Origin of the sequence: Pseudoalteromonas sp. C2R02, from assembly GCF_018860845.1 — a bacterium.
Lineage (GTDB): Bacteria > Pseudomonadota > Gammaproteobacteria > Enterobacterales > Alteromonadaceae > Pseudoalteromonas.
This window is the reverse complement of sequence record NZ_JAHKQC010000026.1, coordinates 1-57,671: the sequence shown is the minus strand read 5'-3', so window position 1 is coordinate 57,671 and position 57,671 is coordinate 1. Positions and strand designations below refer to the sequence as shown.

Annotated in this window: 56 protein-coding genes and 1 riboswitch (1 of these 57 running past the window's edge); of the genes, 27 read left to right on the top strand and 29 right to left on the bottom strand. The window is 34.6% G+C overall.

The features are described 5' to 3' along the window. Positions 1-414 carry the 3' portion of an undecaprenyl-diphosphate phosphatase gene (locus tag KO527_RS08830; protein WP_216039951.1) on the top strand. It extends 405 nt beyond the left edge of the window, so only the last 414 of its 819 coding nucleotides appear in the window; its start codon lies off the left edge, out of view; its stop codon occupies positions 412-414. Positions 415-621: 207 nt separating this feature from the next. Continuing rightward, positions 622-1,197: a hypothetical protein gene (locus KO527_RS08825; protein ID WP_216039950.1), complete on the top strand. Its 576-nt coding sequence runs from the start codon at positions 622-624 to the stop codon at positions 1,195-1,197. On the opposite strand, the gene KO527_RS26255 is transcribed toward KO527_RS08825, so the two are convergent. Then, the gene (locus tag KO527_RS26255) at positions 1,187-2,293 is read right to left on the bottom strand and encodes a tRNA nucleotidyltransferase (protein WP_216039949.1); all 1,107 of its coding nucleotides are present in this window, start codon (positions 2,291-2,293) and stop codon (positions 1,187-1,189) included. The genes KO527_RS08825 and KO527_RS26255 overlap by 11 nt on opposite strands. A 213-nt stretch (positions 2,294-2,506) precedes the next feature. On the opposite strand from KO527_RS26255, the gene KO527_RS08815 reads away from it, so the two are divergent. Both KO527_RS08815 and KO527_RS08810 read left to right on the top strand, forming a co-directional pair. Next, on the top strand, positions 2,507-3,415 hold the full coding sequence (locus KO527_RS08815) for an AAA family ATPase (protein WP_216039948.1): 909 nt from the start codon (positions 2,507-2,509) through the stop codon (positions 3,413-3,415). Between the two features lie 128 nt (positions 3,416-3,543). Continuing rightward, positions 3,544-4,446, top strand: a complete 903-nt coding sequence (locus tag KO527_RS08810; protein WP_216039947.1) for a general secretion pathway protein GspB — start codon at positions 3,544-3,546, stop codon at positions 4,444-4,446. Between the two features lie 22 nt (positions 4,447-4,468). Here the strand turns inward: KO527_RS08810 and KO527_RS08805 are convergent, their stop codons facing one another. From KO527_RS08805 to putA, 3 genes are all read right to left on the bottom strand, one after another. Further along, positions 4,469-5,638 (bottom strand): HD domain-containing phosphohydrolase, encoded by a 1,170-nt coding sequence (locus KO527_RS08805; protein ID WP_216039946.1) that lies wholly within the window; start codon positions 5,636-5,638, stop codon positions 4,469-4,471. Continuing rightward, on the bottom strand, positions 5,639-6,835 hold the full coding sequence (locus KO527_RS08800) for an HD-GYP domain-containing protein (protein ID WP_216039945.1): 1,197 nt from the start codon (positions 6,833-6,835) through the stop codon (positions 5,639-5,641). Positions 6,836-7,000: 165 nt separating this feature from the next. After that, complete coding sequence (gene putA, locus KO527_RS08795; protein WP_216039944.1) at positions 7,001-10,801, bottom strand: bifunctional proline dehydrogenase/L-glutamate gamma-semialdehyde dehydrogenase PutA; 3,801 nt, start codon at positions 10,799-10,801, stop codon at positions 7,001-7,003. Positions 10,802-10,941: 140 nt separating this feature from the next. Between putA and KO527_RS08790 the strand changes: the two genes are divergently transcribed. Continuing rightward, positions 10,942-11,427: a winged helix-turn-helix transcriptional regulator gene (locus tag KO527_RS08790; protein WP_042147046.1), complete on the top strand. Its 486-nt coding sequence runs from the start codon at positions 10,942-10,944 to the stop codon at positions 11,425-11,427. Positions 11,428-11,545: 118 nt separating this feature from the next. Here KO527_RS08790 and KO527_RS08785 read toward each other — a convergent pair whose 3' ends face one another. Further along, positions 11,546-12,154, bottom strand: a complete 609-nt coding sequence (locus tag KO527_RS08785) for a TIGR04211 family SH3 domain-containing protein (protein ID WP_216039943.1) — start codon at positions 12,152-12,154, stop codon at positions 11,546-11,548. Positions 12,155-12,332: 178 nt separating this feature from the next. Between KO527_RS08785 and KO527_RS08780 the strand changes: the two genes are divergently transcribed. Together KO527_RS08780 and KO527_RS08775 are read left to right on the top strand one after the other, a co-directional pair. After that, a complete protein-coding gene (locus KO527_RS08780; protein WP_216039942.1) occupies positions 12,333-13,886 on the top strand; it encodes a CYTH domain-containing protein in 1,554 nt (517 codons plus the stop codon). 91 nt (positions 13,887-13,977) lie between these two features. Continuing rightward, positions 13,978-14,547, top strand: a complete 570-nt coding sequence (locus tag KO527_RS08775) for an START domain-containing protein (RefSeq protein WP_216039941.1) — start codon at positions 13,978-13,980, stop codon at positions 14,545-14,547. On the opposite strand, the gene yacG is transcribed toward KO527_RS08775, so the two are convergent. The 10 genes from yacG to KO527_RS08725 all read right to left on the bottom strand — a co-directional run bounded on the left by yacG (position 14,537) and on the right by KO527_RS08725 (position 23,595). Further along, on the bottom strand, positions 14,537-14,770 hold the full coding sequence (yacG, locus tag KO527_RS08770; protein ID WP_042147191.1) for a DNA gyrase inhibitor YacG: 234 nt from the start codon (positions 14,768-14,770) through the stop codon (positions 14,537-14,539). The two genes, KO527_RS08775 and yacG, sit on opposite strands and share 11 nt — an antisense overlap. A 198-nt stretch (positions 14,771-14,968) precedes the next feature. Further along, positions 14,969-15,982, bottom strand: coding sequence for an ABC transporter substrate-binding protein (locus KO527_RS08765; RefSeq protein ID WP_216039940.1), 1,014 nt, complete (start codon positions 15,980-15,982; stop codon positions 14,969-14,971). A 125-nt stretch (positions 15,983-16,107) separates the two neighbouring features. Further along, complete coding sequence (locus KO527_RS08760; protein WP_216039939.1) at positions 16,108-16,812, bottom strand: hypothetical protein; 705 nt, start codon at positions 16,810-16,812, stop codon at positions 16,108-16,110. A gap of 177 nt (positions 16,813-16,989) precedes the next feature. Beyond that, the gene (locus KO527_RS08755; protein WP_216039938.1) at positions 16,990-17,313 is read right to left on the bottom strand and encodes a DUF3718 domain-containing protein; all 324 of its coding nucleotides are present in this window, start codon (positions 17,311-17,313) and stop codon (positions 16,990-16,992) included. 409 nt (positions 17,314-17,722) lie between these two features. Next, positions 17,723-18,046 (bottom strand): DUF3718 domain-containing protein, encoded by a 324-nt coding sequence (locus tag KO527_RS08750; RefSeq protein WP_216039937.1) that lies wholly within the window; start codon positions 18,044-18,046, stop codon positions 17,723-17,725. A 251-nt stretch (positions 18,047-18,297) separates the two neighbouring features. After that, complete coding sequence (locus tag KO527_RS08745) at positions 18,298-19,215, bottom strand: hypothetical protein (RefSeq protein ID WP_216039936.1); 918 nt, start codon at positions 19,213-19,215, stop codon at positions 18,298-18,300. Positions 19,216-19,324: 109 nt separating this feature from the next. After that, complete coding sequence (locus KO527_RS08740) at positions 19,325-20,911, bottom strand: AbgT family transporter (protein ID WP_216039935.1); 1,587 nt, start codon at positions 20,909-20,911, stop codon at positions 19,325-19,327. 199 nt (positions 20,912-21,110) lie between these two features. Next, the gene (locus tag KO527_RS08735; protein WP_216039934.1) at positions 21,111-21,734 is read right to left on the bottom strand and encodes a thiol:disulfide interchange protein DsbA/DsbL; all 624 of its coding nucleotides are present in this window, start codon (positions 21,732-21,734) and stop codon (positions 21,111-21,113) included. 8 nt (positions 21,735-21,742) lie between these two features. Then, complete coding sequence (locus tag KO527_RS08730; RefSeq protein ID WP_216039933.1) at positions 21,743-22,465, bottom strand: DsbC family protein; 723 nt, start codon at positions 22,463-22,465, stop codon at positions 21,743-21,745. A 110-nt stretch (positions 22,466-22,575) separates the two neighbouring features. Beyond that, positions 22,576-23,595, bottom strand: coding sequence for a winged helix-turn-helix domain-containing protein (locus tag KO527_RS08725; protein WP_216039932.1), 1,020 nt, complete (start codon positions 23,593-23,595; stop codon positions 22,576-22,578). Positions 23,596-23,761: 166 nt separating this feature from the next. On the opposite strand from KO527_RS08725, the gene KO527_RS08720 reads away from it, so the two are divergent. Then, positions 23,762-24,556 carry a transporter substrate-binding domain-containing protein gene (locus tag KO527_RS08720; protein ID WP_216039931.1) on the top strand — a complete coding sequence of 265 codons (795 nt, stop codon included), beginning with the start codon at positions 23,762-23,764 and terminating at the stop codon, positions 24,554-24,556. A gap of 23 nt (positions 24,557-24,579) precedes the next feature. Here KO527_RS08720 and KO527_RS08715 read toward each other — a convergent pair whose 3' ends face one another. After that, on the bottom strand, positions 24,580-24,918 hold the full coding sequence (locus tag KO527_RS08715; RefSeq protein WP_216039930.1) for a HopJ type III effector protein: 339 nt from the start codon (positions 24,916-24,918) through the stop codon (positions 24,580-24,582). 101 nt (positions 24,919-25,019) lie between these two features. Here KO527_RS08715 and KO527_RS08710 point away from each other — a divergent pair, with 101 nt between their 5' ends. Continuing rightward, positions 25,020-25,412: a membrane lipoprotein lipid attachment site-containing protein gene (locus tag KO527_RS08710; protein ID WP_216039929.1), complete on the top strand. Its 393-nt coding sequence runs from the start codon at positions 25,020-25,022 to the stop codon at positions 25,410-25,412. A 71-nt stretch (positions 25,413-25,483) separates the two neighbouring features. Here KO527_RS08710 and KO527_RS08705 read toward each other — a convergent pair whose 3' ends face one another. Beyond that, positions 25,484-28,621, bottom strand: a complete 3,138-nt coding sequence (locus KO527_RS08705; RefSeq protein ID WP_216039928.1) for a TonB-dependent receptor — start codon at positions 28,619-28,621, stop codon at positions 25,484-25,486. A gap of 279 nt (positions 28,622-28,900) precedes the next feature. Between KO527_RS08705 and KO527_RS08700 the strand changes: the two genes are divergently transcribed. Next, positions 28,901-29,917, top strand: coding sequence for a prolyl oligopeptidase family serine peptidase (locus tag KO527_RS08700; RefSeq protein WP_216039927.1), 1,017 nt, complete (start codon positions 28,901-28,903; stop codon positions 29,915-29,917). Positions 29,918-29,966: 49 nt separating this feature from the next. Here KO527_RS08700 and KO527_RS08695 read toward each other — a convergent pair whose 3' ends face one another. Further along, positions 29,967-31,133 (bottom strand): DUF4785 family protein, encoded by a 1,167-nt coding sequence (locus tag KO527_RS08695; RefSeq protein ID WP_216039926.1) that lies wholly within the window; start codon positions 31,131-31,133, stop codon positions 29,967-29,969. Positions 31,134-31,142: 9 nt separating this feature from the next. After that, on the bottom strand, positions 31,143-32,000 hold the full coding sequence (locus KO527_RS08690; protein WP_216039925.1) for a hypothetical protein: 858 nt from the start codon (positions 31,998-32,000) through the stop codon (positions 31,143-31,145). 233 nt (positions 32,001-32,233) lie between these two features. Between KO527_RS08690 and KO527_RS26380 the strand changes: the two genes are divergently transcribed. Continuing rightward, entirely contained in the window at positions 32,234-32,482 is a 249-nt protein-coding gene (locus KO527_RS26380; RefSeq protein WP_354668609.1) for an urea transporter, read from the top strand. Between the two features lie 437 nt (positions 32,483-32,919). Here the strand turns inward: KO527_RS26380 and KO527_RS08685 are convergent, their stop codons facing one another. After that, a complete protein-coding gene (locus tag KO527_RS08685) occupies positions 32,920-33,339 on the bottom strand; it encodes a hypothetical protein (protein ID WP_216039924.1) in 420 nt (139 codons plus the stop codon). A 141-nt stretch (positions 33,340-33,480) separates the two neighbouring features. On the opposite strand from KO527_RS08685, the gene bluB reads away from it, so the two are divergent. Then, positions 33,481-34,128, top strand: a complete 648-nt coding sequence (gene bluB, locus KO527_RS08680; protein ID WP_216039923.1) for a 5,6-dimethylbenzimidazole synthase — start codon at positions 33,481-33,483, stop codon at positions 34,126-34,128. A 104-nt stretch (positions 34,129-34,232) separates the two neighbouring features. Here bluB and KO527_RS08675 read toward each other — a convergent pair whose 3' ends face one another. Further along, positions 34,233-35,390, bottom strand: a complete 1,158-nt coding sequence (locus tag KO527_RS08675; RefSeq protein WP_216039922.1) for a porin — start codon at positions 35,388-35,390, stop codon at positions 34,233-34,235. Between the two features lie 173 nt (positions 35,391-35,563). Between KO527_RS08675 and KO527_RS08670 the strand changes: the two genes are divergently transcribed. The 4 genes from KO527_RS08670 to amrA all read left to right on the top strand — a co-directional run bounded on the left by KO527_RS08670 (position 35,564) and on the right by amrA (position 38,003). Continuing rightward, positions 35,564-35,905: a Fis family transcriptional regulator gene (locus KO527_RS08670; RefSeq protein WP_216039921.1), complete on the top strand. Its 342-nt coding sequence runs from the start codon at positions 35,564-35,566 to the stop codon at positions 35,903-35,905. Positions 35,906-35,923: 18 nt separating this feature from the next. Continuing rightward, entirely contained in the window at positions 35,924-36,244 is a 321-nt protein-coding gene (locus KO527_RS08665) for a DUF2956 domain-containing protein (protein WP_216039920.1), read from the top strand. Between the two features lie 417 nt (positions 36,245-36,661). Beyond that, complete coding sequence (gene amrB, locus KO527_RS08660; RefSeq protein ID WP_216039919.1) at positions 36,662-37,441, top strand: AmmeMemoRadiSam system protein B; 780 nt, start codon at positions 36,662-36,664, stop codon at positions 37,439-37,441. Continuing rightward, entirely contained in the window at positions 37,419-38,003 is a 585-nt protein-coding gene (amrA, locus tag KO527_RS08655) for an AmmeMemoRadiSam system protein A (RefSeq protein ID WP_216039918.1), read from the top strand. Before amrB ends, amrA begins: the two co-directional genes overlap by 23 nt. Before the next feature lie 13 nt (positions 38,004-38,016). Here amrA and KO527_RS08650 read toward each other — a convergent pair whose 3' ends face one another. Together KO527_RS08650 and KO527_RS08645 are read right to left on the bottom strand one after the other, a co-directional pair. Further along, positions 38,017-39,768 carry a POTRA domain-containing protein gene (locus tag KO527_RS08650; protein ID WP_252733570.1) on the bottom strand — a complete coding sequence of 584 codons (1,752 nt, stop codon included), beginning with the start codon at positions 39,766-39,768 and terminating at the stop codon, positions 38,017-38,019. Positions 39,769-39,840: 72 nt separating this feature from the next. Then, a complete protein-coding gene (locus tag KO527_RS08645) occupies positions 39,841-40,131 on the bottom strand; it encodes a DUF3630 family protein (protein WP_216039917.1) in 291 nt (96 codons plus the stop codon). Between the two features lie 218 nt (positions 40,132-40,349). Between KO527_RS08645 and KO527_RS08640 the strand changes: the two genes are divergently transcribed. Then, positions 40,350-40,649: a cytochrome c gene (locus KO527_RS08640; protein WP_216039916.1), complete on the top strand. Its 300-nt coding sequence runs from the start codon at positions 40,350-40,352 to the stop codon at positions 40,647-40,649. A gap of 105 nt (positions 40,650-40,754) precedes the next feature. Here the strand turns inward: KO527_RS08640 and recQ are convergent, their stop codons facing one another. Then, on the bottom strand, positions 40,755-42,584 hold the full coding sequence (gene recQ, locus KO527_RS08635) for a DNA helicase RecQ (RefSeq protein ID WP_216039915.1): 1,830 nt from the start codon (positions 42,582-42,584) through the stop codon (positions 40,755-40,757). A gap of 308 nt (positions 42,585-42,892) precedes the next feature. Here recQ and rarD point away from each other — a divergent pair, with 308 nt between their 5' ends. After that, positions 42,893-43,822: an EamA family transporter RarD gene (gene rarD, locus KO527_RS08630; RefSeq protein ID WP_216039914.1), complete on the top strand. Its 930-nt coding sequence runs from the start codon at positions 42,893-42,895 to the stop codon at positions 43,820-43,822. Here the strand turns inward: rarD and KO527_RS08625 are convergent. Further along, complete coding sequence (locus tag KO527_RS08625; protein WP_216039913.1) at positions 43,819-45,051, bottom strand: response regulator; 1,233 nt, start codon at positions 45,049-45,051, stop codon at positions 43,819-43,821. The two genes, rarD and KO527_RS08625, sit on opposite strands and share 4 nt — an antisense overlap. Before the next feature lie 203 nt (positions 45,052-45,254). On the opposite strand from KO527_RS08625, the gene KO527_RS08620 reads away from it, so the two are divergent. Further along, positions 45,255-46,184 (top strand): porin, encoded by a 930-nt coding sequence (locus KO527_RS08620; protein WP_216039912.1) that lies wholly within the window; start codon positions 45,255-45,257, stop codon positions 46,182-46,184. Between the two features lie 76 nt (positions 46,185-46,260). Here the strand turns inward: KO527_RS08620 and KO527_RS08615 are convergent, their stop codons facing one another. Both KO527_RS08615 and KO527_RS08610 read right to left on the bottom strand, forming a co-directional pair. Beyond that, on the bottom strand, positions 46,261-47,178 hold the full coding sequence (locus KO527_RS08615) for a 2-dehydropantoate 2-reductase (RefSeq protein ID WP_216039911.1): 918 nt from the start codon (positions 47,176-47,178) through the stop codon (positions 46,261-46,263). Then, positions 47,148-47,507 (bottom strand): VanZ family protein, encoded by a 360-nt coding sequence (locus KO527_RS08610; RefSeq protein ID WP_216039910.1) that lies wholly within the window; start codon positions 47,505-47,507, stop codon positions 47,148-47,150. Before KO527_RS08610 ends, KO527_RS08615 begins: the two co-directional genes overlap by 31 nt. Before the next feature lie 130 nt (positions 47,508-47,637). Here KO527_RS08610 and KO527_RS08605 point away from each other — a divergent pair, with 130 nt between their 5' ends. The 4 genes from KO527_RS08605 (at position 47,638) to KO527_RS08590 (ending at position 51,600) form a co-directional block, all read left to right on the top strand. After that, complete coding sequence (locus KO527_RS08605) at positions 47,638-48,120, top strand: YajQ family cyclic di-GMP-binding protein (RefSeq protein ID WP_042147118.1); 483 nt, start codon at positions 47,638-47,640, stop codon at positions 48,118-48,120. Between the two features lie 72 nt (positions 48,121-48,192). Beyond that, the gene (locus KO527_RS08600) at positions 48,193-48,648 is read left to right on the top strand and encodes a disulfide bond formation protein B (protein WP_216039909.1); all 456 of its coding nucleotides are present in this window, start codon (positions 48,193-48,195) and stop codon (positions 48,646-48,648) included. Further along, positions 48,641-49,291 (top strand): thioredoxin domain-containing protein, encoded by a 651-nt coding sequence (locus KO527_RS08595; protein ID WP_216039908.1) that lies wholly within the window; start codon positions 48,641-48,643, stop codon positions 49,289-49,291. Before KO527_RS08600 ends, KO527_RS08595 begins: the two co-directional genes overlap by 8 nt. 200 nt (positions 49,292-49,491) lie before the next feature. Further along, a riboswitch (cobalamin riboswitch) is annotated at positions 49,492-49,671 on the top strand. Positions 49,672-49,725: 54 nt separating this feature from the next. Continuing rightward, entirely contained in the window at positions 49,726-51,600 is a 1,875-nt protein-coding gene (locus KO527_RS08590) for a TonB-dependent receptor (RefSeq protein WP_216039907.1), read from the top strand. A 71-nt stretch (positions 51,601-51,671) separates the two neighbouring features. Here KO527_RS08590 and KO527_RS08585 read toward each other — a convergent pair whose 3' ends face one another. Continuing rightward, positions 51,672-52,235 carry an alkylphosphonate utilization protein gene (locus KO527_RS08585; protein ID WP_216039906.1) on the bottom strand — a complete coding sequence of 188 codons (564 nt, stop codon included), beginning with the start codon at positions 52,233-52,235 and terminating at the stop codon, positions 51,672-51,674. 176 nt (positions 52,236-52,411) lie between these two features. Here KO527_RS08585 and KO527_RS08580 point away from each other — a divergent pair, with 176 nt between their 5' ends. Together KO527_RS08580 and KO527_RS08575 are read left to right on the top strand one after the other, a co-directional pair. Next, a complete protein-coding gene (locus KO527_RS08580; RefSeq protein ID WP_216039905.1) occupies positions 52,412-53,626 on the top strand; it encodes an NnrS family protein in 1,215 nt (404 codons plus the stop codon). Positions 53,627-53,708: 82 nt separating this feature from the next. After that, a complete protein-coding gene (locus KO527_RS08575) occupies positions 53,709-54,956 on the top strand; it encodes an HDOD domain-containing protein (RefSeq protein ID WP_216039904.1) in 1,248 nt (415 codons plus the stop codon). A gap of 73 nt (positions 54,957-55,029) precedes the next feature. Here KO527_RS08575 and KO527_RS08570 read toward each other — a convergent pair whose 3' ends face one another. Continuing rightward, a complete protein-coding gene (locus KO527_RS08570; RefSeq protein WP_216039903.1) occupies positions 55,030-55,749 on the bottom strand; it encodes an SDR family oxidoreductase in 720 nt (239 codons plus the stop codon). A 128-nt stretch (positions 55,750-55,877) separates the two neighbouring features. Here KO527_RS08570 and KO527_RS08565 point away from each other — a divergent pair, with 128 nt between their 5' ends. Beyond that, a complete protein-coding gene (locus tag KO527_RS08565; RefSeq protein WP_252733568.1) occupies positions 55,878-56,783 on the top strand; it encodes a LysR family transcriptional regulator in 906 nt (301 codons plus the stop codon). 184 nt (positions 56,784-56,967) lie between these two features. Further along, the coding region (locus KO527_RS08560; RefSeq protein WP_289847673.1) for a TonB-dependent receptor plug domain-containing protein at positions 56,968-57,671 on the top strand (704 nt) is incomplete at its 3' end.

Genomic DNA, 57,671 nt, shown 5'->3' with positions numbered 1-57,671 from the left:
GCAGATGTAAAAGGTAAACAAACAAAAACAATTTATCAATTAAATTGGAAATCAGCTTTAATTTTAGGTTTTTCTCAGGCTATAGCGGCTGTTTTTCCGGGGACTTCTCGTTCAGGGATCACAATTACAGCAGGTTTGATGCTAGGTTTAAATAAGCAAAGTGCAGCGCGTTTTTCATTTTTATTAGCGATACCAATTATTTCAATGATGGGTTTATATTACACATTGGAGCTGGCTTTAAGTAATGAAGCGGTTGATTGGGCGACTTTAGGTTTAGGTACATTATTATCTTTTATCTCAGCGTATGCCTGTATTTATTTATTTTTAAAAATAATAGAGCGTATGGGAATGATGCCATTTGTCATTTATCGTTTATTATTAGGTATAGGATTATTTATATTTTTACTTTATTAATACCAACCATAATAAATATGTGAACAATCTAAATGGTTTAAATATGCAATAGCTGCGTTGCTTTCAATCCCAATAGCCAGCTATTGCTCAATCAAGCGCCTTGCTCTTGAAAATTTATCCTAATTTATATTAGCTCACCGATTTAATAGAATTGGTATAATCAGCCACTTCAACTTGATGTGGCTTGTTATAACTAAAGGACAAGCTATGAAATACTTATTGCTGCTAATAACACTGTTATCATTTTTTATGGGGCTAGGGTGTAGTCACAACCCTAATGATTTAAAAGAGAAAAGAGTAGTCGCAGTAAGTAATCCTCAAATACCAATATCACGACAAACAGAGCTCACTTGGTATGCGGATTTTAAAATATATACAGGGACGCAAAGTCCAACAGAACTACAAAAATCTGAAAAATCGGAATTTACGCAATTAATAAAACATAAGATTGAACAAGAAATTATAGGCAAAGGTTTTAATTTTAGCCTTGCTCCTGGTTTAGAAGAAACACAATATCAAGTTGTCGCATTAGCTGTTGCTGATGATAACTTTACAAGTTCTGAGTACTTAGAGTTGTTCCAGCTTTTTCCTGAGCTAAGCAGCGATAGTGATTTAAAACAAGGTACATTAATTGTCGCTATAGTTGATCCCATACAAAGGAAAGCTGCATGGCGAGGCTCTATTCAACTATATTTAGAGCCAAGCTTAGATAAAAACATTCGTAAAAAACGTATTTCAACGTCAGTAGCTAAACTATTAAAAAGTTTAAAGCCTAATGATTAGCTAAAAATTTTTCTAATAAATGTAACTTTTCAGCCATAATTGCTTTGCCAATTTCAGGGCCTTTAATGCCTTGTTCAACAAATTGCTTAGCAGTTACAGCGGCAGCAATTTTATATGATTTTTCTAATGTCTCACATTTGATTTGTGTAAATAATGCATTACCTTGCAGAGATTTTATTAATCGCTCAAAGCGGTCATGTCGTCGCCAAATATCTACTTTATTAAATAACGCAAGCATTTCACTACCAGTAAGATTATCAGCTTTTAATAAGTCAGCTTGATGGCTGTGCTTTAAAAGTATTAATTCTTTATATTGGTTTGGCAGCTTTAAATCAGCAATTAATTGTTTAACTTGCTCTTGAGATAAAAAATCAGCGAGTTGGCTAAATAGAATATCGCTGTCAACTTCTGTATTAACTAATCGTTGGCTTAATAATTCATTTTTTGTATTAGAAAATAGGGCATTGAGGGATGGTGCAATGCAGTTTAACGCTTTGATAGTATCTAGGACTTTTAAGAAAGTAAAAAAATTGCCATCAGATAATGATTTATCAAATTCCATCCATACTCGCTCTGGTGTCAGTGTATTAAGTTCACCACATGTAACCATATTAGCCATTAAGGCCATGGTTTCTTCTGCTATGGTAAAACCAAGATATTGATAGCGAGCAGCAAAGCGGGCAACACGTAAAACACGTAATGGGTCTTCACTAAATGCGCTAGATACATGGCGTAGTATTTTATTGTTGAGATCAGCTTTGCCATTATAAGGGTCGATTATTACCCCTGTTTCATCTTGTGCAATAGCATTTACTGTGAGATCGCGTCTAATTAAATCTTCTTCAAGTGTGATATTAGGATTAAAATCACATATAAAACCGGTATAGCCACTTCCTTGTTTTTTTTCTGTTCGTGCTAAAGCGTGTTCATCCTTGGTTTTTGGATGTAAAAATACCGGAAAGTCTTTACCGACTTGTGTAAATCCTTGATGTTTCATTTGAGCAATTGTCGCGCCAATCACCACATAATCACGTTCTTTAATTGTTCGATTCAATAATGCATCACGTACAGCACCACCTACTAAGTATATTTTCATTTTTAAATTTAAACTTGTCAGTAATCACGTTATTTTATCAGATTATAAATTGATTGTTTTAGTTTATGGGTAATATAGAAACCATAAAATATCATGTGATTTTCCTTATTTGGTACTAAAAGCCGTTTAATTTATGTTTTATTGTATTTTTGTGAGCTGATTTTTGTCATTATAGTGTGGTTTTATGTTGTATATTTTGCAGTGAGGTTATTTGTGTATTTAAGCTTTTTTGGTTTAGAAGAAAAACCGTTTTCTATTGCCCCTAATCCAGAATACTTATTTTTAAGTGATAGACATAAAGAAGCTTTAGCGCATTTAACATTTGGCTTAGGTGATGCGGGAGGTTTTGTTTTGTTAACCGGTGAGGTTGGCACAGGTAAAACAACTGTTACTCGATGTATGCTTGAAGAACTGCCTGATACCACGCAGGTAGCCTTTGTATTAAACCCATCTTTGTCTGAGTTGGAGCTGCTTGCAAGTATTTGTGATGAGCTTCGCATTAGATATAAAAAATCTGATGCAAGTTTAAAAAATTTAACAGATAAAATTAAGAATAGACTGTTGAAAAACCATCAATCGGGTGGTCATACTATGTTGATTATTGACGAAGCACAGCATCTTTCACCTGCAGTATTAGAACAGTTAAGACTATTAACAAATTTAGAAACCAACCATAAAAAGCTATTGCAAATCATTCTAGTTGGTCAGCCGGAATTACAACAATTATTAAAACGTAATGAATTACGCCAATTAGCACAAAGGATCACTGCGAGATATCACCTTTTACCTTTAACTGAGGCGCAGGTATTTGCTTACATTCAACATAGATTACATAAAGCGGGTACTGACGCTCCTATATTTGCAACTAATTCAATTAAATTGATCCATCAGCTTACAGCAGGGATCCCGAGGTTAATTAACTTATTATGTGATAGGGCACTGATGGGCGCATTTGCTAATCAGCAGCAATACGTTAATAAACTCATAGTGAAACAAGCCGCAACAGAAGTGCTGCCTTTACAACCAGAGCAAGAGCCAAGTAAAATCACCTCTCCAGTAATGCTATCTATGGCTGCATTATTGTGCATTACAACGGGTTTTGCTTTGTCATTTATTTTTTAAAAAGATCTGCTGCGTATCTCTATAAAGATCACTACGTGGTATGTATTACAAATTAATGCCCTTTTTCAAAGTTGAATAAGAGGCTAACAAATCCTGTTTTTACAGGAATTGAATTAGGATAGGATTTCATGTCATATTTATTAGATGCATTAAAGCAGTCAGAGCAAGGTGAAGTGAGCCGAGCTGCGCAAAATGCAAAAGACACAAGCCAAAATTATTCACAGCAAAAAGATTTGAATTTTTACCGTAAATTGGCTTTTTCATTAATAGCTGTATTGGCTTTTGTAGTTATTTTATCTGTTGGTTTTATGGCCGGAAGATGGTTTCAAGAGTCAAAAGTTCCTACATCTAATATTGTAAAACAAGACTCTGTTGAAGCGATTAATGAAACATTAGTGACAAAACCACAGGCCCAGACAGTGACTATGCCTGTGCAAACAGCGCCAGTTATTGTTCAGCAAACTATGCCAACACAATATCAATTAGTGCCAGTACAAAATAATTTTAATGGTCAAGCTTATCAGCCTATTGTCCAAAATGCGTATCCTAATAATCAAAAATTGCAGGTTGAAAATACACAACAAACACAGATTGATTACAGTAAATATAAAGTCGTTGGTAAGCCGATTGAGCAACTTTCTACAAACGTAAACAGTGCGCAAACTAATAGTGATAATAATGAAATCGCGAAATTACCAGACTCGTTGAAAACTGCATTTGCGAGGGCTGTTGCAGCAACCCAAGAAAATGATAGCTATGAAGTAACAACAGCAACCAAAGACTCAGCAATGGCGCAGCCAATTCAGTTATTGCCTGATGTAATACAAAGTTTAATTCCTGAAATTACTTATCAAGCTCATATTTATGCAACTGATGCTAGCAGACGTTGGATAAAATTAAATAATAAGGAATTGTATGAGGGAGATAGTTTAGGGCCTATAAAAATATTAGAGATAGCCCCTGAAATGACTTTAATGAGTATTGAGGGATATCGCTTTAGTATGTCAGCTATGGATGATTGGTTACTTTAAGCTTTATATACTATAAATAAACTTATATATATTGCTCTAACGCAAGTTTGTTATCGCTTTTATTTATGGTCGCTTCAATAGCATCTTCAATAAACTCTGCGGATAAATCAATATCAGATGCTTCTATATGATGGTTAAAGCGTGCATTAAAAAAACAGTGCACAATAGGTGAGCTTGCTGTATCGAGTTTAAACTCTTTTACATAACCGATTTTTCCAGTTTTGAGTTTGACTAAACTGCCAGCGACATACACACCACTACTTTTAATGATGGCTTGCAATAAATCGGGATCAAAAAACTCGGGTGATTGAGTCATTAAATATTGATATGCCGAAGTAGAGCCTCTGGGCTTATTACCTTCGAAACCGCTAATTATAGTATCTAACTCATCGATAATCGCAAAAAGCTTTGAAATTTTAGGTAAAGATGAGACATCTAAATTATTAGGATAACCACTGCCATTTAACCGCTCCATTTGTTGATAACATAACTTTAAAGTTAACTTGGGTGCGCCTCCGCTTATTTTTAAAATTTGCATTGTTAATTTAACATGTTGTTGCCGTTGAATATTCATTTCTTTAGTGAATGAATTAGAGGTTCTTTGTAGCTTTGTTGGTAGTAATAATTTCCCTAGATCATGAACTAAGCCAGCTAATACAATTGGGATAGACTCTGAAAAATTAACTTTTTGAAAAACCATATGCTGAGCAAGCATCACAGCCACTCTGATATTATGTTCTATTAGTGAGTTTGTATGGGTATTCACTCTAATCAAGCAGAGCAAGCAGTGTGGATGATTGGCAACTGACTTTAAAATTGCCTCAGACATTTTTTCAAGAGCTAAAATATCAATAGGTATATTATTTAATACGCGTTCTTGAGTATCGCCGAGTGTTGCTATTAGTCTTTGTTGTATTTTTTTTGCAGGTATTAGCTCTTGTTCAAATGAGATCTTATGTTTTCTTTTTTTTAACTTTTCGTCTGGTTTTTTAAGTGTTTTTTTTTCTTTTTGTTGTCGGTCTACATCTATAACAACTTCAATCACTCCTTCTCTTTTAAGCTCCGCGATAGCCTTTTTATCTTTCACCCAGCCTGTTTTTATTATTTTTACTTGGCTAAGTTGCTTAGATACTTTTTCTACATAAGAACCAATAGTGAGTTTAGTAATAGATACTTTTTTAAGATTATCCATTTAATTTAAAAATACGGTTTTAAAAAAGTGCATTAATTCGATATTAAAATCTTCTGGTTTTACTGAGTTTTCGATTTCATCCGTGCAGCTTTTTTTGGATAAATCAATATCTTTCACTTCTGTATGGTGATGGTGTTTTGCACTATAAAATAATTTAACGCATGGCTTCAAAGGGTTTTGGAAGTTACTTTTAGATACAATACCTAGTTTTTGACTGGTTAATTTAACTAAAGTACCCACTGGATGAACTCCGATACATGCAATAAATTTATTTAAGAGTACTTCGTCAAAACAGGCTGGAGTGTCTTTTTTTAATATTTTAAATGCTTTGATTGGCGGCATATCATTTTTATAAACACGTTTGGCTGTGAGCGCATCATATACATCCACAATTGAAATCATGCGTACATACTGGCTGATTTCATCTCCTTTTAAACCATATGGGTAGCCATTACCATCAAGTCGCTCATGATGGTAACCAGCGATTTCTACAGCGATCCCTGATAATCCAGCCTCCTCGAGGGTTTCTTTGCTATAGAGGGCGTGATTTTTCATTTCATCAAATTCGCTATCGGTGAATTTTCCTGGTTTATTTAAAATTTCATCTTCAATTTTTATTTTTCCGATATCATGCAGCAAAGCACCCGTTGCTAGCTCATGAATTATTTCACGGTCTAGATGAAGGTGTTTGGCGAAAATTGTCATTAATACAGATACATTGATAGAGTGCTCTAAAAGATAAGCATCTTTTTCTCGAATACGGGTAATGCAAGCAAGTGCATCTTGATTACGAAATACTGAATCAATAAAACTATTGGCGACCTCTTTAAAAGGTGCTATTTCAACCTTTCTACCTGCTTTTATACTTTTAAACGCTTTTGTTTGTAGATCTTTGGCTTCTTTATAAAGTTTTTTAGCTTTGTTAATCTCTTTATCTAGGCTAACACTTGCATATGTTGGATCATAAGGTGCTTCATTTATCGGTTCTTCCACTTCAGTTTGATTATTTGTTTTTTCAATAATCGTTTTACTTGAATCAATCTCGACTTCAAGAATACCTGCTTTTATCAAATTATTAATGCTTGATTGTGTGCGTACCCAACCTTGATTTTTAACTTGAACACTGCCATTTTGCTTAGTCACATTATTGACAAACATTCCGGGTTGTAATTGATCTATCGATAGTTTCTGTAACATAAAGATTTGAAGAGCCAAAGCGCAGTAGATAGATTAAAACTAGCAAAATATAAGGGATAATTCCAATTTTAAAACTGAAATTTAAAAGGTGGGAAGTTTAAAAATAATGTTAGCGAAGGGAGAACTCCCTTCGCTAAATTTTCATAAGATAACTGAGATTAAGGTTTAATCTTCTTCAGTTAAAGTCATTAGAGAAGTATTGCCACCTGAGGCCGTTGTATCGATACTTACAGTTTTTTCAGTTACTAAACGATTAATTAACGTATCATAATACTCAGAACTGATCACAGGTAGAATCGCGCCACTGCGTGCAGCTAACTGCTCACTAACAAACCCTTTACGCTCACAACCGCTGCCTATCACTGAACCAGCCAATTTAGGATGTGCAAGAAGTGATTGTAAGTGACTTAATTTAGTTACTTGCAGTACACCTTCAGCAACACCAGTCGAAATTAATTTATCTCTAAATGCCAGAGCTTCGTCATGGAATAAGTCAGAAACGACTGTGATCACTGTATTACCCGTAGCAAGTGCTGTAACGATAGATAACACCCAAAAATTAAATGACGTATCTTTATCTGCGTAACATGCAACACAGCCGCGAGGCTCAAGGTAAAGCATATTAGATTCGCCAGTTGGTCCTGGTAAAACAGTTGCTTTGGCTAAGCGTTTTTCAATGTTGTTTAATTGCGTGCGCGCATCAGATAACGTCAGTGCTAAATCATCGGCTAATTCATTTACAATTTCAACAGTTGCTACTTTTGCAAGTAGTTGACGTATTGCTGAAATACGATCATTAAGCGGTGCCATGCGCCATAAATTTTCTACTTTCATTGCATTTGTGAGTAGTTTATTTACTTGCTCTTGCGCTGCAGGTAAATTAGACATTTCAGTATCTGTCGCTTTAACACTTGTTGACTGAATGCTTATTGGTGATGTTTTTTCGGCTACTAAGCGTGTTAAGTAGTTTGGACCACCAGCTTTAGGGCCAGTTCCAGATAGACCGCGACCACCAAATGGTTGTACACCAACAACAGCGCCAATCATATTACGATTAATGTAAACATTACCGGCACGAGACATTTTAGCTAAGTAATTTGCGCGTTCTTCAATACGAGTATGAATACCCATAGTTAAGCCAAAACCTGTGGCATTAACTTGGTTTATAACATTTTCTAAATCAGAGCCTTTAAAACGTATTACATGAACACATGGGCCAAATACTTCTTTTGTTAGTACTGATAAGTCACTGATTTCGTATAAACGAGGTGCAAAGAAGAAATTGCCTGTATCACCCATCTCTGGCGTTTTACATTCATAATGTAAAGTAGAGCGACCTTTAAGGTACTCAACGTGATCATTTAATGCATCAAATGCTTTTTGATCGATAACGGGACCAACATCTGTTGAAAGCATTGCTGGGTTACCAATATGTAGTTCTTGAAGCGCGCCTTTGATCATTGTAATTACTTTATCAGCAATTTCTTCCTGAACAAACAATACTCTTAATGCTGAACAACGTTGACCTGCACTTTGAAAACCAGATGAAATCACATCATCAACAACTTGCTCAGGTAAAGCGGTAGAATCGACGATCATACAGTTTTGACCACCAGTTTCAGCAATTAATGGCACTTGATCGCCACCACGCTCAGCCAGTGTTTGAGAGATACGAGTTCCCGTTTCTGTCGAACCTGTGAACATTACTGCTTTAACACGGGTATCAGGCACAATCACTTGACCTACTTTGCTACCGCGGGCAATAACTGCTTGTACTACGTTTTCAGGTAGGCCAACAGTTTTCATTAATTCAATAGTACGAAGTGCTACTAAGCTTGTTTGCTCTGCTGGTTTAGCAATTACTGTATTACCAGTCACAATCGCTGCAGCAACTTGACCTAAGAAAATAGCTAGAGGGAAGTTCCATGGGCTGATACATAAAATCACACCACGTGCTTCAAAGCGATCATCTTTTGCTAGCTCTTCGGCGCGAGCTGCATAATAACGACAGAAATCTACTGCTTCACGTACTTCATCAATACCATCTTGTGGGATTTTACCCGCTTCTTTAATACAGATAGCAATTAGCTCATCGCGATGACGCTCTAAAATATCAGCTGTACGGCGTAATAACTCGGCTCTTTTTGCTATCGGTGTCGCAGACCAATCAGTATAAGCGGCTTCTGAATTAACAATAAGCTGCTTCATTTGTGCTTCATCGTGATGAGTTAAGTGGCCAATAATCTCATCATGATTTGCAGGGTTTAAAACCGCATGTGCACCTTCTGGTACATCAGATTTACTAATTTGATTTTCAGTGAACCACTTATCAAGATTTTCTTTGAAAGGTGAAATGTGGTTGATATCAGTTAAATCCATGCCTTTTGAGTTATCACGCTCTTCACCAAATATCTCAATCGGTAGTGCGATTTGTGTATTGGCTTTATTTTTAAGAGACTGTGTTTTTTCTACCGGATCATGCAATAAAGTTTCAACTGGCTGTGTTTCATCAACAATCGCATTGACAAATGACGAGTTAGCACCATTTTCAAGTAAACGACGTACTAAGTATGCTAATAAGTCTTCATGCTGACCTACTGGTGCGTATATACGACATTGCACTTTATCTTCAGCAATAATTTGCTTGAATAAAGACTCGCCCATACCGTGTAAACACTGGAATTCAAAGTTAGAATGATTGTCACCAGCCATTTCTAAAATCGTTGTTGCTGAGTATGCGTTGTGCGTTGCAAATTGAGGAAAAATTACATCACGTGCATTCATTAACTTAATGGCACAGGCTTTGTAAGATACATCTGTAGATGCTTTACGTGTAAATACGGGGAAGTTTTCTAAACCATCTTGTTGAGATGTTTTAATTTCTGTATCCCAATATGCGCCTTTTACTAAGCGCACCATCATTTTACGGCCAGCTTTGTGTGCTAAGTTTACTAACCAATCAATTACAAAAGTAGCGCGTTTTTGGTATGCCTGAACAGCTAAACCAAAACCATTCCAGTCACCTAAATCATTATCTGAAAAAACAGCTTCAATGATATCTAAAGAGATATCTAAACGGTCAGCTTCTTCGGCATCAACTGTAAAACCTATATCATAGCTTTTAGCTACGAGTGCTAATTCTTTTACTTTAGGAATTAATTCTTCTACAACACGCTCAGAATGGCTAAATTCATAACGAGGATGAAGTGCAGATAATTTAATTGAAATACCAGGGCTTTTTATTGGGCCACGACCATTTGCTGCTTTACCAATAACATGAATCGCATTCATGTAGCTTTGGAAATAACGCTCAGCATCCGTCATAGTACGAGCGCCTTCGCCTAACATATCGTAAGAGTAGGCATAACCATTTTTTTCTTTTTCAACAGCGCGCTCTAAGGCTTCGTCAATATTACGGCCCATTACAAACTGTTTACCCATGATTTTCATCGCAACACGTACAGAACGACGAATAACAGGCTCACCTAAACGGCCTATGGTTTTTTTCAATAAGCCAAATTGCTCTTCTTTGCTTTTATCTGAGTAATCTACAACTTTACCTGTTACTAATAGGCCCCAAGATGACGCATTTACGAATATAGAGTCGCTATTGCCTAAGTGAGAACTCCAGTCACCACCTGATAATTTATCGCGGATCAAAGCATCTTGTGTATCGCTATCTGGCACACGTAATAAAGCTTCAGCTAAACACATCAGTACGATGCCTTCTTCAGAAGACAGTGAAAATTCAATTAGTAAAGCATCAACACCACCTTGGCCTTGTTGATCTTCACGAATATTAACAACTAGTTGACGCGCGCGTTCCCATGCTCGGCTTCTTGCTGATACACCTACTTCAGCTAATGGTAAAATATGATCTATTACTTTATCTTCATCAATGCGATAAAAATCGCGGATCTTTTGACGAATTTCGCAATCTGTTTTTAAGTTGCCGTTAAATAACATGGGATGACCCTCTAAAATTCGGTATATATTATCAATTGGTGAGCATTTTATAGAAATGGCCGCAGGATGTGCTGGCGAATTTTGCCAATATCCGCTATTTTAGTGGGTATTGATTTAATTTAACCGCAGATTATGCTGATATGTCTATTTCTATTAAAACTCGTGTACTAGATCGAATCGATTTAGCAATTTTAGATGCTTTACAGAAAAATGGTCGAATTTCGAACGTAAATTTAGCAGAGCAAGTGAATTTAAGTCCAAGTCCTTGTTTAGATCGCGTAAAGAAGCTAGAAGCTGATGGCTATATTGAGGGTTATTTTGCCAAGCTAAACGCAGAGAAACTAAATCAAAGCTTAGTATCTCATGTACAAGTGACACTTGAGAAATCAACAACAGAAGTATTTACAGAGTTTAGAAAACATATTTTTGCGATACCGCAAGTAGTAGCGTGCGACATGGTGGCCGGAGGTTATGATTATTTACTTAAAATAAGAGTTGCAGATATGGCGCAGTATAGAGAAGTTTTAGGTGATTTAGTTGATATACCTGGCGTTTCAACCCATCACACATACATGGTAATTGAAAATATCAAGCATGATGATGGTGTAGTAGTACAAGAGTCTTAATTACAGTGTGAGATAACATAGGCCGAAAGTTCAGTGCGTTAATCGTTTTGATGTGGATAGATGTTTTAAGTTAGCGAGACTCTGTTGTACTCGCTAACCCTATTTTATGCTGAATAGCTTATGCCCAACCGCTGCGTTTACGACGTGACAACATTAAAGTAAGCAAAATACCGATAAACAAACCGGTAAACGCAATACCACCACCATAAAGTAATAGTTGTTGTTTTTCTTTTTCATTAGCGGCTTGTGTTGAATTTGATTGCTGCTCTATTTTATCATTCAGTGTTTTTATTTGTTGTTTTAAATCTGTATTCTCAGTTAATAAAAGGGCACTTTGTTGTTGTAGCTTAGGTAGTTGAATCTGTGCTTCTCTTAAATCATTTTGTGCAATTGTCATTATTTGCGTTAATTCTTGATTTTTAAAAGCCAATCCTGGAATTTTAGAGATATAACGTTTATCAACCCAACCCGTTCGGCCTTTAGTATCTTTTACTTTTGTGAAACCAGAGTCATCATCCTGCTCTAAAAAATCAAGTTCAGTGCCCGCATTAACAGAGCCTAATATTCTAAAGTTTTTACCAGCACCTGCATGCATATATATATAAAGGCTATCAGTAATATATACTTTTTTAGCATCAGTTTGTTCTGTATTGGTTATATTGTCTTCGGCAACAACATGGGAGGCAAAGCTAAGCAATGCGATGACAAAAATGAATGGTTTTAACATATTGAGCCTTTGATTATTTTTTTAAGATGAAAAGCGCCTCAATAATATGAAGTTAAAGGTTTAATAGCAAGGGTACATAATTTAGAAGGCATATTATTTTTCAAAAAATTTGCTTTTATACTAAGGATTAGTTTATTTTGACTACTTGTTTATTTATTAAAGTCATTTTCCAAACCGAATGGATACAGAACTAACGGATACTGAGATAGAGCTTAAATTTTTAGTCTCAGATAATGTCATCGCTCACATTCCCGCTATTATCACTGAATTTGCTAAAAAAGTGATAAATAAGCCATCTAGAAATTTACAAAATGCATATTTTGATACTGCTAGTCGAGAGCTTAGAGCGCTTGATATTGGATTAAGAACTCGCTGCTTTGGTGGTGAAACATGCAATGATAATCAATGTGAGCAAACCATTAAACTTGCCGGAAAAGTTGTTGGTGGCTTGCATCAACGACCAGAATACAATTTACCTTTAGAGGGTAAACATCCTGATTTATCATTATTTGACGCAAATATTTGGCCTCATGGTATGCAGATTGATGCAATAAATCAAAACATCTATCCGATATTTAGCACTAACTTTATACGCCGTACATGGATTTTAGAGACTGAATCTGGCACTAAAATAGAGCTTGTTTTAGATAAAGGGGAGATCAGCGCATCAAATCAAGTTGAAACCATTTGTGAAGTTGAAATGGAGTTGGTCAGCGGTAGTCGTTCAGATTTATTTATACTCGCTCAAAAGTTAATTTCGCATTCAGAAGTTAGGCTTGGACTATATAGTAAAGCAGCACGAGGATATCGTATTGCAGACAATAAACCGCTTATCGCTGATAGTACATTAAACTCTGTCTCTTTAGAGTCAGATAGTACGTTAGAGCAAGCTTTTAGCGCATGTTTGCAGTATGGAATTGAGTTTGTGCAAAAACATGAACAATGTTACTTCGATACACCGGCTTTACATACCTTAAAGCGTATTAATGATGGTGTAAGCGTTATTATTCATGCGTTTGGTTTGTTTAGTAATATTTTAAACAAAGATAAAGTTAAACCTTTATTGGATGAATTAAACTGGCTTTTAAAAGAGTTAAGCTGGGTAGAAACGGCTGTTCAACTAAAGAATTACACTTCAAAAAAACATGCTTATTATAAAAAGATTAAAAGTGCACCTGAGTTAAATCAAGTTATCGATAACTTAAAGCTACAGCACCCTGATGTGAGCAAAATGCATCAAGTATTTTGTAGTGCGCGATACAATCATTTAATTTTAAATTTGACTATTTTTTTAGTAGATGAAAAATGGAAAAATGATTGGAATGCCACACACTTACAACTAGCTGAGCAGAAAGTAACAGATAAAGCCGCGAGTTTATTTGAAAAAGATTGGCATGAAATTAGAGGTTTAATTGGTTCAGAACAGGATATATCAGAAAAAACCTATATAGCCCAAAAAGAACAATTAGAGCGAAATTTATTAAGTGGCTGTTGTTTAGGTGACTTGTTTAATCAAGCATTGAGAGAGGAGTTTAGAACACCTTGGTTGGACATAATTCATGGTATTGATGAATTATGTACTTTAGATTACCTTAAACGTTTATGCTCTGCACAAAATGATGACAGTTTAAGTAAGATCAAAATCTGGTTAGAGCAAAAATCAGAAAACTTGCTTTCAGCAATGGAGCAAAGTCGTTTAGCAACATTTAAATCAGCACCATATTGGCGCTAAATACCGTTGATGAAAAATGATTAATAACTTGTTTATTAATGGAAAAATAAAATTATACCTGTTATTTATGCTTACTGTATTAAATATAAGCATGGCATATTCAACTGAGCCTTGGGTATTATATAAAAATAAATCTGGGATTAAGGTTTATAAAAAAAATACGCATACAGGCTTAGTTAAATTAAAAGCTCAGATGACATTAAAGGCTAAGGTAAGTGACTTTGTCTTTTTACTTGAAGATACTGAGAATGCCTCAAAATGGTTAGATGGTGTTATCTCGGTATCAGTTCTAAAGCGTTTATCTGAAGTTGAGAATATTGTTTATAGTGTATTTAATGCTCCTTGGCCTGTTAAAAATCGTGATATGCTGACTTATTCCATTTATCAGTATTATGACGATGGGAGCTTATTGATTAAAATGAAAACAGCTCTACCCAGTTTAACTGATGGCATTGAAAAAAGTGGTAACAATATCGCTATAACGGGGGTTGAAGCCAGTTGGCGATTAACCCCAGTACAAGATGGTATGCTTGAAATAACTTATATGGCTTATGCTGATCCAGGTGGTTCATTACCGAACTGGTTAATTAACCAGTTCGCATTGTCAGGGGCATTTAATACATTCAAAAACTTATTCAAAGCGTTAAAATCTACTCCTTAAAAAAATCTTGCTCATTTGCTGCAAGCATGGCTTCAATATCCTCTATCATATCTGCAGATATTTCAGCATCAACTTTCATAGGTGACGAAATCTTATTATTCTCAAATGACCACTCGCCTAAATCAATTAATTGGCAACGCTTAGAACAAAAAGGACGATGTTCTGATTTTTCATTCCAAACAACTTTGTTTTGGCAAGTCGGGCAGTTTACTTCTAATGTCATGTTAAATAGTCTCGTTTGAAATTTTTTGTTTTTTTAAATCAAAGCTCAATCTGCAAGCTATTTTATCACTTGCTCTAAAGTCAGATATTTATAATATTTTACCTAATTTTAGCTTAAAGCGGATTGAAATATAAGTAATCGGTATGATTTCCTATGGTATAGAAGTTATTACAGATTAAATAAACACTGAGGTTTAAGTTAGTTTAGGTGATCTTTGGCACTTTTAATTACATTTTTAATTGTAAATTTTTGTGGGGTAATATGGGCTTTAGTAAAATGTTTAAAGTTGATTTTACCTGTTTTATTTTGGCTGATTAACGCTATAATTTCTTGGCTATCTAGAGTGGTATTAGGTTGAAATATATCTAGCGTTAATTTCATTTCATCTGTTTTTAACTGTTTATTTGCGTGATCATATAGCATAACGAGTGCCTTAGCACCTAGCAGAACGTGTCCACCATAAGAAACATCTGTTTTATTACCTTCAGTGTCAATATCCCAATTAATGCCGCCAATAATAACTGGATGGTTAATTGCTAAGTCATTTATAGCGGCATTAGCCCCAAAGGCTATTGCGTCGTTAGCGCTCCATATTAAATTAATATTGTTTTCATGCTTTAAGATCCCCTTAGTTTTTACATAACTAAGGTTTTTAGACCAATTTGACACAGTACTATCAATCAAAGTGACATCATTTTGGTATTCTTCCAGAGCCTTAAATAAGCCTTGTTTTCTTGATATAGCGGCTGAAGTGACATAATCGCCTTGTAGTGCTAATAAATGTAAAGGGATATTTAACAGTCGTTTTTTACCAAGTTCTATTAAGTGAATTGCTAATTTGTAGCCAGCTTGAAAATTATCAGGTTTTAAATAGCCAATAAGATTATTAACTTGAGGTTTTGTTAAGGTAGTAAGTTCTTGGGGGCTGAGTGTATTTAATAAAAAAAACACAGGGATATTATGCCCTTTTAGTTTATTTAACATAGCAGGGCCTGTGCCTTTCTCATTCACAAGAATAAGATAATCTGGTTGTGCTTCAATGGCTTTATTCACTAAAGATTTCATATAAATATGATCTCTATTTGCGTAAAACGTAATGAGGTTTATAGATAAATCATCGGCAGCAGATTCCATAATGGTATTGACTTTAAACCAAAATTTTCCAGTTGAATTCTCAGTTGAAAAACCAGGGTTTATGAATATAATTTTCATGGGTTTTGCAATAAGGTCAAAATTAAAGAGGAAAAGTGCAAAACATAATATTAATTTAAACATCATAGAATCGCCTTTTTATTCATCCATTATTTTTAACTAGTTTAGCACATGTGCAATATTGACTAGTTTATTAAGTCGCCTATTATTTGAACGGTAGGTTTTTCATAATAAGTTGCAATGAGTAAAACGCGTTGCAATTCTTCATCAACAGTCATATTTTGTTTCTTACATAATATTTTTACCGCCTGTATAACACTTGCATAATTTTTTAAATCAATGGATTGCTGTGCTGTTTCAATTTCAATTAAAGCTAATAATGCGGTGAACTCATGTGCAGGCAAAGTATTTAAATTAGTATTTGCCAGCATATATGCTTCTATTGGTGTTAAGTTTTTATAATCTTTTTGTGTTAAAGCAGAGCTGAGTGATTCATTACTTTCAAATAACATCATAGAGCGTAAGTAGTTAAATGGCGGTAACTCTGAGTATTGTGCTTTACCCACTAATAAAAAGTGCAGAGTATTTCTTTGTTGCTGATTTACTTTACTAAAATTGTCATTTAGCTGTAGTGCAGGCGTAAAAAAACTTAATGCGTCACTCGTATTAATTTGATTTATCAGTGTTTCGGGTAAGCCTTTTGATTCTATGAATTTAGTTGCAATTTGCTGGTAAAACTCAAACACAGATAAAGACTTTTGACCTTGCTGATATACAAATGCTAATTGGTCTATATTTTCAATCTCGTTAGATTGCTGGTAAAAAGCTAAAAGCGCTTTAAAGTCTTTTTTAGTCAATAAAGTGAGAAGTGTCTGAATATGCGGTTTCATTAAAAGGAAGCTTTAGATTAATACTTAAAGTTATTGTAATCATAGTTAGTAAGTGTCACAAATTTAATCTAATAAAATATGTGTAAAAGAATTTAAACACTAAAAAGCCGCACTTTAAAGTGCGGATTTTTAGCTGATGACTGATTCTCAGTTTAAAGTTATTTATTAAATATAACTTTAAATTTTAGCGATATATTGTGTCGGTTGTGTGCGGTAGCTATTAATCTTTTTAGCGACTTTATTGGCGCCTTGTTCTTGTGCGAAGCTGGCAATATCAAGTCCATTACAGCTGACTACATCAGCGACTTTTTTCATTGATAGGCGAGATTCTGATACTGCTTGGCTAAACTTCATAAGCTTGCCTTTTGCTGCAGCAACACAGATTTCAGTTGAAACTGAGTTATTAGTCGCTTGAATATGTTTAGTATCTGCCATTGCAGAGCCTGCAAGTGTTACTGAAGATAATGCGATAGTTGTTGCTAATACTTTTAATGTTTTCATAGTCGTTCCCTCTGCAATATAAGCGTTAAATTATTTGATGACTGTTTTGCTTTGATGGGTTTAGATTAGCGTTTTTAAAAAGAGAGATGAGGCTTATGTGTTAAACGGATAAATCTGGTGATTAAGGGGGAAATTAAGTGATGAGTAATGTGTTTTTTAAAGATGTGCTATTATCAATGAATTTTTGGCTCAATTTATAGGAGCTAATAATTAATTCTTAATTGCCATATAAAAAGACTTAATCTAAAAATGGAAGTTAATACATAAAATTGATTACTAGTATGTCTTACTGAATACTTCTGGCATAGGGGGAAAATCGCAGGGGTTCTTATCAAGATGAAGTTACATACTTCTAAAAACACAAAAACCGCATACACGTTTGTATATGCGGTTTTTGTTTCTGAGATGTTTAGATTTTAGCAATATATTGTGATGGTTCTGTGCGGTAGTTATTAATTTTTTTAGCGACTTTATTGGCGCCTTGTTCTTGTGCGAAGCTGGCAATATCAAGTCCATTACAACTGACTACATCAGCGACTTTTTTCATTGATAGGCGAGATTCTGATACTGCTTGGCTAAACTTCATAAGCTTGCCTTTTGCTGCTGCAACACAGATGTCAGTTGAAACTGAGTTATCAGTCGCTTGAATATGTTTAGTATCTGCCATTGCAGAGCCTGCAATTGTTACTGAAGATAATGCGATAGTTGTTGCTAATACTTTTAATGTTTTCATAGTCGTTCCCTCTGCTATATAAGCGTTAAATTCTTTGATGACTGTTTTGCTTTGATGGGTTTAGATTAGCGTTTTTAAAAAGAGAGATGAGACTTATGTGTTAAACGGATAAATTTGGTGATTAAGGGGGAAATTAAATGATAAGTATGAGAATCAATTTAATACAGCCTGCTATATGGCCTGTATTAATACCAATCCCAATAAATATGTGATCAATAACTTAATAGAATTGGTATAACTAGTTTATATTTTTATTTTCTTTTATAAAAGTACATTTTAGCTGCGCCACTGCTCGATGCTTCGCTTAATGTATAAAATCCACTGCTATCTTGTTTCCATGCGATTGCTTCACCTTGTGGTTCGGCTTTATAGGGCAAACGTTGAGGTGCTGTTGTTAATAGTTCTTCAATGGACTCATTAGCTTGTTTTTTCCAGTAATAAATATTTCGATAGTCTTTTAATAATACTTCATTGCCAGCAACTGAAATATCACCCGCGACTATTTTATGGATATCAAGGGTTGCTACCTTAGTTAATATATTTATCTGTGTTGTTGATTGTGGGTAGCGAGCAACATAAACACCGACTTGCTTTTCTCGTTTTGAAATAACAAAAATATCTTTGGTGATCGGATCTACCATCAAAGTTTCAGCATCTCGCTTGCCATCAGGGAATTCGAAGGTGATAGTATCAATATGCTCTTTTGCAATGTTGATTTGGTTATCACTGGCTTGCTGACTGACATTAGGCTCTATAAAACGGTATATTACTTTTTCTTTGTATTGAGCGCGGTTATCACCAATATCACCCACGTATAAATAGCTAGTATTAGCTTTGGGGCCTGGTCCTATACTGATATCTTCCCAATCTCGAGCAATCGCACCTTCTAAGGTATAAGTGCCTAGGTTGTCACCTGATTGAGATATTAAAAAAATGCGATTTTTATCTCCACTGTCGTTATGAGTCCAAAAAGCGTTTGGATTATTACGACTTGCGACTAAGCCGGATGCTTCATCTATTTCATCTAATTTGAGTTTGCCGTGGTTAGCTGCTTGTTCAAAGAGAGCGCTATTTAAAGTGACATTTTCATTAACTTCATTTTTAGGAAGGCTGTGATAAACACCAATAGAAGCAACTATGATAATAACTGTGATAATCGTTTTTTTCATTATATTGTTTTAAGTGAGATTTAATGCAATTGAGTATACGTAAATGTGAAGAATAAAAAAGCCAGGATAACCTGGCTTTTTATAAAATACCTAACGCTTTGGGGATTATTTATGGCTGATAATAAATAGGTGAACCAGGACCTACAGGCATATTAAAAACAAATACCCAAACATAAAATAAAGCAACCCAACCAAAAAAGAAGACAATACTATAAGGCAGCATCGTGGCGATAAGAGTACCTATGCCCATATCTTTTTTGTATTTAACGGCTACCGCGAGAATTAAACCAAAATAACTCATCATAGGGGTGATTAAGTTTGTTACGGAATCGCCAATTCTATAAGCCGCTTGAATGGTTTCTGGTGCGTAACCAATTAACATTAGCATCGGCACAAAAATGGGTGCTGTAATAGCCCATTGTGCAGAAGAAGAGCCTAAGCTTAAGTTTACAAAGGCACACATTAGAATGAATAATACAAATACTTCAGGACCTGTTAAGTTCATCGCTTGTAATAATGTCGCGCCATTTACAGCTAAAATAGTCCCTAGCTTTGTCCATTTGAAAAACGCAACAAATTGCGCTGCAAAAAAGACTAATACGATATACATGCCCATAGAACTCATGCTTTTAGACATCGCATCAATGACATCTCTATCATTACGCATAGTGCCAACAACACGACCATAAACAAAGCCTGGAATGGCAAATGTGATAAAGATAAATACAACGATGCCTTTTAAGAAAGGAGAGCCTGCTACTAGGCCTGTGTCTGGATGTCTTAAAATACCGTCACTTGGTGCGATTGTAAGTGCTAATAAGCCAGACATCACTAATAAAGCAATACCTGCATATTTTAGGCCTTTTTTTTCTGTTGCAGTTAAGTGATCTATGCTGTTTTGGCTTAAATCAATACTGGCTTCATTGTCGTTGTATTTACCTAAACGCGGCTCTACAATTTTTTCAGTAACAAAGGTGCCCAAAATAGCGATTAATACAGTTGAAATCATCATGAAATACCAGTTAGCCTCAGGGCCTACTTGGTAATTAGGATCTATCATTTGCGCCGCGGGAGTTGTAATACCTGCAAGTAAAGGATCTATCGTGCCTAATAATAAGTTAGCACTATAACCACCAGATACACCGGCAAATGCAGCTGCAAGACCCGCTAAAGGATGGCGACCTAAACTATGAAATATCATAGCGGCTAATGGGATCAGCACAACATAGCCTAGCTCTGATGCGGTATTAGACAATATAGCTGCAAATACCACCATAAAGGTAACTAATCTTTTTGATGCGCCCATTACCATGCCGCGCATTGAGGCAGATAATAAACCTGAATGTTCAGCAACACTTACACCTAATAGTGCAACTAATACTGTGCCTAATGGTGCAAAACCGGTGAAGTTAGTTACTAAACCCGTAACGATTCTTTGTAATCCATCAGCACTCAATAAACTGACAACTTCAATCACGCCATCAGCTTCTCTACCTGCAGAACCTATTGGGCGCGGATCTATTGCAGATAAACCAAACCAACTGGCAATGCCGCTGAATATGATGATGGCTAAACAAAATAAAGCAAACAAGGTAATAGGGTGAGGTAACATGTTACCTAAAAATTCAACCGTAGCTAAAAAGCGATTAAACCAACCTTTTTCCTTATTAGGCGCTGAGGCTGTAGTTGTCGTCATAAAAAAGTACTCAAATTTCAAAATTTCGTAACCATAACATTAATGGAAAAAATGACCTATTAAAATTGCGGTGAATTTTATTTTTTTACGATGTATAACAGAGGGTTTAAGTTTCATTAGTTAAAATTTAGGTTCTGTTTATATTTTACAAATTATAGCGGGGGGTTTAAAAGGCAAATTAAATTTGCCTCAGTACGGATTAAGTGTTTTTAGTGAGTAGGTAAATTACTAAATCATTATATTGACTTTGATTGCTAATTTTATGTGTTTCGACTTTATATTTGCCGTTAATAATTACCGTTGGTACAGTTGTTACGCCTTGTTTTCTTAAAACTGCGGTATTTAGTTGTGCCTTATTAAACAGTGTTTTCACGGCAAAGCTATTAAATGTTTTATCAAAGTCTTGCTCTTTTATGCCATTTAATAAAAATATATTTTTAATGTCTTTGATAGAATTAAAGTTAGCTTTATTTTTATGAATATAGCTAAAAATAGCTGGAGTTATCTGCTGTTTCACTTTAAGGATATCAGCAGTGATCAAAGCTTTAGTAAGTGCTTGTTCAATTTCTAAATTCTTACCTGGCATGCCATCAACATGATTTTTCGTAAAAATAACATCACTCGGTAAATTAGCGATGAGATTTTTCATCACGGGTTCTTGTTTATAACAATGCGGGCAATAAAAAGAGAAGAATTCAATAACAGACTTTTCTGTTTTAAAGGGTGTTTTAACTTCAGTATAATGTTTACCCAGTTTGAATTGTGTTGCATTAGCTAATGTTGAAACAAATAAAATAACTAAGGCTAAAAGTTTAAATTTCATATCAGTTCCTAATTAAGTATTTGAGTGAGTTGCTCTGAGGTAAGGTAGCCTGGAGTTATCGAACCATCTGGAAGTATGATTGTTGGCGTAGAATTAATGCCAAATTCAGAAGCTAAAGCAAGCTGCTGCTTTAAACTACTCTTGCATGCGTTATTAGTGCTAAATTGGTTATTCATAGCCAAAGTCATATTGTGTTGCGGGTTATCAGAGCACAATACTGAGTTTGTTTTATCAAATGAGGGGGAGTTTAAACCTGCTCTAGGTAGCATAATGTAATTTACTGAAATTCCTTTGGCATTGAGCTCTGGAATTTGTTTATGAAATTGTCTGCAATAACCACAATCTATATCAGTAAATAAAGTGATTATATGTTGCTCTTCAGTAGTGGATGGAAATTTGAGTTGCATATTTTTAGATAAATTGTCTAATTTAAATTTTCTATTTTGTTTTTCTTTTAATTCAACAATGTTTGTTTTGCTGTGAGTATCTATAATTGCGCCAGCAAAAATATATTTACCATCGCTGCTTGCAAATAGTGTTTTAGTCCCTAAATTAATTTCAATTAATTGTGAATCGTACTGAGTTATTTTAAGATCTTTTTTAGTTTGCAATAGTGCGATTATTTTATTTTTTATACTTGGTTCTACAATGATTTGAGTTTGGCTTTGAGCAAGATTGCTGTTTGAATAAAAGCATAATGCGAGTGCGAAACTCAGTGATTTTAATTTCATAATTTAACTCCTTTATTGTTAAGGAAGTTATATTATAAATTGTGTATATAAGTGAGTTAATTAATCTATAAAGACCTATAAATATCTATATATTAAGCTTAAACAATGACTTATGAATTAAACGTATCTTTCAGATAAATCGTGTTTGAAAGTAAAAATTCAGACTCTTTTAAAGGAATACATACTGTTTTTTTATCATGGATTGAGAGCTTTTTAATTTGATCGCACATATCTGAATATAATTTGTTTTGTTTTAAATTATCTTGATAGTTTTCGTTATTTTTATAATAGCTTTCGGCTATTTTATCTTTTTGTTGCTGAGAGTTATGGCTATCATCTATTACTTTTAATAATGATGTGACTCTTTCGTCAGTAGCAGCGATAGAACATACCGATTGAGAGGCTTTTAAAACATTTGCACCATTAATCGCATATTGCAATGCATCAAATGCTAACCCCTGCTTAGCGTAAATTCGACTTAATAGGTCTGAAGCCATTGAGTAGTTATATGATGAGGCTATTTTATTATGTAATATTTCTCTGGCGTATGACTCTGAAGCCGTTAATTTATTTTGTTGAAATAAGCTTTCAGCTAATAACAGTTTTGTTTCTGTTGATTCTGGGTTTTCTTTTAAGCTAAATTGCAACCACTTTTGGGCTTCTTGATTATCACCATGAGATAAAGCCACAACAGCTTTTGAATAAGCAGTGATTGCAGGTAAATTAGTATTGTTAATATCTGCTTGATTATTGCTTGTAAAAAATAAAGCAGATGAAGCGAGACATAAAGTACTTGCGGCTATGCTTAGGTATGCTTTTTGTGGTGTATTTTTAATTTCGCTGGTGGCAGCGACCCATTGGTAACCTAAATTAGGTTGTGTGCGAATAAGCTCATTATCGGATAGCTTTCTTATCTCACTGATCACTTGAAATAAAGTATGGTCTTGCACATGCTCTGTCAGCCATACTGATCTAAATAGCTCTTTTTTACTGATTATTTTATGTCTATTTGCAATTAAATAAGCCAAAAGCATTGCTGTTTTTGGGCGAACAGTATGTTTGATTTTATTTTTTGTTAACTGATAGTTTTCACTATTGAATTGAAACTGTTCAAATTTATATTGCGACATAAAAAATACTTATAACTTTTGTTTGTTAAAAGTTAGCAATTTATTTTGGTCGGTGCAATCTTGTTACAATTTAGTTTTTATATAGTGTGTATTTATAGCTCTGTTTTTTTGAAATCATTACTAGGTTTGTATATTATCTGCCGACTTAATTTTATGCAGGTTTTTTATGAAGCGTAATATTCCATTGCTACTAATAATGTTATTTAGTTGTAATGTTTTTTCTCAAAAGGTTACTGTTCCCAAGGTCCCCCAACGTTTAGAGGTTTACGCAAATCATATACCGCCCTATTCAATAATTGATAATGGTGAAATATCCGGTTTTAGTGAACTTATTTTTAGGCGTTTAACAGAAAAAACACAATATCAGGTAAATTATAATCAAATTAATTGGGCTCGTGCTTATAAAAATATTACAACAGAACAATACGCTGTGATGCTTGCTTTATCACGTATACCAAAACGAGAAGCTTTATTTCATTGGGTTGGTAAAACGGGGCACCTAACACCAAGTATTTGGTGTAAAAGTGAGAGAGCTAAAGAATATAATATTATGTTTGAACATGACATTTCTAATTATACATTTGCTGAAGTGAGGGGGTTTAGGTTTCATAGTTATTTAGATTCATTAGATCGTTTCCCTAAAAAAAATTTACAGTTAACACGAGACAAAGATCAAGCTATTGGTTTGTTAATGAAAGAACGCGTTGATTTCATGGCGGGGGATGAGCTCGTCTTAAGGTGGCGATTAAAAACATTAGGGCATAGCTTTACTGATGTTTCGCGTGTTTATCAATTTAATAATACAACTAATGATTTATATATAGCTATGAGTAAAAATACGCCCTTAGAAATTGTTAATGATTTTAAGAAAGCTTATGAGGAACTTAAAACATCTGGTGAATTAGCTAACTTGCGCCAAGCTTGGTTAAATAAATTAAATGAGGAAATAGATAAACAATAATAAGTGCTTATCTATTTTTAAGGCTATTTTGCTTTTAATGCCAGAGTTTTAAATTCAATACCTTGCCAGCCCGTCTTCATAAAATTTCTAATATTTTGATGATCTGTATTTGAAGGGTTTTGCAATACATCTTCACGGTAGTATTTACCAAAACATGCCAAAGTTTGTTCTTGAGTAAATTGATTCAATTTGGCGAATGAAAAAATTTTACATGAACCTGAATTGTCACCTGCTTGATTGGTTAAATCGCCATTTTTAAATTCTTGCGCTGTGAATTCGTAATTTGCGTCTATAACAGCCATCGTATCAGTGAATTCAATTGTATTTTCAGCAGTGTTAAGTTTTTCTAAAAAGCTATCCATCTCAATCCGTTATTTTTGTTTACATGATAAATGAATTATTACTTTACAGTATTTATGATTAAAAATACCATTTCATATTATTCCCTTATTTTATATCTCAGATGAAAAAATTTAATATTTTATTTATAGCCGTAATAACTTTAGTATTAGCTGGTTGTAATACCACAATCCCTGTACGTGATTATATGAATCAAACAATTCCACATTATGGCAATACGCCAAAAACCATCTCAAACGTTGAAAAGTCGATTATAAAAGGTGCTGTTTCTCTTGGTTGGCAAGCTAATGTGATTGAGCAGGGTAAAGTGGAAGCCACTTTGTTTATTCGTTCTCATAAGTTAGTTGTAGAAATAATACATGATGATAAGAACTACTCAATAACATATAAAGATTCTGTAAACTTAAAGTACGATGGCCAAAAAATACATCGCCAATATGCTAATTGGGTTAATAATCTCATAAATGCGATTAATGCAGAAAATATTAGAGGTTAATCTTTTTTGGATAGAAAAAAGCAGCGAATAAACTGACGCTGCTTTTGGCTAGGTTTAGTTTTAAAGTTAAGTTAAAACTTATAACGAATACCAAATTGTGCTTTCCACACCGATGGTATTTTAGCTACGGTTGGCGTTGGTTGGGTAAAGTTGTCATAAACATATTGGCCATCTACGATGCTGACATCTACAACAGGTGCATTAAAAGGTTGAACGTAAGAATCAGCACGGCCCCAATCGTCATTTAGTAAATTACCCACATTTTCGATATCAAATGTGATTTCTAATTTTTGTTCACCAGAGATATTTATTTCTTGCGCCATATGTAAATCAAAGCGATTTATCCAACTACTGGTACAAGCATGGCGACGAGAGATTGTGCCTGCAGATAAACATCCTGCGCCATTGATGTAATCAAAGAAGCCCTCTTTATCAAAGCCATCAGCATAAGTTACGAGTGGGTCATTTTCACCAGTTGGTACATATAATGATTGTGAGTTATAGCCGTCCCAAGATGCAAAGTCTACAAAGCCACCAAAAGTACCTGCAGTTCTCATTGTATGGCTATAATGACGACCTTCTCGACCATTATACATCAAAGCTACTGTTGTTAAGTTATCGCCAAATAACTCATGAGTCCAAGTTAAATTGGCTGCGATAATATGGCGAACTTCAAACTCAGAGTTAAATACTGTTTCTGATTGAAAGTCAGAATTTGCAGGCATTGAGTAGCCTTCAAAAGCGACAAAAGCATTGCCTGGGTTTACTTCGGTAATATCTTGATAGCTATAACCCATGCTGAAATTAAAATTACCGTGTTCGGTATAAAAGTTTTTATCCGCATTAAATGACCAGACTTGACCTTCGCCTTCATTAGTATTTGTTAGGCTTAAATCAAATGGTTCCGGTGAGTCATAAATAGGTCGGCCATCTGGTGCAGTTTGCACCGGTATCATGTTTAATTCGCGATAAATGGCTGCATCCTTTACTTTACTAAAGAGTACATCAGCACTTAATTGCCAATTATCGCCTAACATGCCCAGATCTTGTCTGCGTTCTATGCCTAAGTTTAATTTCCAAGTACTTGGAATTTCGAAATTAGGATCGATACTGTTAGTATCACTATTACCACCACTAAAACCGCCTGCAGCTAAAAAGTCTAAAACTTCTTGAGGTGTGCTTTTACCATCAAAACATTCACCAAAACAGCCTGCAAATGTTTTTCTTACGCCATCGTTACCATATGAGTTAGATAACCAAACATTAGGTGCGCCACCACCAAATAGACCAATACCACCCCGAATAATCGTATCATCATCATAGGTATAATTTGCACCAAATCGTGGTTCAAATAAATCTAAACCATCATAATTATTTTGATTACTATAACCATGGCGCTCTACAAAGTTTTGATTTAATACTGGTTTATCGTCATTTTTGTACTTGGTATATCTAAAGCCATAAGTAAGGGTTAAATCGTCGGTAATTAACCATTCATCTTGTGCATAAAAGGTGGTTGTTGTGTATTGAAATTCATCAACGGCATCGCTTGCATCACCTGTTAGTGCATTTTGAAATACATGAAACCCTGCGTTATTTTCAAAACTTTCAATTGAATCAAAAGTAGTCATGCCTAACGAGCCAAATACAAAGGTATTAACAATATCGAGTTTTTCATGTTCAATACCAAAAGTTAAAAAGTGTTCATCATTTAAGTAATAATCAGCCTTAAATTTTAGCATGTCTCTATCATTGGCCAGCGCGTTTGCATGTCTGAATTGGTCTGGTCCTATATAGAGTTGTCCGCCATTAGGCGTGCCAATTAAGAATTGTGCAAAGTTAGCACCCATTAGTGGCACTTGCTCTGTATTTACTTCTTTACGCGCATATTTAAATTCTGTAGATAAGTCGTCATTCCAATCAGAAAAAACTTGTAAGCTATATGCTTTAAGTGACTCATTCATATTGTAGCGATTTGATTCAGCTGTCGCCCAAATTGCATTAGGGAAGGTTTCAGCCCAATAATCACGTACTGTATTGCCTTCGTTATCTTGGTAGGTCAAAGATGAACGATGATCATCGTTTATAAACCAATCTAGTTTTAATAATAATTTTTCATCTTCTTCATCAGAGGCGTTGTTATATCCGCCGATATCGTAATTCCAAACATCTTGTGCGATTTGTGAAATACGATCAAAATCACCTTGGGTTACACCTGTTTTTTCATTTGGGTCAACGACGCCATTCTCATTATCCAAAGTAAATTGGTAGGGTTTCGTAGCATCAAACTTTTCATAAGAAGCAAAGAAAAATAATTCATCCTCAATTAAAGGACCACCTAAAGTAAAGCCGTAAATATCTTCAGAAAAATCACCTATATTAAGATCTTCACCTTCGCTTTTATCGCCAGTCATACTGTCATCAGAGCGATAATAAAATGCGGAACCATGAAATTCGTTAGTGCCTGATTTTGTCACTATATTGACATTACCACCTTGAAAGTCACCATAAGTCACTTCAAAAGGTGCGATATTAACTGCTAATTGCTCTATGGCATCAAGAGAAATAGGCGTACGGCGACCTGGGTAACCATTTTTATTTAAACCAAAGTCATCATTTTGTTTAACACCATCTACGGTTAAGCTATTACCACGTACATTGCCTCCCGCAATAGAAAGCGCAGGGCCACCATCAGCTGTTGGATCTACAACCATGCGAGAATCTCGTTGTAATACGGATTTTAAGTCTCGGCTTATCGCTGCTGAATTATTAATATCGCCTTCATTAAAGTCTTTGCTAGGGCCTTTTCTATAAGCACCCGCCATAGACATTTGACCGCTGACTTCAATACGTTCAATTTTTTGTACTGCTTCTGCCACTAAGTTTACTTTTGATGCTTGACCTAACTGTAAAAATAAATCATTTATATTGTCGAATTTAAGATCCGTACCATCAGTAACCATCACAGAATATGGACCGCCAACAGGCAAACCTTTGGCTTTAAATAATCCACCTTCAGTTGTCGTGAGTGTTTTAACTTTTCCAGTTGGTAAATGTGTTACTTTAATCGTGATATTTGAAAGTGCCATTCCGGTTGAATCAACCACTTGGCCTCTAATAGCTGATGATGTATCAGATGCCATTGCTGGTAGCTGTGTTAGCAATATAGACGATGCTATTATTGCGACTGCGATTTTATTGACCCGCATCTTTTTATCCCCGTTGTTGTCAAAAATAGCGGTATTATTTTTAATCAGGTATCAAGTTTGTTTTGGTTAAAATAACACCATCATAAATGTAGGCAATAATTTCGAATTTAACAATAAGTTAAAGGAGTAGGGGGATATCAGCATTTTTTATTGTATAGCTAAAAATAAGCACTTTGATATTTTAAATGATTAATATAGAGCTTAATTAAATAGATTGATTATTCTAAAGTAATTAGGTACAAGTTACGTTGGAATTTAATTTGAAGATATTGATAAATAATGAAAAAAATAAAATTACATGGAAAGTATATTAAAACAGCTTTCATTACAGCGACATTAGTTACAAGCTTTTTTGCTCAGGCAAATTTTGTTGAAGAAAAAATAGCAATAGATAACCCTAAAACTTGTTTTACAGGACCTTTTTCAACTTATGAATACTGGATGGATTATAATAATAAAAAGTTTTCACGTTATAATAAGAAAAAGTTTGCGAAATGGTACCCAAAAGAGCGATTTGATAAAATAAAAAATAATATAGAATGTTTTGATTTTACTTATCAAGTTGATGGTTTCACCATAGCTGGGTTTTATTTAAAACCGAAACAAGTAATAGATAAAAAGTTACCTGTAGTTATTTATAATAGAGGCGGAAATGGTGCTTACGGCACAACTCCTTTTGATATTAAAGTAGGGAAATTAGCTGAACTTGTTAAAGAAGGTTTTATTGTCATTGGCAGCTTATATAGAGGTAGTTCATTATCAATACTTAATAATGGGGAAGATGAATTTGGTGGAGCTGATATTAAGGATGTTTTAGCTTTAACTAAAATATTAGAAGCATTACCTGAAGCCGATACAAGTAGAGTTGGTATGTATGGGTGGAGTCGCGGTGGTATGCAAACTTATATTGCAGCACAATCATTACCTAATATTAAAGCAATTGCTGTAGGTGCTGGCGTAAGTAATCAAGAGCTGGCATTAAAAATACGTCCTAAAATGGAAAACGTACTTATAAAAAGAGTGCCTAATTTCAAAGAAAATAGAGCTGTAGAGTTAGAAAAGCGCTCAGCTATAAAATGGATTGATAAATTACCAAAACAAGCGCCTATTTTGTTATTGCATGGTGATAAAGATAAAAGGGTTAATGTTAAGCAATCGATTCAATTGGCGGCAGCATTAAAAAAAGAGAATCATCCTCATAAATTAGTGGTTTACCCTGGTGGCAATCATGGTTTAAAAAGAGAGAGCAAGAAGGTTAATCAAGAAGTTGCAACTTGGTTTAAAAAATATTTATAAACAGAAAAAAGGGGCTAACAGCCCCTTTAGATCTTAGAAATAATATCAACTACCAAGGTCTATCTTGTTCTATGATTGCTTTTGATACACTTGTTTGCGGTAATACCATCATTCTCGTTTGATCTGTCAAAATAATATTACTTAAAGAGTAAGGCCCTTTTGTTAGCGCCGAGACTTTAAAAGGCATAGTTAAACTTTCATCATAAAATAAAAACTTAGCTACTTCAGCTGTTGCTATATCAACTTTTTGATTGTTCAGAGTATAACCTTGCAAAGTAGCTTTTACGGCAAAGCGACCTTCTTGGGTAATACTCACCGGTACACTGACATTGATTAAACCTTTATTATTAGGCTCAATGTTTATATCCGTTGTAAGTATATTTGCAGTTTGGGCTGTTTGAATAAAAGGCACCTTGATGGTTCTTTTTATTTTATTGGCTAAGTGTTTTGCACTGACATCAAGCTCTACTTGATATAGTCCTTTTACTGCTCCTAGTTGCTCTAACTCATTAGAAAAATCTATCTTACCCTGATTATATTTAAGCTCAACAGTTTCACCTAAAGGGCTAATTAAACGCGCACTTACATCGGCATTAGCAAACTGTTTATTAGTAAGCTCAGCTTTGATTGTTAATTGCGGTTGAAATTGCTTTTTAATTTCAAGCGGTGCAGTAACGTTTAACTTAAATGCTGAATTTTTATCTTTAACATGCACTATGTATTTATCGTCAGCAATAAGCGGTTGAGCATACTTTAAAACGCTAGGTGCATTGAGTGATGCATTTTGTACTTTTAAAGCAATACTACCATCTTTAAATCCAGCTAATGCCATTTCTTTTTGTGCTGCAAGTTGTACTAACTTTTGCTTACTCGCTAGGTTATTTCCTAATTGAATTTGATTAAGTTCTAAATTTTGAGGTTTAAATACTGCTCCTTGATCAAATCTGGCTTTAGGGGTGAGTTTCACTAAAGTAGAGGCATCGCTAAGATAAACTTTAACGCCTTTATTTAACTGGGCACCAGTTACAACTTGCCAATATTCATTACTGGTATATGTTTTTTTATTTTGTTTTGTTAGATCAGTTTTATAGCTAGATGGCCATTGATAAAATGTCGCCTCATCATTGTTAGCCTGCGCATGTGACGCACAAGATATCGCAATCGCTAAGAATGAGACGGCTGTAGATAACTGATTTATTGTTTTTGAAGTTTTCATTGCTATCTCCTAAATACGATTACGTAATAAGCTGTCTAAACCAAAACATTTACGTCGGCTTTGATGATGGCTAAAAGGTTCACTGCCGTTAGATTTTGATTTATCAGTAAACCAAACGCTACCTGCAGCTGATTGTGAACTACAGTTTAGAAAACCATCTGAACAGCTATCTAGCCAGTTTTGGGTTACCTCTAGCGCTACTTGATATTGATAACCACCACAGTAGCTATCTCCATCCCAAATAGCTGAATCGACATCACTGCCTACAACTGATTCAAAAGTGGATTGTAAGTTTGGTCTACCTGAAGTGCCAAATAACCATTGTTGGTTATAAAAGTTCATCCAACTCACTTGTTGTTGTTTTACCGCATCACTGCCATAGCCTAATAACCAGCCTAAGCTCGTTTCAAAAGTATTACCTGCAACTGCAGCATCGGCGAGTGGCGTACCACCGCTTGATGGTGCGAGTGCAATTGTATGTTTTACCTTGTTAATGATATCAGGATAACGGCTGTCGTAAGTTGGATTAGATAAAATCCAGCGAACAATATTACCGCCATTTGAATGTGTTATGAGCTTTAACTCAGTGATCCCTTGAGCAGAGATGAAGTCAGTTAATCCCTGGGCTAAGCAACCTGAGGCACTTTCATTCCACATAAACTGATCAAAATCACAGTTTATCACCGTGTATTTATTTGAGTTAGGTAAGCCTTGTCTCACAGAATCTATGAACTCAGACGTCCAGTAGTCATTTCTAGCATCGGTTTGTTTACCTGTACCATGAATGAAAGCTAATCCTGTATTGGCATTTGCGACACAAGTCATTAGTGAAGCAAAGATGAGTCCTGTTTTTATTGTTTTTTTCATTGTGTGTTCCTGTAAATTGATTATGTATTTACTGGTTGGAGGTTTGACCTCCGATCACAATTTATACAGTGAAGTTTAAAAAAACAACATTTATTTACATTTAAATTACAAGTGTACCGCTTTAGGTTGATGTTGTTCGGCTTTTAACAATAGATGATTGCTGAGTTTTAGCTCTAATTTAGCTGGGGAAACTTTTTTATTTAAATATCGTTTTTATAAACACATTTTTTAAAATGATGAGTATCATATGCCTCTTAGGTTTTAATGCTTTATTAGTTGCGGTTGCAGTTTCGAGCAGATATGCCAGTTTTATAAAACCAATTTTAGGAATTATTTTATCTGTGATAATTATGAGGTTATTTCAGGTTTATAATATACCGGCGCTTACCGCGCTATTTATATTGTCCACTTGGATTATCTTAATTTTTAAATTCAATTATTTACACAGTTTTAAAAAACTGGTTGTAATAAACAAAAAGTGAGCTGTTAATTTTATAAGTTACAGTTTTATTATATTTATAATAATTTTTCATTAATTTTGTAGATGTTTTAGGTGCAAACTATTTAAATCAGCTATACTTTACTTGTTTCATGAAGAAGCTCATAACGGAATATTATTTAGCTTCGTTTTAGCTCACTTGCTTACCCTAGTGGGCTTCTTTTTCTTAATGTATTTGTTTATATTTCAACAGTTTACCCTAGTGAACTTCTTCGCTCTTAAAATATTCTCCTTATATTTCAATGACTTAACTTGGTGAGTTTCTTTTTCTTAATGTATTTGTTTATATTTCAATAACTTACCATGGTTGACTTCTTTCCTCTTAAAATGTTAGTTTAGGTTTCAATAGCTTATCCTAGTAGGCTTCTTTTAGCTTAGTATTTAGATCTTTTATTCTGTTTTAGATTTCCATAACTTACCCTAGAGTTCTTCCTTATCGAACATCCAATTTTTCACATAATCACAATTAGGATTCACTTTTAAAAACGCTTCTATAGAGTCATAAAAGTTGACTTTAATGTCGATATCTTTCCAAGTGTCTACAAGTACATGTTTAACAAGATTGTTGCTTGGCATTAAGTAATCAACTTTTTTATAACCTCTGGAGATCATATTTTCAAAGTATTTCTTTGCAAGTTTTCGACTATCGTCAGTAACAAGCTCCCAATCAGCTAAATTTACGACTGCATGGTTTGTTATGTTTTTAGGAAGGAGGTTAGTTACAGTATGCATTTCTTGGAAGAATTTATTCAATCCCTGCACGTTGAATTGACCTATTAATTCAACATACATTACAGAGCCTTCGATATGATATGACCAGTCTCCATGAGCCATGAACATAAGCTTTCCTTTAGGTTATTTAGCATATAAGTAATTAAACCAAAGCGGATGACTTTAAACAATAAAACCTAGACAAAAGTCTAGGCTTAAATTAACTAATCTTATTTAATCTCAAATATTATTAGTTGTATCTAAAGTCTAATGAAAATAACTGAACTTGAACGCGATGCCGTTTACAAAACTATTTTTTCTCGCAGGGATGTACGAGGACAGTTTAAACCAAAACCAATTCCTGATGACGTTTTAAAACGCATTTTGACTGCAGCTCATCATGCACCCAGTGTTGGTTTTATGCAGCCGTGGGATTTCATTGTTGTTAAAAATCAGGTTGTGAAAGAAAAAATAAAACTCGGATTTGAAGACGCGAATAAAACGTCAGCAGCTATGTTTGATGACGAAAAAATGCAGCAATATAAAAACCTAAAACTTGAGGGAATTTTAGAATCTCCAGTTGGCATTTGTGTCACTTGTGATCGTAGCCGAAATGGTCCGGTCGTGCTTGGGCGAACTATTAACCCTGAAATGGACTTATATAGCAGTGTATGTGCTGTGCAAAATTTATGGTTAGCTGCGCGGGCTGAAAATATTGGTGTTGGCTGGGTAAGTATTATTCATGATGATGTGATTAAATCTGCTTTAAATATACCTGAGGATATTAATATAATTGCTTATTTATGTTTAGGCTACGTAACGCAATTTAATGATAAACCTGAGCTTGAAAAACTAGGTTGGTTACCGAGAAGAGATGTTGACAGTGCTATTCATTTTGATGGTTGGAAACAGAAATAGCGCTCAGTTATTAGTCTTTGTTCATAGGCATCATAAACAAAGACTAATATACTTAAACTTTACACTGCGCACTTTCTGATATTGGAAATGCATGTGCCGTTAGATTACCAAGTAACTTGAATACGTGCACCAGCTGAATGTGAATCAAAAGCTGCAAATTCATCACCGTCTGCAGAGACAATATTAAACATCGCACGCATATGATTATTGATATAATAGTTTGCGCCTAAAGTAATGGAATCTACTTGGCCACCATATATATCTGCACTTGTATCATTTAAATCTAAACTAGAAAATCGTGCTGCGACTTCCCATAAGCCCTTTTTGCTTGGCTTGATACGTTTAAATTTGCCTTGTTTTGTTGAATAAGGGCGTACTTGAGTGTCAAACAGGTATGATGCTGATAGGTAGAATCCATCGAATTGAGCCGTACCATTATGGGTCAAGTTGACATCGGTTGTAATATACTCCCCAAGTAAGGTAATAGATCCTAACTTGATTGCACTTTCTAGTGCGTACATATTGTATTTATCAGCAGCTAATTTATGGGTATCAGCGATTCTGGTATCAGCTTGGTGTGATTCCGCACGAGAACGAAAACGTACGGTTTCACCTTCAGGCAAATTGATAGCGGCGATAGAACCACCAAAAGAGACTAACTTATCATCGCTAATAATAGGTGCATAATTAAATCTAGCATTAAAGTTAAGTTGTTCATCTCCGCCTTTATCATGATTTACATCTTGTCCATAAACACCATAATTTAAACTCCAATTATCACCCCATTGACGAGCTGCAACGCCAATTGCACGATTTAAACCAAAAGCTTCAATAACTGTTGAGCGCTCTATAAAAGTAACGTCATTTGAGCTTGTTTGTGGTTCCATTGCAAAAGCTTCAATTTGGCTACCAATTAAAACTTCGGTGTTGTTAAAACCTTGGTATACAACATAAGCATCTTTTATTGCCTCACTAGAAATAAAGTCATATTGCAGTTTATAACCCCAATCTTCTATGTTGCCTTTTACTGCAAATCGCGCTCTTCTGACTTCGGTGCCATTATTTAAGTCAATGTCATCACTGTGATATATAGCTGCATCAGCTTGAATTCTACCATTAAATTTAAAGCTGTATTTACCATCATCAGACTTAATACCAAAACCACCTTGTGTGGTTGTTGTTGCTGAAAAAGCCGTAAACGAGCAAAAAATGCTTGTAAAAAATAATGATGTTTTAAAAGTGTTAGCGAAATATAATTTCATTTTATAACCAGTTCAATGAAGATATTTAGGCGTGCTATTATAATTAAAATTACAACAGCTGATAAGTATTTGAAAATAATAAATTTATCTTAAAAGTCTTATAAATAAAGGGTTTCCTAAAGTAAGGCAGCAGGTTTAAAATAGGTATAGATATGTTAAATTTTGAGTAATGAATGCGTAAAACAGATAAGAAAATAGATAACAATATTCGCAATGTTTTAAATCAAGCTTGCGAACAAGCACTAATAGAAGTAGATGGTTTTGTGTGGCTAACGCATCAGGTAAATTATGATAAGTTTCCCGCTAGTTTATCTATAGTATGTGTATTTGAATTGAATGATGATTTGATTCAAGCTAAATCATCTTCACTTGATGTGTTTTTGGTTGATTTAATCGTTAAGAAACTAGCTCCACTGAAAATAAAAATTAAGCCGGAAAAACAAATTATTTTTGATACCGAAGAAAACTGTGCAGATGAACATAGCGGAAATTGGCAATTAAGATTGCGCACTTAAATAAAAATAAGAGAAAAAATGAATCAAAAAACATCAAATGAAACTCAGCAGCAGGCAATGGCTGTTGCTAAAAGTATTCAAAAATCAGGACAAACTAAAGAGCAAACAAAACTAATTGCTAAAGGTGTAGAGAAAGGCATTAGTGAATTTAAAAAACAACAAAAAATAAAGTCTCGTCAAAGAGATAAATTTAAAAAGCAACAAGCAAAATCTAAATCTCAAGAAGATTCAACTTTAGAAGTAAAGGTTGAATCAAGTGTTGATTTTAAAAGTACATTGCCTTGGGTTTTGCTTGTAGTAAGTTGGTTTGGTTTTATTTTTTATTCGTTTTTTAGGTAGTGCGAATAGGGATGCTGCGTCGACCAAAGTATTGACGGTTTTGACTAAAGCGACTATGCAATCGAGTGCCACAATAAGTGCAATGCCCAGTATGATCTAAATTATATTCTCCTAATAGATACCAGTTTCGCGCGATTAATAATTTATTGTAGTACGTACAATAAGTACTGTCGGAATCGGTATCAAATACATTACTGCAATAAACGTACTTTAGGTCACAATTTAAAGTAATATTTTTTCTCGTAAAATGCAATGTTTTGGGCAAATATCACACGTTACCTGCCATCATCTAATTTATGCCAATATTGTGTTGGAAAACAGTCTATATAAGCTTCATTAAGTTTTAATACGTGAGACATGGCAATGCCTAAATTGCGGCTATACTATATTGATAGTTAATTTGAGGATATTTAGGGTATGAAATATCGGGATCCAGCAGTTGCAGGTAGCTTTTATTCTAAAAGCAAGGAAGCACTTCAATCAGAATTAACCGATTTAATGCCAATAGCACAGAATGGAGGCTTAGATATTAAAGCTTTAATCGTGCCTCACGCAGGATACTTTTATTCAGGAGCTGTTGCAGCACATGCTTTTTCTTACATATCTGAGTTGGCAGTAAAACCTACAAAAGTGATTTTATTAGGACCTAATCATAGGGTTGGTCTTTCAGGTTGTGCAATACCGAGTTATGGAGATTTTATAACACCACTAGGTAAAGTGCCTGTTGATAGGAAGCTTTGTAATAAGCTTGTTGAAAAGGGGTTAGTCACAGAAAATGATGATGTGCATACATGGGAGCACTCTTTAGAGGTTCAATTACCATTTTTACAACATTGTTTGGATGTTTTTGACATTTTACCTATATTAGTTGGCCAAACTAAAGTTGAAAACCTAGCTGACATACTCTCATTTTTATTAGAACAAGATGATTTTTTGATAATCGTGAGTTCAGATTTAAGCCACTTCAACCCTCAGAATACAGCTGTTCAGATGGATGAAGCGACCATTGAAAAAATTATAAATATGGATTGCGATCTGCAACCAAGTCAGGCCTGTGGCTGTCATGCTTTAAATGGATTTTTAAGTTTTAGTCAAACTAAAGAGTGGAATATTAAATTAGTAAATAAAGCCAACTCCGGAAAGTTAAACAATATAAAAAACGAGGTAGTAGGTTATGCCAGTTTTGTCCTGTTCTGAACTAAATAATGATGATAAAGCACAGTTATGTAAACTAGTTCGCAAGTCTTTATCATATTCAATAAATAAACAGCATTATATTCCCTCGATACCGCCTACCTCTGAAGTCCTAAATCAAAAAAAAGCGAGTTTTGTAACGCTTTATACACAAGGGGGGTTAAGAGGTTGTATAGGTACATATATTGCTGATACACCTTTGTATAAAGATGTATGTGATCATACATATAGCAGTGCCTGCGAAGATCCGCGATTTTTACCTTTAACCCAAAGTGAACTTAAAACGGTGAGTTTTCATATTTCAATTTTATCTGAATTAGTTGAAATGGAAAACTTAGGTGAAAATATCTTATTTAAAAGATTAAATCCCAAATTAGATGGCCTCATGCTAACGCAAGGTAGTAAACGTGCTATTTTTTTACCTTCTGTGTGGGAGCAACTAGCAACAGCGGAAGAGTTTGTAACTGCTTTAAAACAAAAGGGAGGTTGGCGAGCTGAATATTGGAGTCAAGATATTGAGCTATTTAAATTTAATGTTTGCTCAATTGAAGCTGACTATGAATAATGGGTTTTATTTCTTAAAAAGTATTTTTTACCGTCAGTAACCATTGTGCAGATTCAACATCTTCTGATTTATCTAATGGGATCGCTAAATCTATATGTATGACGGTTTTAGAATTAGCCTTAGAAGGCGCCAATCTAAGCCCTATGCCGACATCTTTTAGCGTACTACCATTAATGCCATTATCTTGATTTGCATACCAGGCTCGACCAATATCAAAAAAAACAGCGCCGCCAACGCTAAATAATTGTAAAAAATTATATTCCCAATAATAACGCTTTTCTAAATTAAATAAGACACTTTGCTCGCCATTTTGATAGTGGATAGGATAGCCCCGCAAACCAGTATCCCCTCCTAAAGTTAATTGGTTATCTGAGGTTAAATTTTTACTATATTGCACTTTTAATTTAGCGTACCAAGATTGGCTTAGATTAGTATTGTAATGCACTTGTGCCGAGGAGTTTAATAAAGTATTTTCCATTTCAGCGTGTTTAAAATTCCAATAGCCATAAAACCCTGCGTTAAAGCGCCATAGAATGTCTTTTGATTGAAAGTGGGCTTTATTTATAGATGTTTGATAAATGAGTCTATTATCATCATCGGATAAATTCTTATCTGAATACCCTATTTTAGCTGAAAAGTCCCAACCTAAATTTAAGTCTTCGGTACGGGATATCGAGTCAAAATTATTTATCTTAATATATTTATCTTGTAGCCACCTCATAGAAAACCAAGGGTAATTAAGATTGCGATCCTCGGCGATAGGAATTGTTGAATTTATTAGTTCTGAAAATTTATGCTTTTCTATTTGATAACCAAATGACACTCTTTTAATCCATGTTTGATCTCTAGAAGATAAGCCAAAATGAAGGTTATTAATTTGGGTATTTTGTGAAAACTCAGAAATAACTTTGCCACGATTATAAATTTGCTCGGTACGTGTATTTGAATAAGTCGCTAAGCCATAACTATAAGGTGTATTTAAGGCAAAAAAAGGATAATTAATATCAAAGTAATAATGTTCGCCATCCGAGTTATCTGAGTATTCTATATGGCTACGGTATCTGGAGTTTAATATGTTGGGATCATCATAGATAAATAAGTATCCATCTCGATCAGCATTAGATGTTTTTGAAATAGAAATACGTTTACCTAGGCCAAATAAATTAGAATCCCTAAAGCCTATTTTAGATTTATTTTCACCGCCTGAACGGCTGAAATTTATTTCGGGCACTAAAGTCCATAACTCTTTAGTAATAACGTTAACATCTACGGTGTTATCGCAGTTTACTATAGCTGTAATTCGCGCATCATATAAATAGGAAGTATTTCTTAATAACCTTTCAGACTCTAATAATATTTGAGGGGAGTAAAGCTCACCAGGTGCAAAAAGAAGTTGTGCTCTAATAACATCTTTTTTTGTTGCAAGGTGAAGCTTATTTGCTAATCGAAATAGTGCGATATCCTCATTTGGGTTAGATGTATCAAAAATATCGAGGCGTTTAAATGTGATTTCACCAACTTTTAAACCAGGAAATGCTTTAGGTAATATATAGGTATTATCTAATAGAGAGTTGGTTTCTTCGTTAGACTTATTATCTTTAAGGTTTTTTGATTTGCAATTTTTAACTATTTCTATGGGCAAGGAGGTATCTTGTGCAAAACTTGGAATTGCACATGATGTTAAGTAACTAATTGATAATATAGTTAATAGTTTAATTGCAAAAATAACCTGTTCAATAAGATTTATATTAATAGTGTATCGCAATAGATTATTTTTGCTTGATATTTAAGCGTCTATTTTGAGCCTTTTTAGGTTTGATTAAAAACAAACTTAATATCAATTACTTATTAGGTACTGATATAACTCAGGTAATAAAGCTTCGGCTTCAATGCCATCAGCGGTGATCCAGATGCTTTCACTGTAATGCTCAAAATTAAGATTAAATCTTTGAGTTTTATATATAAACCGCATTAAATGAACGTCGGCACCTTGTTCAAATTCACATTTTGAAAAAGCATCATGGTGCAAAAAAATACTCGCCCATAATTCAAAGTCATCATCTTGTGGCGGTACGTCATTTAAAATTAATAATAATTGATGATCAATATCAAATTGAATCTGTGTCATTTCACTACCTAAGTATATAAAAAAATAAAAGAGTCGTATTTTTTAAAAATATGTTCATAACTCTCAGATTTTATTAATAAGTTGCTTTTTTTGCGTTAACGCAAAGTTTTTTTAAGTGTTTTATTCTACACTAAACAATGATCATATTAATTAAGTGTCCATAATCACTTATAATAAATTGATTAAAACAATTAAATTAAGCAATGTGAGTAAGTAAAATGATAAAAAAATTATTATTAGTTTCAGGGTTAGCGTTAACAGCAATTAATGTGCAAGCAGCAGACGTTGCTGCAGGTAAAGCAAAATCAGCAACATGTGCAGCTTGTCATGGTGCTGCAGGTATTAGTGCTATCCCTATGTATCCTAACTTAGCAGGACAAAAAGCGATGTACACTGTTAAGCAATTAAAAGCGTTTAAGAGTGGCACACGTAAAGACCCTGTAATGGCGCCTATGGCTTCTATGTTATCTGATGCTGATATGGAGAATATTGCGGCATATTACGCAAGTTTAAAGTAAAATTTGACAATTAAACCACTTAACAATAAGTGGTTTAATTTTTAGAACCTAGAACCTAGAACCTAGAACCTAGAACCTAGAACCTAGAACCTAGAACTTAGAGCTTTAGCCTTTAGCTAAGTAATCCTGAATAGTTGTTAAGAATTCATGACCGTATTTAGTTAACTTAGTAAAACCCACACCAGATACTTTTAAGAAGTCCGAATCGTTTGTTGGTAATTTCTGTGCCATCTCGGCTAACGTTGCATCATTAAATACCACATAAGGTGGTAAATTTTCATTATCTGCAATGGTTTTTCTCAATGCGCGCAATTTAGCAAATAACTGTTTATCGTAATTAAATCGTGCCAATTTATCTTTATATACGTGTTTTGCATTTAAGCGAGGTTCTGCTAAATTCAACTCGTATTCGCCCTTGAGAACGGGCCTTGCAGCTTCTGTTAAACGCAAAATTGAGCCTAAGGTAATATCTTGACGTAACAAGCCTTGGTGAACAAGCTGACGTAAAATGCTAAGCCAATACTCTTGAGATTGCTCTTTACCAATACCAAAAATAGAGAGTTCATGATGATTATTATCACGCACTCGGGCTGTATTGGCGCCTCTGAGTAGCTCAACAACATAACCCATACCAAACCTTTGATCTGAACGATAAACAGATGATAGCGCTTTTTGCGCAACAACAGTGCCATCAAATTGTTTTGGTGGGTCTAGGCATATATCACAATTACCACAGGCTTCTCTTTGATATTCTGAAAAGTAATTTAATAATATTTGTCTGCGACATGTAGGTGCCTGGGCAAAATTGGCCATAGCGCTAAATCTTTGCTCTTCTACCTTTTTTCTTTGCTCATCTTGGATATCTTCAAAAAAGCGTTTAACTCTTGGGATATCTGCAGGATCAAAATACATTATAGCTTCGGCCGCTAAGCCATCTCGACCCGCTCGACCTGTTTCTTGATAATACGATTCAATATTTTTTGGAATGTCATAATGGACAACAAACCTGACGTTAGGTTTGTTTATACCCATGCCAAAGGCAACGGTCGCGACAACAATATGAATATCATCACGAGAAAATGCTGTTTGTACAAATTCCCTTTGATCATTCTCCATGCCTGCATGATAGGCTGCAGCGTTATAACCTGCATCAGATAGTTTTGCTGCAATATCATCAACACGTTTTCGACTAGTGCAATAAATAATTCCGCTTTGACCTTTTTGACCACGTAAATAGCGTAATAGCTGAGATAGAGGTTTAAATTTTTCTTCTAAGGTATAACGGATATTTGGCCTATCAAAACTGCCAGTGTGAATGTGCGGATTTGTTAAAGCTAATTGAATAACAATATCTTGGCGTGTCGCAGTATCTGCTGTTGCTGTAAGCGCCATCATAGGGATATTTGGGAAGTACTGTTTTAATTGCTGTAAGCGGCAATAATGCGGCCTAAAATCATGACCCCAATGAGAAACACAGTGCGCTTCATCTATGGCAAATAGGCTGATATTTAAATGTCTAATGCGTTCTAAAAATGCGTTTTGTAATATTCTTTCTGGTGCAACATACAGTAATTTTATTTCACCGCAATAGAGTTGCTGAAATATTTCTTGTTGTTCTTGATATGATTGGCTTTGGTTTATATAAGCGGCAGATACGCCCGCAGCTTTAAGTTGCGCAACCTGATCTTGCATTAAAGAAATTAAAGGCGAAATAACAATTGTTAAACCGGGCATTAATAATGCGGGAATTTGATAACAAAGTGATTTTCCGCCGCCTGTTGGCATCAGTACTAAGGTGTCTTGACCTTGCATTGCAGCATCTATAACAACATTTTGACCAGTTCTAAAATCATCATAACCAAATACTTCTTTTAAGATATCTTTGGCTGATTTTTCCTGGGTTACCTGTGCTACAACTTTTTGGGGTTCACTCATCGATTGATCTGGCAGATTGTTATCAAAAAAATATAAAATGCATTTTAGAGTTTTTTAGTTTGATTGTCTTTAAATCTGTTTGCTTATTTAATGATTAAACTAAAGCTTTTATTTATTGTAAGTAAATCCACTTCATTCTATACAATATTTTTACAGTTAATGAATTGTTTGTATTGAATAAAAAGTTTCCTTGTATTTAATTTATTACAAAAGGGCAATGCTACGCATTTATGTTTAGTTTTATTGTTTTATCTAATTGCTCAAAAAGCCAGAGAAAAACTATCCAAGGTACTAGGTGATCAGATATTATGCGCCTCCCAATTCCAAGGTGTGATAATTTAATGACAAGTACGCAACAAAAACAGGGTATATATTACGCGTTAGCGGCTTTTATTATGTGGGGATTAGCGCCCATATATTTTAAATTGATTGATTCAATCGGTGCATTAGAAATTTTAGCCCATCGTGTTGTTTGGTCGTTTGTTTTTATAATGATTATAATTGCTATCAAGAAAAACTGGCATAAAGTTCAAAGCATTTTTAAACAGCCTAAGCTTTTATTGATGTTGTTGCTCACCTCAACTTTATTAGGATTTAATTGGGGGTTGTTTATTTGGGCCGTAAATAGTGGGCATATGCTAGATGCCAGTTTAGGTTATTATATAAACCCTTTATTTAATGTATTACTTGGCATTTTATTTTTAGGCGAAAGGTTAAGGTTATTTCAAGGAGTCGCTGTAGGGCTTGCAGCTTTGGGTGTGATTATTCAGCTTGTTAGTTTTGGTTCATTTCCTGTTATTGCTTTAGGTTTAGCGACTTCTTTTGCTATTTATGGCCTATTAAGAAAAAAGATGGCTGTAGAGTCTTTACCTGGTTTATTACTTGAATCATTAGTGTTAGTGCCATTTGCTTTGGTTTACTGGTTTTTTTACGTGGATTCAGCAAGTGCTGATCTTACAGTGAATAATTGGCAACTGAATATATTATTAATTAGTGCTGGGATTGTAACGACATTGCCTTTGTTGTGTTTTACTGCAGCAGCGAAACGATTACAGTATTCAACATTAGGTTTTTTTCAATATATTGGGCCGAGCCTAATGTTTTGTTTGGCTGTGATGTTTTATGGTGAAACAGTCGGCGTAGATAGACTTGTTACCTTTGGTTTTATTTGGAGCGCATTAGCGCTTTATACATGGGATGCAATTAGAAGTAGTAAAACAAAGAAAAAAAGCAATTAACTTTCATCAGAAATCAATATATTACGGCCAGATTCTTTGGCCGTATATAAGTGTTGATCTGCTATTTTTAATACTTCATCAATATCATAGTTATTTTGCCGTGTTAGCCCAATCGAGATAGTAAATGCGACATCGTATATTTTGGTTTGCTCTAAATGGGCTCTAAATGATTCTAATCGTTTTCTAACGGAGCTAAAATCTATGTTATCAAAATAAATCGCAAATTCTTCACCACCTAATCGTGCAATCAATTGGTCTGAAAATAACGTCATAAATATTTTGGCGAGTCCTTTTAAAACTTCATCTCCTACATCGTGTCCTAAATTGTCATTAATTGATTTAAAGTGATCTATATCTATCATAGCTAGAATGAGTGGGCGATTATTTGATTTTTGTACTTTAGCAAGCTCTTTTGCTTGCTCAAAAAAGAACCTTCTGTTTGGTAACTGAGTTAAATAGTCGCTATTAGCTTGTTTGCGTATTGTTGCAATATTATCCATCATTTCAATGTTTTGACCCAACCGACAATAAAACTCTTCTGGATAAAAAGGTTTTCTTAGGTAGTCATTAGCACCACTTTTTAAAAACCGTGCTGAAACATGGTTGTCTTTAGAGCCGGAAATACCTATCACAATCTTTTCATCGTTATTAAATTTTTTGCGAACTTGACTTGTTAAAGTGATGCCATCCATCACTGGCATTTCATTATCCGTGATAATCACTTTGATATCAGGGTAAATATCGAGTTGTTTTAGCGCCATTTCACCATCGGCAGCTTGTGCAACTTTATAATTATGTCGAAGTAGTAAATTGTTTAAATGGTTCCTTGTAGCGAGTGAATCATCAACTATTAATATACGTACTTCTTTATTTTTAGGTAGTCGAGTAAGTTGTGTTTCTAGGTATCTATAAGCTTGATGACTTTCTTTAGTAATATAATCAACAATTGGGTAGCGAGATACATAATCTCTTGTACTATTATCAAGTTTACCTGTCATTACAATTGTCGGAATTTCAGCACCAATTGTTAACGGTATCGCTTCACCGTGAGGGGCATCTGGTAAAACAAAGTCAACAACTGAGCAAAAGTAATCATTGTATTCTATCAGTTCAATAGCTTCAGCTAAGCTGGTGGCTACATCAACTTCAAAGCCTATTTTTAATCCTATATGCTTTTGTACCTTTGCAATGGTCGGGGTATCTTCAATTATTAGTAATTTATTAGTCACTGTTACCCTTTAAAGTCAATTATTCAAATTATTCTACTTACTTATAGTGTAGCTACTGATTTAAATTATGTAGTTTTTATAATAATTTTATTTTTGAACTAAAATTAATGTCAGCTGTAATATTTCTGTCATCTAGTCGTGACACACTACGCCCAGATTTTAGAACTACTTCTTAACTAATTTGATTCTTTGAGGAATTTATTATGAAAATGGCCAAGACTGCACTTGCTGTTTCTCTAGTTACTTTATTCGCACAACCTGTTATTGCTGCTGATCTTACTGTTTACGGTAAAGCTAATGTAACAGTTCAATCATCTGATGATGGTGATGGCTCTTTCACTGAAATTAAAAGTAATGCCTCTCGTTTTGGTGTTAAAGGTGGTCAAAAAATAGATGATGGCTTATCTGTTGTTTATAAAATGGAATGGCAAGTTGATATGTCTGATAAAGACAAGTCAAGCGATGATCATCTTAAAGCCCGTAATCAATATGTTGGTTTAAAAGGCGGTTTTGGTGAGGTTTTAATTGGTCGTAACGATACGGCACTTAAGCAATCACAAGGTAAAATTGATTTATTTAATGACCTTGAAGGTGATATAAAGCACCGCTTTAAAGGTGAAAACCGTATGGGTGATTCTATCACTTATAAAACACCTAAAATGAATGGCTTTCAGTTTATCGGTACAGTTATTGCCGAAGATGAAAAAGATGCGGATAATGGTTACTCAGCAGCTTTATTATTTGGTGATAGCAAGCTTAAAAAGTCTAAATTTTATGCATCGGTTGCTATGGATAGTGAAGTAAAAGGTTATGATACTGTTCGTGCGACTGTTCAAGGTAAAGTAGCAGGTTTTAAATTAGGTGCTTTATACCAGACTCAAGAAGCATCTGAAGGTGGTAGTGAAGCTGACGGTTATGTTTTAAATGCAGCATACGGTTTAGGTAAAGCAACACTTAAAGCACAATACCAAACAGTTGATTTTGATGGCAGCGACAAAAAGAATGTTGCATCTGTAGGTGTTGATTACAAACTCGCTAAAAATACTAAATTATTTGGTTTTTACTCTACTTTTGATAATGATTCTTCAGAAGATGAAAGCTACTTAGGTTTAGGCATGGAATACAAATTCTAATAATTTAGTTAGACGTAACAAGATTATTAATAAAAAAGCTTTCTAATTTAGAAAGCTTTTTTGCTTTAAAAACTTTTTAAGATAATTTTAAATAAACACTTTTATTATTTGGTGTATAAATTTGATGTTGTTTAGCTAACTCAACGATATAACCAGAAATAGCAGAAATTTCAGTTTTATTACCTAAAGCATGATCTCTATTCATAGATGAGTAGTTTTGTGCGGTTGCTTGCATTACAGTATAGGCCGATGCTAATGTTTTTGAAAAACTCATATCAACACCTTCCTTTTTTGCGACTAAATAAGCTTCGTGTAATAGCCCAAAAACTTCTAATGCAAACCTGGGCTGATTTAGCTCGCCATTCTTTACATTATAAATAGCTGATAAAGGATTGATGGCAATATTGATCATTAACTTATTCCACAATAATGTTTTAATATTATTGGATAAACTTAAATCTGGAATGCAATGAGATAAAACCTCAAAAATGGGGTTTTGATTATTGATAGCTGTTTGGTTAATAGGGCCTAAAGTACTCGTTCCAAAGCCAGTATGCATAACATGGTGCGGTTTTGATTTATAAGCGCCCATAGTGGTTGTTAAAAAGAATAGGCTTTGATTATTGCTTAAGTGAGGTTTTAATTGCTCTATTGTGCCCATGCCGTTATGGCATAAAATAATCACAGCATTGTCAGTGAGTCTCGCTTTCACATCTAAAAAAGCAGTCAAAACATCATAAGATTTAGTGGGAATAATTAAAAATGTAATTTTTTTATCAGGATTATTACAATGAGTCAGCGCGATATCTTGGATTAAATCTTTGTTTTGATATTTGAAAATAGACTTTTTTTGATTTTCTCTGAGGCAAAGCTTTACTGAATGTGTTGTATTTTTTGTTAGGTAATGGCTTAGCAATAAACCTATCGCACCTTTACCTATAATATGAATATCTGACGGTTCAATTAAGCTTGTTTCACTTTGTTCTTTTTGCATTTTTTTTGCCAAATCCAATAGCTAGTAAAATAAAATATTGCACCTAATAGATCGGCTACAAAGTCAGGAAAAGAACCTTGGCGATGAGGTAGGGTGCTTTGCATCATTTCAATGCCTGCACCATAGCTGGCTAATAACAGAATGTGTACCCAAATAGGCGCTTTAAATGCACGGTGCATAATACCTGCTAAAACAACAAAAATACTAAAGTGGGCGACTTTATCTATATGGGGAAATAAGATAGCAACGTTTTTAACTTCTTTTGCGAATAATGCGGTACATGCTATTAGTACAGCTAAAAACAGCGCTTGATATAAACGACGAGTCACAAATTATTCCATTAAAGTTGATAAGGATTATGATTATATCAAACAAAATACAGTAAAGCTTTGTTCAATTTATAACGCATGGGTATAATTCATAAACTATAGATTTGAATAAATTATTTTGGAGAAAACCATGCCTTCTTTTGACATCGTATCTGAAGTTGAAATGACAGAAGCTTTAAACTCAGTTGATAACGCTAATCGTGAATTAGAAACGCGTTTCGACTTTCGAGGTGTAGAAGCCTCATTTAAGCTCACTAAAGAAACGATTTTAATGAAAGCGGATGCTGAATTTCAATTAGTGCAAATGTTTGAAATATTAGCAAGTAAAGCGGTAAAACGTGGTTTAGATGTAAAAAGTTTTGAACTAGAAGATGTTGTTCATACAGGTAAAACTTACAGCCAACAAGTTGTTATCAAGCAAGGTATTGAGCAAGATATGGCTAAAAAAGTTGTTAAAACAATCAAAGATGCCAAATTAAAAGTGCAATCAGCCATTCAAGGTGATGAAGTACGTGTTACTGGTAAAAAGCGTGATGATTTACAACAAGCAATGCAACTTATCCGTACATCTGAATTAGGTCAACCTTTCCAATTTAAAAACTTTAGAGACTAAAACCCAATTAACGAGTGAAGATCGCTTCACTCGTTCAAATCAAAAAAGCCCTATATTTATAATTGAGGCGTAATGAAAAATTCAACACCTTCTGAACCCATATCTAAAAGCTGGTACCTACTCTTTTTTGCTTGGTTTTTAGCAACAAGCGGTACATTAATTAGTTTGTTTTTCAGTGAAGTGGTAAAGCTTCCTGTATGTGTATTATGTTGGTATCAACGTATTGCTATGTATCCTTTAGTGTTAATACTACCATTAGCATTATTTCCTTTTGATCCCAAAGTTGTACGTTATTCTGGTGTCTTAGTAGTTTTTGGTTGGCTTACTGCACTATTTCATGTGCTTTTAATTGCAGGTTTTATTCCGCAAAGTGCACAGCCTTGTGTTGCAGGCATTCCTTGCTCTGAAACTCACTTAAACGTATTTGGTTTTTTAAATATGGCTATGATGTCATTACTTACTTTTACAGCTCTAGGTATTTTACTTTTATTATCTCATTTTCAATCTTCAAGGAATCATCATGAATAAAAAAATGCTATTTCTTAGCGTGATTATTGTACTTATATTTACATTTTTAACGGCTTTAGCGGTATTTAAAGGCGAAGAAGTACCGGCTCAAGCTGTTTCAACAGAAAACCAACATGCATTAGAGCGAAAAAATGCACCGATTAAAGGCTATAAAAAAGCAAAAGTGACGATTGTTGAATTTTTTGATCCTGCGTGTGGTACCTGTAGTCAGTTTTACCCTTTTGTTAATGCCTTAGTAAAGAAATACCCAGGTAAAGTTAAAGTAATGATGCGTTATGCACCATTGCATGAAGGCTCGGGTGATGTGGTTAAAATGCTTGAAGCAGCACATATGCAAGGGCAGTTTTGGCCTGCAGTTGAACTTTTATTTGGCAATCAAAATCGTTGGGTTGAACACCATGTCTCTAATCCACAACATGCTTTAGCAGGATTAAAAACTTTGGAGTTAGATCATGCGAAACTTGAAGCCGATTACCAAAGCGCTAAAGTTGCTAGAATAATTGAGCAAGATATAAAAGATGGTCAAACATTACAAATTAGAGCGACACCAGAGTTTTTTGTAAACGGTAAACCCTTAGTTAGCTTTGGTTATGAGCAACTAGAAAAGCTGGTCGACGAGGCTGTGGCTGAGGCTTATAAATAAATTCAGCTTAAATAAGTCGTTTAAACTTAGCCTCGTAATTACGAGGCTTTTTTATTGGCTGATTATTAAAGTAAAAGTATTTAAACTCAATCGAGCATTAGACGTCCAAACGTCCATTGACTTTTTATCCACTTATCATCACAATACGCGCCGTTATTGCCTATTTTAATAAATAGGTTTTGATTCGAGGTGCTATTCAATGATTTAAACATTCCCAGGGCGATCGGGAGTATTTATCTTTAAGTGAATGGATAATCGGGAAGTTGGTGATAAAAATAGCTAGGACGTTATTTTAATCCAACGCTGCCCCCGCAACGGTGATATATCAGTTCATAGACTGTTATTCAGCCCGGAGACCGGCCTTGTTTTACTAGTAACACGAGACTTAATCCTTAAATACTTTAAATTTGTGCGGTGGGCACAATGGAGCAAACATGTTCAATAAATCTAAAGCAGCCTTAGCTGTTGTATCTGCGATTTCTATATTTTCTTCTTCAATGGTAGTGGCTCAAGCGGGTGACAACCTTGAGCATATTACTGTTACTGCAAACCGCACATCTCAATCAATTGCAGATACTTTAGCAAGTGTATCAGTCATTAATCGTACTGATATTGATGCAAGCAACGCGAGAGACTTGGTCACTTTATTAAATAGCCAAGCGGGCATTCAAATTGATCGTAAAGGTGGCTTCGGACAAACAAGTTCAATATTGCTACGTGGTGCTCAAACGAAACATAGCTTAATTTTAGTTGATGGTATTCGTATTGGATCTGCAACTTTAGGTTATAAAAATATCTCTAATTTACCTTTAAATACAGTTGAGCGTATTGAAATTGTAAAAGGCTCTCGAGCTGCACAATATGGTTCTGATGCCATTGCCGGTGTTATTAATATTATTACACGTAAAGGCGAAGATACTCAGCTTAGCGCAACTGCAGGTACTAATAATTATCAAAATATACAAGCTACGAGCAGCATTAATACTGAAACTTATGCGCTATCGTTAAATGCCGGATTTGAAAAAACAGATGGTTTTGATGCAGCTGAAGGCTCAGATAAAGATGATGATGGTTATGAAAATCTTAACTTAGGTGTGAACTTAGATTATACATTAAGTGATGATAGTGCTCTATCTTTAGTTGCTCAATACAGTGAAGGTGAAACACAATACGATACAGCTTTTGGTGGAAATGATTTCGTAGAGTTTGAAAACTACTTTTTGAAACTAGGTTTTAATAAAATTCATAAAGATGTAACTCATAATATAGACCTATCAGTATCACAAGACAGTGATTTAAACCAAGGTGGTATTGAGTGGGATGGTGCTGCGACACCTGATAGTCAATATGAAACGGATCGTGTACAAGTTGATTACCTCGCAAATCATGAATACTCTGAAGCTTTGACGGTAAATGGTGGTTTTAATTGGTATGAAGAAGATGTAAGTGAAACAACCCAAGCATATGATAAACAATCACGTGATGTATTAGCTATTTTTGCTGGTGCTTATTTTAATTATGAAGATTATTTAGCAAACTTATCACTTAGAAATGATAAAGATGACCAATACGGCAGTGCGTTTACTTATAACGCTGCTCTAGGTATGAAAGTGACGGAAAAAGCGACATTCCGTTTAAGCCGTAATACGGGTTTTAAAGCGCCTAGCTTTAATGATTTATATTACCCAGGTTCAGGTAATGATGCCTTAGAGCCTGAAGAGTCAGTTAATCTTGAATTTGGCTTTCGTTTAGATTTAGACAATGCAAGCTATGATGTGGCTATATTTAATAATGAAGTAACAAACTTAATTGACTGGGCACCAACAGTTGAAGACCCTAATGTTTGGAAACCTTCAAATATTGGTTCAGCAACGATGCAAGGTTTTGAAATCACTGCAAGCTACCAAGTTTTCGGTTTTAACAATGATATCAACTTAACTTACACAGATGCTGTTAATGATGTAACAGGTGCTGACTTGGCTAATCAATCAGATAAGGTATTTAATTGGGCTGTTTCTAAAGACTGGCAGCAAGTGAATGTTGCACTTGATTTTCAATATCGCTCAAGTCGCCCAGGTAAATATTACAACGCTGATTTTAGCTTAAATGAATTAAGTTCATATACTTTATGGAATCTAGCGGCAACTTATCAAATCAACGATGATTTATCAGCTAAAGTAAGAGTAGAAAACTTATTTGATAAGGAATATCAGGCTGCTGAGTCTTCTCAAGACTGGGGTACTTCTGAAATTTCTTATTATAATACTGCTGAACGTCATTTCTTTGTGGGTATTGATTACCGTTTATAATCTATGAATTAGATATTAAAAAAGGAGTGCTATTGCACTCCTTTTTATTTTAATAAATCTGAATTATAGGCTTATTTTTTAACAAACTTAGTTAATATAACAATACGTTGGCCATCAACACGGCCTTCAATATGTTCAGGATTGCTTGTTAAACCTATATTGCGAACTGCTGTACCGCGCTTAGCTGTCATGCTGCTGCCTTTCACATCTAAATCTTTAATTAATACAACGGTATCGCCCGCATTTAAACGTACGCCATTGCTGTCAATATGTTGCACATCATCATCTTCAGCAAGTGTTTTTTCAGCCCAAACTTTAGTTTCTTCTTCAAGATAAATCATATCTAATAAATCTTTAGCCCAACCTTCAGAACTTAAGCGAGATAACATGCGATAAGCCATCACTTGCACTGCAGGTGTTTGACTCCACATACTGTCGTTTAAACAGTGCCAATGGTTTACGTCTAAATCTATGGTATTTTCGATTTGACCTTTACAGGTATCACATAATAAAACGCACTTATCTGAGTCCGCTTCAGCACCTGGCGGTACTTCATAAACACTTAAGTTGTCTGTTGAGCTACATAGCTCACATTTGTTGTCATTACGTTCTAATAAAGTTTGTTCTATGCTCATTGTGTGCGCTCCTGATTTTAATGGCGCCATTATACCTCTGGATCTTTAAAATGCGAGTTAGCGGCTTATTTTACTTATTCCATTGGGTGAGAAAACCCTGATATCAATCAAGTAAGAAATAATCACCTTATGGTAGATTTAGTATGTGGTCTTCATACATTGAGTGGTTTTAAATCATGATACAAATACAAGATTTTTCAGAGCAACAAAAAATAGCGCCTGTTTGGCGATTAGCTTTTCGTTCCTTCTTTTTAGCTGCAAGTGCATTCTCAATTTTGGCTGTATTGTATTGGCTTTTATTTTTAAATGGCATCGCCTATTTACCTATGGTGATCCCAACAAGCATTTGGCATGGTCATGAAATGATTTTTGGTTTTGTGGCAACCATAGCCATAGGTTTTTTATTAACAGCATCACAAACTTGGACAGGGTTAAGGTCGATTCATGGCAAACCATTAATGGTTTTGTTTTTATTATGGTTAACAGCAAGGGTCGCTTTATTTTTTGCATTTTATGACCTGATATTTTATATCGCTTTAATCGCTGAGTTTTCATTTTGGTCTTATTCTATTGGTTTTTTAGCCTATTTACTGGTTAAAAGTGGCAATCAAAGAAACTTATTATTTATTCCTATGCTTAGCATTATGATGCTACTTGATTTGAGTATTTTAATAAGCGCTAAAAGTGGTGAAGTAATGCTTGCTAAGCATTTAATGAATACTGCTGTGCTTGTTTTTACGATGTTAATAACCTTGCTCGGAGGTCGTGTAATTCCATTTTTTACACGAAACGGTTTAAAAAATATTGGCTTAGAAATATCAAATAATAATGCAGCAACTTGGATTGAAATAATCACGCCAGTTTTAACTTTCATTACGGTGATCAGTTATTTTAGTAGCTACTTTGTTGATTTAGGTTTTGTTATTACTTGGCTATTTGTTTTATGTGCTGTATTTCATTGTGTGAGAGTGATTGCTTGGCAAGGCCATAAAACGTTTAAAGTGCCGTTATTGTGGTCATTACACTTATCTTATTTATTATTGCCATTAGGCTTTGCTGTAATGGCTGCTAGTTTGTACAGTGTTCAATTGATGTTTTCGGATGCACTGCACTTAATCACTATTGGCACTATGGCGCTAATGATTTTGGCCATGATGTCTCGCGTATCGCTTGGCCATACAGGTAGGCCACTACAAATAAATTCAATTATTGCTTGGGCTTATCTGTGTATTTTGATGGCTGCTATTGTAAGGGTTTGTTTGCCTTTAATAGGAGAACATCAGATTGCTTGGCTAGTAAGCGGTATATTATGGTCTATTGGCTTTGGTATTTTTGTATTTAAATATGCACCTATTTTATTAAAAGCGAGGGTAGATGGTGCAATTGGCTAAACTTGTTTAGTTAAATTAGACTAAAGTTAATACATCATGTTAGTTTTAACTTTAGTCTTATAAATGAGTAGCAGGCTATTTAATGGGTAAAACAAAAACAGAACTTACAAAAGACAGTGCGCAATTTATTGCTCGCCAGCCTATTTTCGATAATCAAAAGAACTTATTTGCGTATGAGCTTTTATATCGTGATTCAGAAGCAAATTACTTTCCGCAACATTTAACTGATTGCCAAGCAACAGGCCGTATGTTTTTTGATGCTATTTTATTACATGGATTAGATAAACTTACAAACAATCATACGGCCTTTATTAATTTATCTACTTCAGCATTAATTTTAGAATTGCCAAATTTAATATCACCAAATCAAGCTGTTATTGAAATAGTTGAGCGCACAGAAGAGCTTGAAGATGTGACTCATTTTGTATCGGATATGAAAAAGCAAGGGTACACCTTTGCATTGGATGATTATGATGGTGACGAAAAGTGGCAAGTAGTTTTAGAGCAAGTAAATTATATTAAATTAGAAGTTGAAGCGCCTTTAATGCGAACTATTTTGCAAGCTAAAAAACTAAAAAGAAAATATCCAAAAACTAAAATTGTGGTAGAAAGAATTGAAGATAATGATACTTTTAAGCAGCTTGCTGATGCAGGAGTTGATTATTTTCAAGGATACTTTTTTTCTAAACCAGAAATGATGAGTTTGCAAAATATAAGTCCAACTAAAATGGTTGTTTTGGAATTATTAAAGTTAGCTTCACAATCGGATTTAGATTTTTCTTTAGTTCAGCAAAAAGTTGCTAAGGATCTGAGTTTGACAGCTAGGGTTTTAAAGTTGGCAAATGGCGTATGTGGCAATACACAAATAAGCTCTTTATCTCAGGCAATTATTTATTTAGGTGAAGATTTAGTGCGCCAATTTATTACTGTATTGGCATTAAGTGAATTAGGTCAAGATAAACCGTCAGAACTGACTAAGTTAGGTTTAGTGAGAGCTAAATTTATTAACTTAAGAATGGAAGGGCAAGATAATCAGTTATTAAATGCGGGCTATTTGGTGGGTTTAGTATCGGTGCTTGACGCTGTGTTAGATACACAAATGGATAATATTGTTAAAGACTTTAAACTCAGTGATGTTTGTAAGCAAGGCTTGCTTGGCAGCAAAAGCTTAATTGGCAATGCACTGAATTTATGTAAAGCCATTGAGCTAGATGATTGGGGACGAATAGAGACGCAATTACAAAAAGAAGGTATAAATGCCAATCAACTAGCTGTGAGTTATACCAAAGCATTATTTTACGCAGATGATATTTTGGATGAAATTAAATAGTAGCCATAAAAAGCTCTGATAAATCAGAGCTTTTATTTTAGCCGAGGAGATAATATTAATTACGTCTTAAATATTAAGGTTGTTGTTTTGTTGCAGCAACCACTATCTCTCTAAAACAAACATTTTGCGGTTGGTTATAAGCAAAGGTCACTGTATTTGCGATATCATCTGGCGAAATTACACCACCCATGCTTTCTTTCCAAGATTCATAATCACCCTTAATTTCATCAGATGTAGTGTGTGATAAAAGCTCAGTTTCAACTGCACCAGGAGCAATTGTTATTATACGTACATTTGAGTCTGCAACTTCTTCTCTAATATTTTCTGAAATAGCATGTACAGCAAATTTAGTTCCGCAATATGCTGCATGATTACCAAATGTTTTACGTCCAGCAATTGAACTGATATTGATAATAGTACCTGTATTAGCTTTGATCATAGGCGCTAAAACAGTTTGCATGCCATTTAATAAACCCATTACGTTCACATCAAACATAGTTTGCCACTCAGATGCTGTTTGGTCACTTACTTGGCCTAATAACATCACGCCAGCGTTATTTACTAAACAATCAACAGGGCCATATAGTGCTTGTGCTTTTTCTATTGCAGTTTCAAATGTTGCCTTGTTAGTAATATCAACCTGTTCACATAAAGTGTTTGGTAGATTAAGAGCTATTAGATTCTCTAATCTGCGAGCAACAAGTAAAAGAGGGTGGCCTAAGTCACTAAAGTGTTTAGCTATTGCTTCGCCGATACCTGAACTTGCGCCTGTAATTACGATTAATTTTTTCATATGAATTCTCTTTTAAATTGATAAATTTCGTTTTGATGGAAGCATTATATGGATATGTTTATTGTTGATATATGGCGCGAAAGTAATATCATTGTTTACATATGAGCTCTAATTGGTTTTGTTATTTAATGGCAATAAAAAAAAATATTAATTTAGAAGATATAAGAGCTTTTGCTTTGATTGCACAACATGGCAGTTTTACTGCAGTAAGTGAATTACTCTTATGTTCTCGTTCTCACTTATCAAAACAACTTAACAAATTAGAGGCTAGTTTAGGTGTGAAGTTGATCACTCGAACAACACGTTCTCAAAAGTTAACTGAGCAAGGTAAGTTATTTTATGAGCAAATAAGCCAAGGGCTATTAACCATAGATAATGCCATTGAGCAGGTAGTTGAAAGTTCTGATGTAATAACGGGTGCATTAAATATTAACTGTGTAGGTGGGGTGATTGGCGAGGAGTTGATCACTAAATTAATAAGTGATTTTACTCAGTTGCATCCACAGGTAAATATTAATTTAGATTTTAGTAGTCGAAGAGTTGATTTAATATCTGGTGAGTTTGATTTAGTTTTTAGAATGGGCCAATTACAAGATTCTAGTTTGATATGCCGTAAGCTCACAGATCTTCCAATAATGACTTTGGCGACTCCTAAGTATATAGCAAATAATGAGAAATTAATTCATCCAAAAGATTTGAAAAATCACCAATGTATTACAGGCTCAGTTAAACATTGGAGCTTTTCAAATACATTAGATACTTCAATTAAAGTCGATATTGCAATAGAAGGGCAGTTTCAATGTAAAAATGGTAGAGCTATGTTGATAAATGCTTTGGCTGATAATGGTATTGCTAGGTTGCCTGCGCTTTATTGTAAGGAGGAACTCGAAAGTGGGGAGCTAGTCTCTGTATTTGATGAATGGGAAATCCCCGATACACCTTTGTATATGGTTTATGTGCAAAATAAGTTTATGCCAAATAAGCTTAAGAGGTTTATAGAATTTGTAAAAACTAACTTTAACAACTATTTGTAATAAGTAAGGTTTTAAAAAGGGGTCGGAGTTAATTAATTTTAATTAACTCCGACCCCTTTTTTGTTTTTGGTAATTTTTTCATAAAAATATACGATATCTGTTGATGTTTAAAATGTTATAACATAACATCTTGCGCAAATTGTTATGTTATCACACTTTGTAAAGTCTATTTATAAGAGGCATCATGAAAAAGTTATCACGAATTATGAGTGCATTACTTGCTATTAGTGCAAGTAGCCAGGTTTATGCAGAGCAAGTACAAGGAAAGGTTACTGCAAATAGTGGAGAAGTAATTGCTGGTGCAATTGTAAAAGTAGTTGGTACTAATACTTTTACCCGCACAAATGAGCAAGGTGTATTCAGTTTAGAAGTAAAACCCGGTCGTTATGAGTTGCATATCGTTGCAAATAACTTTGCCCATGAAAATATAGCTTTAGAAGTTAGTGATAGTAAAAACACACAAGCGAATATACGGCTTGATAAATCTGCCATTGAAATCATTGATGTCAGTGCCACGCCTTTTCATAGCTCAAATATAGAATCAGCCTTACCCATTACGGTTTTGCATGGTGAAACTTTACGTATGCGCCAAGCCAATACTTTAGGGGATACTTTAAGCAAAGAAGTCGGTGTCCATAGTAATTTTCATGGTGGGGTAGCTGGTACGCCAATTATTCGTGGTTTAGATGGACCTAGAGTATTAATCGCTCAAAATGGTTTAGATGCTGGTGATGCTTCTCGTGTAGGCCCAGATCATGCAGTGTCTACAGAAACGTCATCAAGTGAACGCATTGAAGTACTTCGTGGCCCAGCAACGCTTTTTTATGGCAGCGGTGCAATTGGTGGTGTTGTAAATATTGTTGATGATTGGACTTCCCAGACTTTGCT

What these genes read in the sequence shown, in the direction of transcription:
- KO527_RS08595 (WP_216039908.1), top strand. Translation starts at nt 48,641, where the DNA reads ATGAATAAAAAAATGCTATTTCTTAGCGTGATTATTGTACTTATATTT.
- KO527_RS08785 (WP_216039943.1), bottom strand. Translation starts at nt 12,154, where the DNA reads ATGTTAAAACCATTCATTTTTGTCATCGCATTGCTTAGCTTTGCCTCC.
- bluB (WP_216039923.1), top strand. Translation starts at nt 33,481, where the DNA reads ATGAAAATAACTGAACTTGAACGCGATGCCGTTTACAAAACTATTTTT.
- KO527_RS08665 (WP_216039920.1), top strand. Translation starts at nt 35,924, where the DNA reads ATGAATCAAAAAACATCAAATGAAACTCAGCAGCAGGCAATGGCTGTT.
- KO527_RS08725 (WP_216039932.1), bottom strand. Translation starts at nt 23,595, where the DNA reads ATGTCGCAATATAAATTTGAACAGTTTCAATTCAATAGTGAAAACTAT.
- KO527_RS08805 (WP_216039946.1), bottom strand. Translation starts at nt 5,638, where the DNA reads ATGGATAATCTTAAAAAAGTATCTATTACTAAACTCACTATTGGTTCT.
- KO527_RS26255 (WP_216039949.1), bottom strand. Translation starts at nt 2,293, where the DNA reads ATGAAAATATACTTAGTAGGTGGTGCTGTACGTGATGCATTATTGAAT.
- KO527_RS08755 (WP_216039938.1), bottom strand. Translation starts at nt 17,313, where the DNA reads ATGAAAACATTAAAAGTATTAGCAACAACTATCGCATTATCTTCAGTA.
- KO527_RS08620 (WP_216039912.1), top strand. Translation starts at nt 45,255, where the DNA reads ATGAAAATGGCCAAGACTGCACTTGCTGTTTCTCTAGTTACTTTATTC.
- yacG (WP_042147191.1), bottom strand. Translation starts at nt 14,770, where the DNA reads ATGACATTAGAAGTAAACTGCCCGACTTGCCAAAACAAAGTTGTTTGG.
- KO527_RS08730 (WP_216039933.1), bottom strand. Translation starts at nt 22,465, where the DNA reads ATGAAATTAAAATCACTGAGTTTCGCACTCGCATTATGCTTTTATTCA.
- KO527_RS08585 (WP_216039906.1), bottom strand. Translation starts at nt 52,235, where the DNA reads ATGAGCATAGAACAAACTTTATTAGAACGTAATGACAACAAATGTGAG.
- KO527_RS08740 (WP_216039935.1), bottom strand. Translation starts at nt 20,911, where the DNA reads ATGACGACAACTACAGCCTCAGCGCCTAATAAGGAAAAAGGTTGGTTT.
- KO527_RS08615 (WP_216039911.1), bottom strand. Translation starts at nt 47,178, where the DNA reads ATGCAAAAAGAACAAAGTGAAACAAGCTTAATTGAACCGTCAGATATT.
- KO527_RS08645 (WP_216039917.1), bottom strand. Translation starts at nt 40,131, where the DNA reads ATGACACAGATTCAATTTGATATTGATCATCAATTATTATTAATTTTA.
- KO527_RS08775 (WP_216039941.1), top strand. Translation starts at nt 13,978, where the DNA reads ATGGCATATTCAACTGAGCCTTGGGTATTATATAAAAATAAATCTGGG.
- amrA (WP_216039918.1), top strand. Translation starts at nt 37,419, where the DNA reads ATGCCAGTTTTGTCCTGTTCTGAACTAAATAATGATGATAAAGCACAG.
- KO527_RS08715 (WP_216039930.1), bottom strand. Translation starts at nt 24,918, where the DNA reads ATGGATAGCTTTTTAGAAAAACTTAACACTGCTGAAAATACAATTGAA.
- KO527_RS08705 (WP_216039928.1), bottom strand. Translation starts at nt 28,621, where the DNA reads ATGCGGGTCAATAAAATCGCAGTCGCAATAATAGCATCGTCTATATTG.
- KO527_RS08825 (WP_216039950.1), top strand. Translation starts at nt 622, where the DNA reads ATGAAATACTTATTGCTGCTAATAACACTGTTATCATTTTTTATGGGG.
- KO527_RS08760 (WP_216039939.1), bottom strand. Translation starts at nt 16,812, where the DNA reads ATGAAACCGCATATTCAGACACTTCTCACTTTATTGACTAAAAAAGAC.
- KO527_RS08690 (WP_216039925.1), bottom strand. Translation starts at nt 32,000, where the DNA reads ATGAAAAAAACAATAAAAACAGGACTCATCTTTGCTTCACTAATGACT.
- KO527_RS08735 (WP_216039934.1), bottom strand. Translation starts at nt 21,734, where the DNA reads ATGAAATTTAAACTTTTAGCCTTAGTTATTTTATTTGTTTCAACATTA.
- putA (WP_216039944.1), bottom strand. Translation starts at nt 10,801, where the DNA reads ATGTTATTTAACGGCAACTTAAAAACAGATTGCGAAATTCGTCAAAAG.
- KO527_RS08575 (WP_216039904.1), top strand. Translation starts at nt 53,709, where the DNA reads ATGGGTAAAACAAAAACAGAACTTACAAAAGACAGTGCGCAATTTATT.
- KO527_RS08675 (WP_216039922.1), bottom strand. Translation starts at nt 35,390, where the DNA reads ATGAAATTATATTTCGCTAACACTTTTAAAACATCATTATTTTTTACA.
- KO527_RS08800 (WP_216039945.1), bottom strand. Translation starts at nt 6,835, where the DNA reads ATGTTACAGAAACTATCGATAGATCAATTACAACCCGGAATGTTTGTC.
- KO527_RS08565 (WP_252733568.1), top strand. Translation starts at nt 55,878, where the DNA reads ATGGCAATAAAAAAAAATATTAATTTAGAAGATATAAGAGCTTTTGCT.
- KO527_RS08750 (WP_216039937.1), bottom strand. Translation starts at nt 18,046, where the DNA reads ATGAAAACATTAAAAGTATTAGCAACAACTATCGCATTATCTTCAGTA.
- KO527_RS08720 (WP_216039931.1), top strand. Translation starts at nt 23,762, where the DNA reads ATGAAGCGTAATATTCCATTGCTACTAATAATGTTATTTAGTTGTAAT.
- KO527_RS08605 (WP_042147118.1), top strand. Translation starts at nt 47,638, where the DNA reads ATGCCTTCTTTTGACATCGTATCTGAAGTTGAAATGACAGAAGCTTTA.
- KO527_RS26380 (WP_354668609.1), top strand. Translation starts at nt 32,234, where the DNA reads ATGATGAGTATCATATGCCTCTTAGGTTTTAATGCTTTATTAGTTGCG.
- KO527_RS08590 (WP_216039907.1), top strand. Translation starts at nt 49,726, where the DNA reads ATGTTCAATAAATCTAAAGCAGCCTTAGCTGTTGTATCTGCGATTTCT.
- KO527_RS08580 (WP_216039905.1), top strand. Translation starts at nt 52,412, where the DNA reads ATGATACAAATACAAGATTTTTCAGAGCAACAAAAAATAGCGCCTGTT.
- KO527_RS08670 (WP_216039921.1), top strand. Translation starts at nt 35,564, where the DNA reads ATGCGTAAAACAGATAAGAAAATAGATAACAATATTCGCAATGTTTTA.
- KO527_RS08700 (WP_216039927.1), top strand. Translation starts at nt 28,901, where the DNA reads ATGAAAAAAATAAAATTACATGGAAAGTATATTAAAACAGCTTTCATT.
- KO527_RS08570 (WP_216039903.1), bottom strand. Translation starts at nt 55,749, where the DNA reads ATGAAAAAATTAATCGTAATTACAGGCGCAAGTTCAGGTATCGGCGAA.
- recQ (WP_216039915.1), bottom strand. Translation starts at nt 42,584, where the DNA reads ATGAGTGAACCCCAAAAAGTTGTAGCACAGGTAACCCAGGAAAAATCA.
- KO527_RS08745 (WP_216039936.1), bottom strand. Translation starts at nt 19,215, where the DNA reads ATGAAAAAAACGATTATCACAGTTATTATCATAGTTGCTTCTATTGGT.
- KO527_RS08810 (WP_216039947.1), top strand. Translation starts at nt 3,544, where the DNA reads ATGTCATATTTATTAGATGCATTAAAGCAGTCAGAGCAAGGTGAAGTG.
- amrB (WP_216039919.1), top strand. Translation starts at nt 36,662, where the DNA reads ATGAAATATCGGGATCCAGCAGTTGCAGGTAGCTTTTATTCTAAAAGC.
- KO527_RS08640 (WP_216039916.1), top strand. Translation starts at nt 40,350, where the DNA reads ATGATAAAAAAATTATTATTAGTTTCAGGGTTAGCGTTAACAGCAATT.
- KO527_RS08695 (WP_216039926.1), bottom strand. Translation starts at nt 31,133, where the DNA reads ATGAAAACTTCAAAAACAATAAATCAGTTATCTACAGCCGTCTCATTC.
- KO527_RS08685 (WP_216039924.1), bottom strand. Translation starts at nt 33,339, where the DNA reads ATGTTCATGGCTCATGGAGACTGGTCATATCATATCGAAGGCTCTGTA.
- KO527_RS08710 (WP_216039929.1), top strand. Translation starts at nt 25,020, where the DNA reads ATGAAAAAATTTAATATTTTATTTATAGCCGTAATAACTTTAGTATTA.
- KO527_RS08780 (WP_216039942.1), top strand. Translation starts at nt 12,333, where the DNA reads ATGGATACAGAACTAACGGATACTGAGATAGAGCTTAAATTTTTAGTC.
- rarD (WP_216039914.1), top strand. Translation starts at nt 42,893, where the DNA reads ATGCGCCTCCCAATTCCAAGGTGTGATAATTTAATGACAAGTACGCAA.
- KO527_RS08790 (WP_042147046.1), top strand. Translation starts at nt 10,942, where the DNA reads ATGTCTATTTCTATTAAAACTCGTGTACTAGATCGAATCGATTTAGCA.
- KO527_RS08600 (WP_216039909.1), top strand. Translation starts at nt 48,193, where the DNA reads ATGAAAAATTCAACACCTTCTGAACCCATATCTAAAAGCTGGTACCTA.
- KO527_RS08765 (WP_216039940.1), bottom strand. Translation starts at nt 15,982, where the DNA reads ATGAAAATTATATTCATAAACCCTGGTTTTTCAACTGAGAATTCAACT.